The sequence below is a fragment of the Mangrovactinospora gilvigrisea genome, assembly GCF_001879105.1.
Taxonomy (GTDB): domain Bacteria; phylum Actinomycetota; class Actinomycetes; order Streptomycetales; family Streptomycetaceae; genus Mangrovactinospora; species Mangrovactinospora gilvigrisea.
In genome coordinates, this window is sequence record NZ_MLCF01000162.1 from 1 (window position 1) to 53,328 (window position 53,328).

The window sequence follows — 53,328 nt, forward strand, 5'->3', positions numbered from 1 at the left end:
CCGCCCCCTCGTGCTGCGCCCCCGCCGCCGACCGCGGCGCCACCGCCGGCACCGGCCCCGCCGACCTCGGGATGCCCGTCACCCGCGGCGCCGCGGCCACCGAGGACCCGCCGCTGATCGAGCTGCCCGGCGGCACCTTCCTGATGGGCTGCGACGACACGTCCCTCACCATGGCCGGCGACGGGGAGGGCCCCGTCCGCGAGGTGTCCGTCGGACCGTTCGCCGTCGCCGCCACCACCGTCAGCAACCGGCAGTTCGCCGCCTTCGCCGACGCCACCGGCTACCGCACCGAGGCCGAGCGGTTCGGCACCTCGTTCGTCTTCGCGTCGTTCCTGCCCGGCGCGCTGCGCAAGGTCGCCCCGCGGGTGGCCTCCACCCCCTGGTGGGCCTCGGTGGAGGGGGCGTACTGGCGCGCCCCCGAGGGCCCCGGCTCCACGCTCGACGGCGAGCACCCGCGCTGGGACCACCCCGTCGTCCACCTCAGCCACAACGACGCGCTCGCCTACTGCGCCTGGAGCGGCACCCGGCTGCCCACCGAGGCCGAGTTCGAGTACGCGGCCCGCGGCGGCCGCGAGCAGACCGTCTACCCGTGGGGCGACGAGCGCGACCCGGGCGGCGAGCAGCGCTGCAAGATCTGGCGCGGCCGCTTCCCCACCAGCCACGAGGAGCCCCGCGAGCGCCGCGGCACCGCGCCCGTGGACGCCTACGACCCCAACGACTTCGGCCTCTTCAACGTCTGCGGCAACGTCTGGGAGTGGAACGCCGACCCGTGGCGGCTGCCCGGCGATCCCGGGTCCGGCGGCACCGAGCGGATCATGCGCGGCGGCTCCTACCTCTGCCACGAGTCGTACTGCACGCGCTACCGTCTCTCCGCCCGCACCAAGAACACCCCCGACAGCTCGGCCGGCAACATCGGCTTCCGCGTCGCCCGCTGATCCCCCGTCGCCCCGCATCCCCCTCCCCCGCCTCTCCCCCGCCCGGAGGACCTCCCGTGCCCCGCCCCAACATCCTGCTGATATCCGTCGACCAGTGGCGCGGCGACGCCTTCTCCGGCGCCGGCCACCCGGTGGTGATGACGCCCTACCTGGATCAGTGGGCGGCCACCGGCACCCGCTTCTCCCGCGCCTACAGCGCCACCCCGACCTGCATCCCGGCCCGCGCCGCGCTGCTGCTCGGCCAGAGCCAGGAGCGGCACGGACGGGTCGGCTACCGGGACGGCGTGCCGTGGGACTACCCGACGACGCTCGCCGGGGAGCTGACCGCGGGCGGCTACCGCACCCAGGCGGTCGGCAAGATGCACGTCTACCCCGAGCGCAACCCGATGGGCTTTCAGGACGTCGCCCTGCACGACGGCTTCCTGCACTTCGCCCGCCGCAACCACCGCGACCTCACCGAGGTGGACGACTACCTGGCCTGGCTGCGCGAGGAGACCGGCGACCCCACCGCCGACTACGCCGACCACGGCATCGACTGCAACTCGGTGGTGGCCCGGCCCTGGCCGCGCGAGGAGCGGCTGCACCCCACCAACTGGGTGGTGAGCCGCTCGATCGAGTTCCTGCGCGAGCACACCGCGGGCCGCGGCGAGGGCGGCGGCGACGGGGGCGGTGGCGAGGGCGGGGAGGGCGCCGAGGAGCAGCCGTTCTTCCTGATGGCCTCCTTCCACCGCCCGCATCCCCCCTACGACCCGCCGGCCTGGGCGTTCGAGCAGTACGTCCACCAGCCGATGCCCGAGCCGCCGGTCGGCGACTGGGCCGAGGAGATGTGGGGCGCGCACGCCTCCACCGCCGCCGACGCCCCGGTGGCCCGCTACGACGCCCGCACCCTGCAGCGCGCCCGGGCCGGCTACTACGGCCACATGTCCCACATCGACCAGCAGATCAACCGGCTGCTGGAGGAGCTGACCTCGCTGGGCCTGCGCGAGGACACCGTGGTCTGCCTGGTCGCCGACCACGGCGAGCTGATGGGCGACCACCACCTGTTCCGCAAGTCGCTGCCGTACGAGGGCTCGGCGCGCATCCCGTTCCTGCTCTCCACCCCGGAGCAGCTGGGTGGGCGCCGCGGCCAGGTGCGCGGCGACGCGGTGGTGGAGCTGCGGGACGTCATGCCGACGCTGCTGGAGTGCGCCGGCCTGCCCGTCCCCGACAGCGTGGACGGCCGCAGCGTGCTGCCGCTGCACCGCGGCGAGCCGGTGCCCGACGGGTGGCGGCCGTGGCTGCACGGCGAGCACACCCACATCGGCGGCGACGTGCACTATCTGACGGACGGCCGGGAGAAGTACGTCTGGCGCAGCGGCGACGGCGCCGAGCAGCTCTTCGACCTCGCCGCGGACCCGACCGAGCTGCACGACCTGGCGCGGGCAGCGACGCCCGCGAACCAGGAGCGGGTGGCGCTCTGGCGCGGCCGGACGGCCGAGGCGCTGGACGGGCGGCCGGAGGGCTTCGTCAAGGACGGCGCCCTGGTGGCGGGTGTGCCGGTGGGCGCGCTCATCCCCAGCGTCGCCGACACCTGCTGATGGCCGCCGGAGTCGCCACGCAGGAGCTGCCGCTGCACGACGTCCCGGACAGCGAGGCCGACCGGGACGCCCTGCTCGCCGACATCGTTGCCGTGGCCCTGAAGAGGGCGAACGCGCACCCCGAGGGCTCGCTGGAGCGCCCGGACGCCGACGACCTCAGCGGCGACATGGGCGACACCAACCTCGGCGTCGCCTCGCTGCTGGCCCTCGCCCACCGCCGCCGGATCGGCCCCGCCGGGCCGGTGCGCGACGCGGTGCGGCGCGCCGTCGCCTTCCATCTGCGGGAGCGGGTCTTCACCGAGGACAATCCCGGCTACCCCAACCTGCTGGTGCGCGGCTTCGGGGTGGCGCACGCCCGCTACACCCTGCGTCCCGGCGCGCACCCGGTCGGCGACTGGCCGAGCACCGTGTGGGCGCTGCTGCAGGCCGTCGACGTGCTGGACCTCAACGGCGGCGGGCTGCTGGAGGAGGCGCAGGCCGCCGAGCTGCTGGAGGTGTGCCGGGGGTACTGGCGGTGGCTGACCAGGATCACCGTCTTCGACCCGCAGCACGCCGGCAACCAGGCGCTGGGCGCGGTGGTCGGCGGGCTGATGCTCGCCCGCCACCTGACTGCGGCCGACGGGGAGGGGGCCGGCGAGGGCGCGGCGGTGCGGCGCACCGCGATGCGGCTGTACCGGGGGCGGATCCGCACCGGGCGGATCGCCGACCGCGGCTGCCTGCTCATCCCCGAGCACGGCGGGCCGTGGGACAACAACTACGGCCCGATCACCCTCTCCTTCCTCGCCCAGGCCCACCGGGTCAGCGGCGAGCCGGAGTTCGCCGAGGACGGCGAGGAGGCGGCCCGCTACCTCGACGCCCGCCTCTCGGTCTCCGGCTACGACGTCGGCGGCGCCCGCTACAGCGAGAAGCACTGCGGGTTCGAGGGGGCGCTGGGGCTGCGCTACTTCGGCGCCCGGATCGGCGCCGACCTGGGCCGCTACCGCGGCGACGGCCGGCTGCTGCGGCACTCCTCGGCCGGGTCGGGCGGGGAACTGGACGGGCACTTCGCGTTCATGACGGTCTGGCAGCTGCTGGACGGCACGCCCTGGCACCGGCACGCGGCACCGTCCCGCGTCCGGCACGCGCTGCGGCGCGGGGCCGTCTCGGTCTCCTTCGACGACGTGCTGGCGCCCGCGCACGCCGAGGTGGGCGGGACGGTGCTGCTGCCGGCCGCGGTGGACCGGCAGCACGGCATCGGGGTGCTGCTGCGCGCCCCGGGGCACCGTCCGCTGCTGGCGGTGCGCCCGTTCGGGACGGTGCGCTGCGCGGACGCCGCCGACCCGGCCGGGGCGGTCGACGCCAAGCTGGTGGTGGCACCGGTGGTGACGCGCGATCAGGACCTCGTCACCGTCCGGACGCTGTACGCCACGGACGGCGTCCGGCTGTGGGTGGTGGCGCTGCTGCCCGCGGACGGCGTCGGGCGGGCGGAGGCCCGGCTGGCGCTGGGCTTCCCCTATGCGGCGGTGCCGCGGGGCGGCGGCGCGCCGGTGCGGCTGGACGCCCCCGGCGAGCTGGGCGCCGGGCTCGCGGTGCACCATCCGGAGCCGGGCGGCACGGCGTTCCGGATGGACGACCCGCGCACCCGCGAGGAGGCCGGCTTCGCGCTGGCGGCCGACCCCCGCGGCTACGGAGACCCGGACGAGGGCTGGTCGCACATCGCCGCGACGTCGGTCCTGGAGGCGGCGCCGCTGCCCCGGGACGCCGTCCCGGAGGGGCTGCTGGCGCTGGCCGCGGTGCTGGGGCCCGCTCCGGCGGACCCGTCGCTCACGGTCTCCGGCACGGCCGACGCCCCGGTCGTCCGCACCTCGGCCTTCACCGCCGTCCTCGGCCCCACCGCCGGCGACGACCGCTGCACCCCCCTGCTGACGCTGACGCCGACCGCCCCCTGACCCGCGCGGAAGGGGACGCCCCCGTACCGGGCGTACTCGCGCGATGCGGCAACGCAGCCGGCAGCCCCCCCCCGCCGTGACGCAGGCACAGGCCGCCGACCCCCGCGGGCGACCCGCCGGGTGCCGGCATCCCGCCCCGGGCGGCGCCGACTCCGGCCCGCGGCGCGGTGCCGGGCGTCCTCGCGCGATGCGGCAACGCAACCCGCAGCCCCCCCGCCGTGACGCAGGCACAGGCCACCGGCCCCCGCGGGCGACCCGCCGGGTGCCGGCATCCCGCCCCGGCCGGCGCCGACTCCGGCCCGCGACGCGGTGCCGGGCGTCCTCGCGCGATGCGGCAACGCAACCCGCAGCCCCCCCGCCGTGACACGGGCACAGGCCACCGGCCCCCGCGGGCGACCCGCCGGGTGCCGGCATCCCGCCCCGGGCGGCCGGGGCCGCCGCGCGACGCGGGCGGCGACCCCCTGGCCGGGGGCGGCAAGATCCGGCAGACTCGGTCGCGCAGAGCCGCAGAGTGCCGGCGTCAGCCGGGGGGCGCGGGGCCACCGCCGACCGCCCCCGCGGGCGCCGCACGGGAGATCCGGGAGGATCGTCGACCATGGCGTACTACCGGCAGCTGGGCGAGATCCCGCCCAAGCGCCACACCCAGCACCGCAGCCCCGACGGGGGCCTGTACTACGAGGAGTTGATGGGCGAGGAGGGCTTCTCCTCCGACTCCTCCCTCCTCTACCACCGCGAGGTGCCCTCGGCGATCGTCGACGCCACCCCCTGGGAGGTGCCCGACCCCGCCACCACCTCCAACCGCCCGCTGAAGCCGCGCCACCTGAAGCTCCACGAGCTCTTCGCCGGCGAGGAGTGGAAGGCCCAGGACGCCGTCACCGGCCGCCGCCTGGTGCTCGGCAACGGCGATGTGCGGATCTCGTACGTCGCCGCCGGCCGCACCTCCCCGCTGTACCGCAACGCGCTGGGCGACGAGTGCGTCTACGTGGAGTCCGGCTCGGGCACGGTGGAGACGGTCTTCGGGCCGCTGCCGGTGCGCCAGGGCGACTACGCGATCCTGCCGCGGGCCACCACGCACCGCTGGGTGCCGTCCGACGACGGCGAGCCGCTGCGCCTGTACTGCATCGAGGGCAACAGCCACATCGCCCCGCCCCGCAGGTACCTCTCCCGCTACGGGCAGCTGCTGGAGAACGCCCCGTTCTGCGAGCGCGACCTGCACGGCCCCGCCGCGCTGCCGGAGCGGGTGGACGAGACCGACGTGGAGGTCTTCGTCAAGCACCGCGACTCCGGCCCCGGCGGGGTGACGGGCACCCGCTACGTCTACCCGGCGCACCCGTTCGACCTGGTGGGCTGGGACGGCTGCCTCTACCCGTACACCTTCAACGTCTCGGACTTCGAGCCGATCACCGGGCGGGTGCACCAGCCGCCGCCCGTCCACCAGGTCTTCGAGGGCAACGGGTTCGTCATCTGCAACTTCGTGCCGCGGAAGGTCGACTACCACCCGCTCTCCATCCCCGTCCCCTACTACCACTCCAATGTGGACAGCGACGAGGTGATGTTCTACTGCGGCGGCGACTACGAGGCCCGCAAGGGCTCCGGCATCGGCCAGGGCTCCATCTCGCTGCACCCGGGCGGGCACGCCCACGGGCCGCAGCCGGGCGCCTACGAGCGGAGCATCGGGGTGCACTTCTTCGACGAACTGGCCGTCATGGTCGACACGTTCAAGCCCCTTGAGCTGGGCGAGGGCGGCCGCGCCTCGGAGGACCCGCGCTACGCCTGGACCTGGTCCGGCCGCGGGCCCGCGGAGTAGCGCGCCCGCGAGCCCAGCTGCTCCTCGATGCGCAGCAGGCGGTTGTACTTGGCGGTGCGGTCCGAGCGGGAGAGCGAGCCGGTCTTGATCTGGCCGCAGCCGGTGGCCACCGCCAGATCGGCGATGGTGGTGTCCTCGGTCTCGCCGGAGCGGTGCGAGACGACGGCGGTCCACCCGGCGCGGTGGGCCGCCTCGATGGTGTCCAGCGCCTCGGTGAGCGTGCCGACCTGGTTCACCTTCACCAGCACCGAGTTGCCCCAGCGCTCCCGGATGCCCTCCCGCACCAGCGGCTCGCGCGAGCAGTACACATCGTCGCCGGTGAGCTGGATCCGGCCGCCCAGGCGGTCGGTGACGAGCCGCCAGCCGGCCCGGTCGTCCTCGGCGACCGGGTCCTCCAGCGAGACGATCGGGTAGGCGTCGACCAGCTTCGCCAGGTGCTCGACGTGCTCCTCGACGGTCCGGACCACACCCTCGCCGTCGTAGCGGTAGGCGCCGTCCCGGAAGAACTCCGAGGCCGCGGGGTCGATGATGATGCCGAGGTCGGTGCCCGGACGGTAGCCGGCCCGCCCGATCGCGTCGACGACGAAGTCCAGCGCCTCCTCGGCGGTGCGCAGCTCCGGCGCGAACCCGCCCTCGTCGCCGACGCCGGTTCCGTGCCCGGCGTCCAGCAGCCGGCCGCGCAGGGTGTGGAAGACCTCGGCGCCCATCCGCACGGCGTCCCCGAAGGTCGACGCGCCGATCGGCGCGATCATGAACTCCTGGAAGTCCAGCGGGTTGTCGGCGTGCCGGCCGCCGTTGACGATGTTCATCATCGGCATCGGCAGCAGCCGCGCGCCGGGCCCGCCGAGGTAGGCGTAGAGCGGCAGCCGGTGGGCGGCGGCCGCGGCCTTGGCGGCCGCGAGGGAGACGCCGAGCAGGGCGTTGGCGCCGAGGCGGGAGCGGTCGGCGGTGCCGTCCAGCTCGACGAGGGCGGCGTCCAGGCCGGGCTGGTCCTCGGCATCGCGGCCGACGACGGCGTCGGCGATCTCGCCGCGGATGTAGCCGACGGCGCGCAGCACGCCGCGCCCCAGGTAGCGCTCCGGGTCGCCGTCGCGCAGCTCGACGGCCTCGCGGGCCCCGGTGGAGGCGCCGGACGGGACGGCGGCGCTGCCGAACGAGCCGTCCGCGAGCTCCACATCGGCCTCGACGGTGGGATTGCCGCGGCTGTCCAGAACCTGACGGGCCGTGATGCGGGTGATGGCGGTCATGGATGTTCCTCCCGTTGCCGAGTATGCACAGCATTGCTGCACACCTAAACTGTACAGCATTGCTGCACAGCTGCGCTGTGGATCATGCGCCCGGAAAGCGCGGGGGACTGCGCGGGCGACCACCGCGGGCCGGGCGGCCGAACGCGTAATGTCGCCCCATGACCTCGAACGACACCGCCACCACGGCCGCCGCGCTCCGCGCCGCCGCGGGACGGCTCATGCGCCGCGTCAAGCACGAGGACCGCATCCCGCTGGGGCAGGTCGCGGTGCTCGGCGCGCTCGACCGCGACGGGGCGATGACCACCAGCGACCTCGCCGCCGACCAGCGGGTGCGCCAGCAGTCCATGGCGCGCTCCGTCGGCCTGCTGCTCGACCAGGGCCTGGTCGCCCGCCGCGCGCACCCCACCGACCGCCGCAAGACGCTCGTCGACCTCACACCCGACGGCCGGGCCGCCCTGGAGCAGGAGCGCGGCCGGCGGGCCGGCTGGCTCACCGAGGCCATCGAGGCGGAACTCAGCGCCGAGGAGCGGGCGTTGCTGGTACGGGCCGTCCCGCTGCTGGAGCGGCTCGCGGCCCACTGAGCGAGACCCCCCTTGCGGAAAGCTCGGATGAATACAAACCTAGGCGGCAGCACACCCAGCACGGCCAAGCCCTCGGAGGAAGAGTTCCCATGCAGCTGATGCGCCTCGGCGACCCCGGCCGCGAGAAGCCCGCGGTCCGCGACGAGTCCGGCGTGGTCCGCGACCTGTCCCCGCTCACCGCCGACATCGACGGCGCCTTCCTGGCCGGCGGCGGCATCGACCGGGTCCGCGCGGCGCTCGCCGACGGCTCGCTCGCCCCGCTGGAGGGCGCGGACGGGCTGCGCGTCGGCGCGCCCGTGGCGCGTCCCCAGGCGGTGGTCTGCATCGGGCAGAACTACGCCGCGCACGCCGCCGAGTCGGGGTCGGAGCCGCCGTCGGTGCCGATCGTCTTCTTCAAGCACCCGGGCACCGTCGTCGGCCCCGACGACGACGTGCTGATCCCGCCCGGCTCGGAGAAGACCGACTGGGAGGTCGAGCTCGCCGTCGTCATCGGCAAGCGGGCCCGCTACCTCTCCGGCCCGGAGGAGGCCGCCGCGCACATCGCCGGCTACGCGGTCTCCAACGACGTCTCCGAGCGGGCGTTCCAGATCGAGGAGTCCGGGGGGCAGTGGTCGAAGGGCAAGTGCTGCGAGACGTTCAACCCGCTGGGCCCGTGGCTGGTGCCGCAGGAGGAGGTCGAGGCGGCCGGCGGCCCGCAGAAGCTGGGGCTGCGCTCGTCCGTCAACGGCGAGGCCCGGCAGGACTCCGGCACCGCCGACATGATCTTCGGCGTCTACGAGCTGGTGCACCAGCTCTCCCAGTACATGGTGCTGGAGCCCGGTGACGTGGTGAACACCGGCACCCCGCAGGGCGTCGCGCTCAGCGGCCGGTTCCCGTACCTGAAGGCCGGCGACACGATGGAGCTCTCCATCGACCTGCTCGGCACGCAGCGGCAGACGCTGCGCCCGGCGGTCCGCTGAGGCCGCTCAGCCCGACCACGGAGCGAGACGGGTCCCCGGGTCTTCCGGGGACCCTTGACGGGGCTGCGGCACACGAGTTGGGTAGCTCGGGAAAACGTTGCCCTGAACCGGTTAACGCATCAGAGCCGCACAGAGCAGAACATTCCCCGAGCGATCCCGCGATCCCGAGAGAGCTGGTCCGCCATGCCTCCCACGCCGCTGCCCCCCGACCGCCTGCTCGACCCCTCGACCGTCGCCGTGCAGCTGTACTCGCTGCGCGAGCGGATGGCCGACCGCGACGCCGTCCTCGCCGACCTGGCCGCGATCGGCTACCGCGCCGTCGAGCCCTACGACGTCCTCGCCGACCCGGCCGGGTTCCGCGCCACCGCCGACTCCCTCGGCATCACGGTGTGCAGCGCCCACGCGCCCGCGCTCGGCGACAAGCGCAAGGAACTCCTCGACGCGGCCGGGGTGCTCGGCTGCGACACCGTGATCGTGCCCGGCGTCCCCGCCGAGCGCTTCGCCTCCCGCGAAGGGCTGGAGGGCCTCGCCGCCGACCTCAACGCGGCGGCCGCCGAGGCCGCCGTCCGCGGGATGCGGATCGGCTACCACAACCACGGGTTCGAGCTGGAGAACACCGTCGACGGCCGGCACTCCCTGGAGGTGCTCGCCGAACTCCTCGACCCCGGCGTGCTGCTGGAGGTCGACACCTACTGGGCGCAGGTCGGCGGCGCGGACGTGCCCGCGCTGCTCGGCCGGCTCGGCGACCGCGTCCGCTATCTGCACGTCAAGGACGGGCCCGTCGAGCCCGCCTCCCCGATGACCGCGGTCGGCGGCGGGGTGATGCCGGTCGCCGAGATCCTCGCCGCCGGCACCGCCGTCGAATGGCGCGTCGTCGAACTGGACGAATGCGCCACCGACATGACCGAAGCCGTCCGCGACAGCTTCCACTACCTCACCGGAGCAGCGAAATGAGTCCCACCGGGATCGCCCTGATCGGCGCCGGCACCATCAGCAAGCAGTACCTCGACAACCTGACGAAGTTCCCCTCCGTCAAGGTCGTCTCCATCGGCGACATCGACACCGAGCGGGCCGCCGAGGTGGCCGCCAACTACGGCGTCGGCCACTCCGGGACGGCCGCCGAGGCGATCGCCCACCCCGAGGCGGAGATCGTCGTCAACCTGACGATCCCCGCCGCCCATGTGGAGGTGGCCCGCGCCGCGCTCGCCGCCGGCAAGCACGTCTACGGCGAGAAGCCGTTCGCGCTCAGCCGCGAGGAGGGCCGCAAGCTGCTGGAGGAGGCCCGCGCCAAGGGCCTGCGGCTGGGCAGCGCGCCGGACACCTTCCTGGGCGCCGGGGTGCAGACCTCGCTGCGCGCGCTGCAGGCCGGCGAGATCGGCCGCCCGCTCTTCGCCATGACGGCGATGCAGTCGCCCGGCCCGGAGAGCTGGCACCCCAACCCGGCGTTCCTCTTCCAGAAGGGCGCCGGCCCGCTCTGGGACATCGGCCCCTACTACCTGACGCTGCTGGTGGCGCTCCTCGGCCCGGCGACCCGCGTCTCCGCGGTGGGCCGCAAGTCGAAGGAGACCCGCACCGTCGGCTCCGGCCCGCTGGCCGGCACCGAGTTCGAGGTGGAGGTGCCCACCCATGTGGCGGCGAACGTGGAGTTCGCGTCCGGCCAGGTGGCGTCCGTCATCCTCTCCTTCGACTCCCAGGTCAACCGGCACGGCTTCGTCGAGATCAACGGCACCGGCGCGGCGCTGAAGGTGCCGGACCCGAACGGCTTCGACGGCGAGGTCGGGCTGCGCAGCGCGGGCGACAAGGAGTGGGCGTTCCGCCCCTCCGAGGGCGCCTCGGACGGCCGCGGCACCGGCGTGGTGGAGATGGCCCAGGCCATCCGCGGCGGCCGGCCGCACCGGGCCTCCGCCGAGCTGGCCCTGCATGTGGTCGACCTGATGGAGGCGATCGCCGAGTCCGCCGACACCGGTGAGTTCGTGCAGGTGGACGCGGATCTGCTGGAGCAGGCCGGCGGGGTTCCGGAGCCGCTCCCGGTGGACTGGGACCCGAAGACGGTGTGAAAGCGGCGCGATCGGTCAAAACCGGTTGACAGCCGCGGCGGCGTGTGCCGCTGACTACCTCTTTATCCCGGCGCACTGTAGCGTGCGCCGGGATATTCGTCCCCTCGACCCATCCCACCGGGAGGCTCGCACCCGATGGACGTTCTGCGCATCGGCACCCTGGGCGCAGCCCGCATCGCCCCCAAGGCCCTCGTCCGCCCGGCCCGCGAGGTCGACGGCGTCGAGGTGGTCGCCGTCGCGGCGCGCGACCGCGGCAGGGCGGAGGAGTTCGCCGCCCGCCAGGGGGTCCCCCGGGTGCACGGCTCCTACCGGGAGCTGGTGGAGGACCCGGAGATCGACGCGGTCTACAACCCGCTGCCGAACGCGCTGCACCTGCCGTGGACGCTGGCCGCGCTGGCGGCCGGCAAGCACGTCCTGTGCGAGAAGCCGCTGACGAACAACGAGGCGGAGGCCCGGACGGCGTCCGCCGCGGCGCGGGAGCGCGGGCTGGTGCTGATGGAGGCGTTCCACTACCGGCACCACCCGGTGATGAAGCGCCTGGTGCGGCTGGTGCACGGGCTGCCCGGCGAGGGCGAGCGGCTGCCGTTCCCGGGGGCGCGGGGCGCGATCGGCGCGATCCAGCGGATCGAGGCGCGGATGTGCTTCCCGATGCTCGCCCGCGGCGACATCCGCTACGACTACGAGCTGGGCGGCGGCGCGCTGATGGACGCCGGCTGCTACGCCGTGCACGCGGCCCGCGCCCTGGGCCTGGGCCCGGAGCTGGGCGATCCGGCCGCTGAGCCGGAGGTGGTGCGGGCCCGCGCCAAGCGGCTGCGCCGCGACCCCCGGGTGGACCGGGCGATGGACGCCGAGCTGCGCTTCCCCTCGGGGGTGCGGGCCCGGGTGGTGGCCTCCCTCTGGTCGGGCCGGGCGCTCGACATCGGGCTGCGGGTGATCGGCGAGCGCGGCGAGGTGTCGGTCTTCAACTACCTGGCGCCGCAGGCCGGGCACCGCATCCGGGTGCGCGCCGAGGACCGCTCCTGGACGGAGCACCTGCCCGGCGAGGGCACCTACACCCTGCAGCTGCGGGCGTTCCTCGCCGCGGTGCGGGACGGCGGCCCGAACCCGACGCCGGCCGAGGACGCGATCCGCACCATGCGGGTGGTGGACGCCGTCTACCGCGGCGCCGGGATGCCGGTGCGCGGCGAGCCCGTCGAGGCCCCGCTCTCCCGCGCCGCCGGCTCGCCCCGCAACCCGACCCAGTGGGGCCTCGTCACGCAGCTGCGGTGACGCGGAACCGCGCGGGCACGTGCGGCACCCGGGCCGGGTCCAGCGGCACCGGGCGGCCGTCGACGCGCGGGGTGTTGAGGTAGAGCCGGTCGACGCCGTAGGGGTAGCCGGCCGCACCCTCGATGCCGGTGTCGGGGCTGAGCACCAGCCGCTGCGGCTCCCAGCGCAGCAGCGCGGCGCCGTCCGCGGTGGACGGGTGCTCGGCGAGCAGCTGCATCAGCTGGTCGTCCGTCAGCCCGGGGATCTCGGAGGCGAGTTCGGGCCGGTCGGCCAGGAGCGCCTCGACCAGGCCGCGGAGCATCGCGTTGGGCGCGGCGTTCTCCCAGGAGCAGTGGTACTCGGCCTCCTGCTCGACGAGGCCGACGAGGACCTCCGCGGTGGCACGGTCGGTCTCCACGGCCCCGTCGACGACGCGGACGCGGGCCAGCAGCCGGGCCGGCAGCTCGTCGAGGCGGCCGTGCACCAGCCCGCTGCGCACCAGCGACTCCAGATGGTCCAGCTTCAGGGCGCCGGGCGGGGCGCTGATCACCGAGGGGCGCTCACCGGCCTCGGTGGCGATCACCTCCTCGGCGTCGATGCCGTGCGCGGCGAGCAGCGGGGCGAGGGCGCGGATCCGGTCCGTGCCCAGGCGGTGGTGGTCGAGGCCGTTGAGGCCCTCCAGGGTGTGGCTGAAGGGCAGGTGGCCGACGTCGTGCAGCAGGGCGGCGACGCGGGCGGTGCGGTCCTCGGGGGCGAAGTGCGCGGCGAGGGCGAGCACGCCGAGGCTGTGCTCCAGCCGCGAATAGCCCTGATGGGTGGTGAGCACGGCGGCGCCGGCGTGCGCGACGAAGCGGAGCCGGCGGACGGGCCGAGCGGTCAGCAGTTCTTCCTCGACGGGCGTCAGACGGGTCGTCACGCCCCATACGGGGTCGCGGTGGCTGCCGTTCCGTCCCAGATTCGCGATCATGTGTCCGACCTCCCGGGGGGAGCAGGGGGACGGTCGATCATACGCCTGCGCTGGGCGTTTCGAGCATCGGTCCGATCAGCTCCCGCAGATCGGCCTCGATCTCCGCCCGGGCGGGCGGCTCGGCGGCCCCGGTGCCGGCCGAGCAGTAGAACTGCAGCCCCTCCAGCCACATGACGAGGGATCGGGCGTGCCGCTCGGGGGCGGCGGAGCCGAGGTCGGCGAGGACCGCGCGCAGCGGGTCGCGCAGCGAGTGGCCCAGCCGGTCGTAGGCGGCGCGCAGTTCGGGGCGGCGGGCGGCCTCCAGGGCGAGCTCCATCCGGGCCCGGGTGCGCGCGGCCCGCCGGGTGACGAGGTGGTGGCCGATCGCCGCGAGGGCGGCGGCGAGGCCCTCGGGCGTGCCGGGCAGCGGGATGTCCGCGGGGTCGGCGCCGCCCGGCGCGCCCGGAGCACCCGGGGCGCCGAACTCGGCGGACTCCAGCTCCACGACGCGGTGCAGCGCGAGGTCGAGGAGCGCGGCGCGGGTGCGGGCGACGTTGGAGGTGGCGCCCGCGGGCAGCCCGGCCTCGGCGTCGACGGCCCGGTGGGTGAGCCCGCGCAGGCCCTCCCGCGCGAGCAGCGCGAGCGCACCGTCGGCGACGGACTCGCGCCGCGAGGAAGGGGAGGTCACACGGGGGATTCTAACCGACCCGACTACGGGTGTAGTGTGGGCCGGGCAGCCGAAACTACACCTGTAGTCCATCAGGGGTGCGGGCCTCCGGCTGATGTGCGGCTCCGCCGCGTGGGCGCGAGCGACCGGAGATCAACCGCGAGGAGGACGCCATGCGCAATGCACTGATCGTCGGCGGAGGCATAGGCGGCCTCACCGCCGCCGCCGCCCTGGCCCAGTCCGGCTGGCGCGTCGCCGTCGCGGAACGCGCCCCCTCCCTGGAGCCCGTCGGCGCCGCCATCGGCATCGCCCCCAACGCCCTGCGCGCCCTCGACGTGCTCGGCCTCGGCGACGCCGTCCGCGACCTCGCCGCGCTGCGCGACGTCCCGGAGGCCGGCATGCGCCGCCCCGACGGCGCCTGGCTGGCCCGCACCGACGGCGCCGCCATGCTCAAGCGGTTCGGCGACCCCGTCGCCGTGCTGCCCCGCGCCGACCTGGTGCGGATCCTCACCGACGCCCTGGACGCCGCCGGGGTCACCGTCCGCACTGGCACCGCCGTCACCGCGCTCGCCGATCCCGGCGGGCCGGACGCCCCCGCCGCCGTCACCACCGAGGACGGCGCGCGGCTCGACGCCGAACTGCTGGTCGCCGCCGACGGCGTGCACTCCCGGCTGCGCGCCGCGCTCTGGCCCGACCACCCCGGACCGGCCCCGGTCGGCACCGTCGCCTGGCGCGCCCTGCTGCCCGCGCCCGCCGCCGGGACCTCCTACGGCGAGACCTGGGGCCCGCGCCGGCTCTTCGGGATCGTGCCGCTCGCCGACGGGCGGGTCTACGTCTACGCCACCGCCGACGCCGCCGAGGAGCACCTCGGCCCGGCGAAGCTCTTCGCCGGCTGGCACGCTCCCGTCCCCGAGCTGGCCGAGGCGCTGGAGACCGGGCTCGACGAGAGCAGCGGACGCACCCTCCGGAACGAGATCCTGGAGGCCGGCACCCCGCTGCCCGCCCTGCACCGCGGACGGACCGCCGTCCTCGGCGACGCCGCCCACGCCATGCGCCCCAACATGGGCCAGGGCGGCTGCATGGCCATCGAGGACGCGCTGGTGCTGGCGCACGAGGTCGGGGGCGACACGGCCGCCGATCCCGAGGCCGTCCCCGCCGCGCTCGCCGGCTACACCGCCGCGCGGCTGCCCCGCACCACCCGGGTCGTCCGCTCCTCGCGCCGCGCCGCGGCCCTCTCCGCGCACCCGTTGGGCGGGCTGCTGGCCGCGGCGGGCGCGCGCCTCGCCCCGTCCGCCGCCTACCGGCAGATGGACGCGGTCCTCAAGTGGCAGCCCCCGCAGGCGGGTTGACGCGAACCCTGACGCGAACCCGATCAACGGGTTGGACCGATCGGCGGCCGGGCGGGGAGAGTGGGCCGCTGGAGGTATTCATGTCAGACGTCGCGTCGACCCGCCGGACCCGCGGCCGGGCCGCGGACCCCGGGTCCCGCTCCCCCGGACGGGGCCTGCTGCCGCTGATGGCGGTGGCGGCCGGCCTCTCCGTGGCCGGCAACTACTTCGCCCAGCCGCTGCTCGACGTCATCGCCCGCCAGGTGCATCTGGCGCCCTCGCTGGGCGGGCTGGTGGTGACGGTGGCCCAGGTCGGCTACGGCGCCGGGCTGCTGCTCCTCGTCCCGCTCGGCGACCTGCTCGACCGGCGCCGGCTGGCGGTGCTGCTCACCGCGCTCACCGCGGCGTTCCTGCTGGTGACGGCGACCGCGACGAACGCGGCCGTGCTGCTGGCCGGCACCGCGCTCACCGGGCTGACGTCGGTGGCGGCCCAGGTGATCGTGCCCTTCGCGGCATCGCTGGCGGAGCCGGAGCGGCGCGGCCGGGCGGTGGGCACGGTGATGACCGGCCTGCTGCTCGGCATCCTGCTCGCGCGCACCGCGTCCGGGCTGCTCGCCGGGGCGGGCGGCTGGCGGACGGTCTTCTTCGTCAACGCGGGGCTGATGGCGGTGATGGCGGTGGCGCTGCACCGCCGGCTGCCGTCCGCGCCGCCGGAGACGGCGGGCGGCGAACGTCCGGGCTACCCGCGGCTGCTGGGGTCCTCGCTGGCGCTGCTGGCCCGCGAGCCGGCGCTGCGCTGGCGCGGGGCGATGGGGGCGCTCGCCTTCGGGGTGTTCAGCGTGCTGTGGACGGCGCTGGCCTTCCTGATGTCGGGGCCGCCCTACCACTGGTCGACGTCGGCGATCGGCCTGCTGGGGCTGGTCGGCGCGGCGGGCTCGCTGTCGGCGTCGGTGACCGGGCGGCTCGGCGACCGCGGGCTGGTGCACCGGGTGAGCGGGATCTCGGCGGCGCTGCTGCTGGTCTCCTGGGCGGTGCTGGCGGCCGGCGGCAGCGGCGGGGCATGGGGGCTGGTGGCGCTGCTCGCCGGGATGCTGGTGCTGGACGCGGCGTCGCAGGGCGTGCACATCTCCAACCAGAACATCGTCTACGCGCTGCGGCCGGAGATCCGCAACCGGCTCAACTCGGTCTACATGACGCTCTACTTCATCGGCGGCGCGGCGGGCTCGGCGGGCGCCTCCGCGCTGTGGGGGCTCGCCGGATGGACGGGCGTCTGCGCGCTGGGCGGGGCGATGTCCGCGGCGCTGGTCGCGGTGTGGACCCTCGACCGGATCCTGGCCCACCGCTGAGTGCGCGCCGGCCGCCCGCGGCGCTGTCACCCCGCCACCCCGGGTGGGGTGCCGGGGCCCTGGGGCGGCGACACCGCGCCGGCGGCGGGTCAACCGAGGAGCTGGCCGACCAGGTCCGTCTGGCTCACCATGCCGACGACCGCACCCCCGTCGTCCGTCACCAGCCCGATGTGGCTGCGGGCCTTCTGCAACCGCTCCACCGCGTCCGGCACGAGAACCGACCCCGGCATCCGCGGCACCTCACGAGCCACCTCCGCGGCGGTCACCTCGTCGGCCGCCCCCAGCACATCCCGGACGTGCAGAACCCCGAGCACCTCCCCGTCCTCCCCCCGCACCGGCAGCCGCAGGAACCCCGTGGTGCGCGCCGCCGCGACGATCCGCTCGGGGCCGGCGTGCGCCGGCACGCTCGCGGCCCGGTCCAGATCGACCATCACCCCGCGGACCGGCATCTCCTGCACCCGCAGCGCCCGGGTCAGCAGCTGGTGCTCGCCCGGGTCCAGCATCCCCATCCGGCCGGACTCGCCGACCAGCATCGCCAGCTGACCCGGCGTCCGGGTCGTGCTCAACTCGTCGCGGGCGTTGATCCCCAGCCGGTGCAGAACCCAGACGGTGAACCCGTTGAGCGCCGCCAGCACCGGCCGCGTCACCAGGGTGAAGACCCGGAACGGCGCCGCGATGGACAGCGCCGCCCGCTCCGGGTGGGTGAGCGCCCACGACTTCGGAGCCATCTCCCCCACCACCATGTGCAGGAAGGTCACCACGGCCAGGGCGACCACGAAGGACACCCCGTACTGCGCCCAGCCCGGCAGCCCGACCGCCCCCAGCACCGGCTTCACCAGATGGGCGAGGGCCGGCTCGACCACCTGCAGCAGGCCCAGCGTGCAGATGGTGATGCCGAGCTGCGCGCCCGCCAGCATCAGCGACAGCTGCCGCGAGTTGCGCACCGCGAGCCGCGCCGCCCAGCGCACCATCGGGCCGGCGTCCTCCGCGTCCTCCTCCAGCCGGTAGCGGCGAGCGGACAGGACGGCGAACTCGGCGGCCACGAAGAAGCCGTTGACCAGCAGCAGGGCGATGCCGATCAGCAGCGCGGCGATGTCGTTCACGACGCCTCCCCGCCGACCGCGCCGCCGTCCTGCTGCCGGACCGTCAGCCGCACCTCGGCCGGCACCCGCCGCTCGATCCCCTCCACCGCGAGGCGGACGTGCAGCGGGGGCGGCGGCTCGCCCTCCAGCGGCGCGGGCGGCACCAGCACCAGCTCGACCGCGTCGCCGATCTGCGGCAGCCGGCCCAGGCGGGTCATCACCAGGCCGCCGAGCGTCTCGTACTCGCCCTCGGGCAGCTCAAGGCCGCAGATGCGCTCCACCTCGTCCAGGCGCAGCGCGCCGTCCAGCAGCCAGGAGCCGTCGGCGGCCCGGACGGACTGCTCCTCCGGCTCGTCCGACTCGTCCTCGATCTCGCCGACCAGCTCCTCGGCGATGTCCTCGACGGTGACGACGCCGTCCAGCCCGCCGAACTCGTCGATGACGCAGGCCATCTCGGCGTCCTCGGCGCGCATCCGGCCCAGCAGCACCGGGACGGGGAGCGTGTCGGGCACCAGCAGGGCGGGGCGGGCCAGGGCGCCGGCGGTGGCGGTGTCGAAGTCCAGGTCGGGGTCGGCGATCAGTTCACGGACCGAGAGCAGGCCGACGACGTCGTCCACACCGCCGACCGCGAAGACCGGGCAGCGGGTGACGCCCGCCTCCTGGAGGGTGCGCAGCGCCTGACGGGCCGTCGCGTCGGCGCGCACGGCGGTGACCCGGGCGCGCGGCACCATCACGTCGTCGGCGATCCGCTCGTCGAAGTCCATCGCCCGCTCCAGCAGGCCGGCGAGCCGGGGCGGCAGGTCGCCGGACTCCTCGGACTCGTCGATGATCCGCTCCAGCTCCTCCGGCCCGGCGCCCTCGTGGAGCTCCTCGACGGGCTCGACGCCGACCAGCCGCAGCAGCCGGCTCGCCGACCGGTCGAAGAGGCGGATGACGGGACCGGCGATGCGCAGATACAGCAGCGTCGACCCGGCCAGCGCCTTGGCGACCGGCTCGGGGCGGGCGATGCCGTAGTTCTTCGGCAGCAGCTCGCCGAGGACCATCTGGACGACGGTGGCCAGCACCAGACCGACCGTCACCGAGACGCCGGTGGACGCCGAGTCGGGGATGCCGAGCGCGGGCAGCACCGGCCGGACCAGCGCGGCGACGGCCGGCTCGGCGAGGAAGCCGACGATCAGGCCGGTGACGGTGATGCCGAGCTGGGCGCCGGAGAGCATGAAGGAGACCCGGCCGGTGACGGCGAGCGCGCGGGCGGCGCGGCGGTCGCCGGCCCTCGCCTGCCGCCGCAGCTCGCCGCGGTCGACGGCGACGAAGGAGAACTCCTGCGCGACGAAATAGCCGGTCAACGCGGTGAGGACGAACATCGCCAAGAGGCCGAGAACGGTCTCTGTCACAGCTGGTGCTCCGGTTGTGGATCATTACGCCCGGACAGGGGCGCGGGGCTCTGCCAAGGTGCGGCTCCGCCGCGTCACCGCTACTTCAGCGCCGCGTCCCCGTTCTCGCGGACGAAGTCGTCCAGCGCCGCCAGCGCCGCCTCCGTCTTCTCCGGCGCCCCGCCGGCCCGCTGCTCGGCGAAGTACGCCGCGCCGAGGCGGCGCAGCAGCTCCTGGCCGGCGCGCTGGGTCTGGATCTCCTCGACCTTCTCGCGGCCGGCCGCGACGCCCTGCTGCGCCTTCGCCTTGGCCCTGTCCATGAAGCTGCTCATGCCTGACTGCCTTTCGCTACGAGCCCGCCGTCGAATCACGGCCTGTTACCAGCGATGACGGTCGGCCTGACGCAATTGTTCCCGGACGGGCCGGCGCCGGCACGGACGCTGCTCCGTACGGCCCACGCCGGGGCCGCCGCGTACCCCGATTGAACGACCAGCGGCCGCATTCTCCGCGGTTTCTGACGAAGAATGAGCCAATAGGTGGCTTAGGTCCTGTTTTATGCCGCCCGCGCATCCCCGACTCGAGGAGTCCTGTTGTCCACCACCGAGGACGCATTCGCCGAACCGACCGGCCACGAGAACATCGGCAGAATCACCTTCATCGCCGCGTCGGCGGCGATGGGCGGGTTCCTGTTCGGCTACGACAGCTCGGTCATCAACGGCGCGGTCACCGGCATCCAGAAGCACTTCGCCGTGGGGACGGCCGCGACCAGCCTCACCGTCTCCGCCGCGCTGCTCGGCTCGGCCGTCGGCGCGGCGATCGCCGGCGCGCTCGCCGACCGGATCGGCCGCAAGAAGGTCATGTACATCGCCGCGGTGCTCTTCGCGATCAGCGCGGTCGGCTCGGCGCTGCCCTTCGCGATCTGGGACCTGGCGATCTGGCGCGTCGTCGGCGGCATCGCGATCGGCATCGCCTCGATGATCAGCCCGGCGTACATCGCCGAGGTGGCGCCGGCCGCCTACCGAGGGCGGCTGGCCTCCTTCCAGCAGGCCGCGATCGTGCTGGGCATCTTCGTCTCCCAGCTGGTCAACTACTTCATCGCGCAGGGCGCGGGCGGGAAGTCGGAGGGCGACCTCGGCCCGCTGCAGGCCTGGCAGTGGATGCTGGGCGTGATGGTGCTGCCGGCCGTCGTCTACTTCGTCCTGGCGGTGGGCATCCCGGAGTCGCCGCGCTGGCTGGTCAAGCACGGGCGGGACGAGCAGGCCCGGCACATCCTGGAGCAGCTGGAGGGGCCGGGCGCGGACGCGCATCTGCGGGAGATCGAGCACGCGCTGTCGACCAGCACCAAGGTGCGGGCGAAGGACCTGATGGGCCGGTTCGGGTTCCTGCCGATCGTCTGGATCGGTATCGCGCTGTCGATGCTCCAGCAGTTCGTCGGCATCAACGTGATCTTCTACTACTCGTCGCTGCTGTGGCAGTCGGTGGGCATCAACCAGTCGGACTCGCTGCTGATCTCCCTCTCCACCTCGTTCGTCAACATCATCGGTACGGTCATCGCGATGCTGCTGGTGGACAGGGTGGGACGGAAGCCGCTGGCGATCGCGGGCTCCATCGGCATGGCGATCTCGCTGGGGATCATCGCCTGGTCGTTCTCGTACTCCACCGGCACCGGCACCAACGTCCACATCCCGGATCTGCAGGGCACCATGGCGCTGGTCTTCGCCCACGTCTACACGCTGTGCTTCGCGTTCTCGTGGGGTGTCGTGGTCTGGGTGCTGCTGGGCGAGATGTTCCCGGTCCGGATCCGCACCGGCGCCATGGCGATCGCCACGGCCGCGCAGTGGATCGCCAACTGGATCGTCACGGTAACCTTTCCCACGATGCGTGACTGGAACCTGTCCGCGACCTACGTGATCTACGCGTGCATGGCCGTCCTCTCGCTTATCTTCGGCGCCAAGTTCCTGAAGGAGACCAAGGGGAAGACCCTTGAATCGATGTGAGCGGTAGTCAGGACCCCCGCCCCAGCCCGGACGACGCCGGGGCCACCGCGACGCCCCGCCGCCTCGCCGACCTCGCTCCGCCCGCATGGCTGATGGAGCTGGTCCGCTCCAAGGACGCGGGCATCCCGTGGCTGCTGATGGCCCGCGCGGCGCTGGCGCTGCCCGCCGGGCTGGCGGTGGGGATCCTGACCGGCCACCCGGCGCAGGGCTCGGCGGCGACGCTGGGCGCGATGGCCGCCACCATGGCCGACCGGACGGGGCCGCTGCGCACCCGGCTGGCCCGGATGCTCTTCGGGTTCCTGGGCGGGGCGATCGGCATGACGGTGGGCCACGCGATGGGCCCGGTCACGCCGTGGTCGATCGTCGTCTTCGGCGTGCTGGCGGTGGTCGGCGCGCTGGCCAGCTCGGTGAACGCGCTGGGCTCGCTCTTCGGCCTGCAGCTGATCGTCCAGACGGCGATCGCCTCGGGCCGGCCGCTGCCGCTGCCCACCTGGGAGGTGCCGGCCTGGGCGGCGGCGGGCGCGGCCTGGGCGATCGTCCTCGGGCTGGTGACGATCGTGCTGCAGGGGGTGCGCACCCCGCAGCGGGAGGCCGTCGCGAACGTCTACGAGCAGGTCGCGGACCTGCTGGGCTCGGTCGGCTCGGGCGACCGGTCGATACTGGTGGAGGAGCGGCAGCGGCTCACCGACACCCTCAACACGGCCTACGACACCCTGATCGGGGCGCGGCAGCGCACCGCCGGCCGCAGCCGCGAGGGCCATCAGCTGGTGGGCCTGCTGAACGCGACGGGCCCGCTGCTGGACGCGGTGGTGGCCGTGGTGCACACCGAGCGCCCCGCCCCGGAGGGCTACCAGCAGTGCACCCGGCTGATCGCGGAGGCGATCCGGGCGGACGGCCGCGCGCCGCGGCTGCCGGAGAAGGAGGCGTCCGGGTCGGACGAGGAGTGGCCGCAGGAGGACCGGCTGACGGTGCGGCAGCTGCGCTCGGCGCTCGGCGCGGTGCTGGACCAGCTGGGCTCGGACGACCCGGAGACCCGGGCGGGCTCGCCGGCGCGGGCCCCGTTCAGCCTGCGCGACCGGGTCACCTCCACCGTCGACCAGGTGCTGACGGGCCCGCAGACCTGGCTGTACGTGCTGCGGCTGACGCTGTGCATCACGGTGGCGGAGACGCTGCGCACCGTCACCCACCTGGAGCGCTCGTACTGGATGCTGCTGACCGTGGCGATCGTGATGAAGCCGGACTTCGGCTCGGTCTTCGTCAGGGCGGTGCAGCGCGGGCTGGGCACCGTGGTCGGGGTGCTGATCGGCGGCGGGATCCTGGCGGCGCATCCGCCGGAGGGCGCGATCGTGGGGCTGATGGCGCTCTTCGCGGCGCTCTTCCCGGCGGCGCAGGTGCGCAACTACGGGATGTTCACCACGCTGCTGACGCCGTTCGCGCTGCTGCTGGTGGACTCGGCGGCGCCGGCCGGCGCGGACATCGTCGAGGCGCGGCTGCTGGACACCCTGCTGGGCTGCGGCATCTGCCTGATCCTGGGGTATCTGGCCTGGCCGGAGACGTGGCGCCCGCTGGTGGGGCGTCAGCTGGCGCAGGCGATGGACTCGGTGGCGGCGTATCTGCGGGTGGCGCTGGATCCCGAGGCGCCGCGGCAGCGGATCGGCCAGGCGCGGCGCCGGGCGTACCGGCGGCTGTCGGACGTCCGGACGGCGCTGCAGCGGACGGTGGCCGAGCCGCCGGCGCTGGCGCGGGCGACGACGGCGTGGTGGCCGCTGCTGTCCCAGCTGGAGCGGTTGACGGACGCGATCGCGTACACGGTCTCGCAGGTGCGCGGGCTGAAGGAGGTGCCGGACCCGGGCGAGGTGCGGCGGCTGGCGGACGCGGCGGACGACCTGGCGGAGGCGCTGCACGAGCACCGTCCGCCGCGGGCGAGCATGCTGCCGGCGGACACCGGCCAGCTGCGGATCATCGGCCGCGCGGTGCCGCCCGGCCCGGACCCCCGCGAGGACCCGCTGGAGCCGGTCGCCCGGGAGCTGCGCACCGCCCGCCGCCTCGCCTCCGGCCCCGCCCGCCGCGACTGACCCGGACCCCGGACAGGACCCAGGTCCGGACCGGACCTAGCGGCACCCCATCCACGCGGTCGCGAGACCCGCGGGCACCACCGCCGCGCAGCCGCCGCGGGACGGGAACCCGTCCGACCCGAGGTAGGCCCACCCGCTCCCGGGCGTGTACCGCAGGTACTTCCGCACGGAGCCCTCGTCCTGCATCGCCACCTCCTCGGTCTCCGTCGCCCCCGGTGCGAGCCGGAACCGCGCCGAGGCGTAGTCGACGTCCCCGCAGCGCCCGTAGTAGAAGGTGTCGGCCACCGGCGCGATGTCCGTCAGCCGCGGCCTCTGCGACTTCCCGTACGCGACCGTGACCTGCTTCTTCACCGCGCTCGAGACCGTGAGGTCGATGCAGTCGCGGCCCCCGCCGCGCGTCCGCGCCTCGGCGCGCGTCACGGCGTGCGAGGCCGACGCGGACGGTGCCGCCGCGGACGAGCCGTGCGTCCCCGCCCCCGAGGAGCCGCCGCAGCCGGCCAGCACGGCGACCGCCGCCACGGCGCCAACGGCCGCCGCCGCGGCTCGGAATGCGGTCATGGCTCTCCTCGTCACACACGGCTCGTTCGGCGCAGGAACATCCCGGATCATTCCGGAAACCCCGTCCGCTGAGGAGGTCTTGGGCCGGAAATCACAACAAACGGACACCTTACGCGCGCCTGCACCGGTTTTCGACCGCCCCCGACGCACCCCGCTTCGGATCACTGTCCAAGAGCTTTCGTTCCGATCGAGAAACAGTCCGATTTCGCCTCTACCGCCGTTCGGTTCCGTGCATCAGGCTGACCCGCAATCCGCCCGCCACGGACCGTCAGGAACGCCGCCCCATGGCCGAATCCGCCGAACCCGCCGCATCGGACCCCACGCTCGCCGCCGCCGTCGCGGCCCTGCTCGGCGACGGCCCGCGGGCCGCCGCCGAAGCCGCTCGCGTCGCCGCTGACATCGGCTCCGCCGCCCGCGCGCTGGCCCGCGTCCTCACCTCCGCCCTCGGCTACCCGCCCGGGTACGCGGCCCTGACCGCCCGGCAGATCGCGCCCAAGCCCGTGCTGTACTCCGCGCTGGTCTCCACCCGGCTGCACCCGGGGCGGCGGGCGCCCACCGGACTCGCCGCGCTCGCCCCCGAGTTCACCGCGTTCCTCTTCGACCAGACCATCGACGACTACAACGCCGGGCACCCGGACGCCGACTGCGGCAGCGCGGTCCACCGCGAGACCGCCCGCGCGGCCGCCGTCCTCCCCCGCGTCCGGCCCGACTGGTACCACGGGCGGCTCGCCGAGCTCCTCGACCACGCGCCGGGCCGCACCCCGGCGCACCTGGCGCCCTATCTGCTGCTCGCCGCCGGCCTGCGGCAGCGCCTCGCCGCCGGCGTGCCCCGCGCCGACCTCGCCGACCTGCTGCACAGCTGCGCCGACGTGCTGGCCCGCGAGCACCTCGGCGCCCTGGCGCACGCCCGCCCGGACGCGTCCGTCGCCCGCCACCCGGACCTCGTCGACCTGGCGCTCGGCGTCCACCGCCTCCCGGCGGCGGACGGCGCCGCCGCGGCCGGCTGCGCCCGCGTGGAGTCGCCGGGGCTGGTCATGGTGACGGTCAGCCAGTACCTGCGGCTGCGCGGCCCGGACCACCGCGGCCCCCGCGCGCTCCTCGCCGACGAGCCGGACCTGGCGCCGGCGCTGCGCACCCTCGCCGCGGTGGTCTCCCTCTGGGACGACATCGGCGACCTCGACGACGACCGCCGCACCGACGCCCCCAACGTCCTGCTCGGCCCGCCGGCGATGCGCGAGGCCTTCCTCGCCCGCGGCGGCATCCCGGACGGCGGCCCGGTCGCCGCCGCCGTCCGCGCGGGCCGCGGCACCCCCCGCCTCACCGCGGACGCCGCCGCCCTCTCCGGGGCCGTCCTCGCCGGCCTCGACTCCCCCGGCGCCCCGCCCGACCGCGCCCTCTTCCTCCGCATCCTGCGCACCGTCACCCACGGCGCCCACATCAACGCCACCTTCAACGACCGCGCGGCGGGCCGGATGACGCCCGGCTGAGCCGGGGTCAGTGCGCCCAGGCGACGCCCAGCTCGCTGAAGAGCGCCAGCTTCTCCGCCGAGGAGGTGACCAGGTCGGAGATGCCGAGCACCTCCGTCCAGGCGGAGTCGCCCTCGCCCAGGCGGCGGGCGTGCGGGGCGTCGATGACGGTGGGCTCGGGGGCGGTGCGGATGGCGTCGAGGACGCGCATGAACGCGGCGGACTCGGCGAGCGGGGTGCGCAGCGCCGCCCCGTGGGCGAGGTGGTCGACGAGGTTCTCCAGCGGCCCCGCCGGGGCGTACTCGCTCTCGATGGGCGTGCGGCCCGGCCGGGCGAGCCGCACCCGGTGGTCGGTGTACCAGAGCGTCAGGGTGCCCTCGTCGCCCTGGACCAGCAGGAACGGCTTCTCCTGGACGGGCGCGCAGACGGTGGCCGCCACCGTGGCGGTGATGCCGCCGCGGGTGCGGGCGCGCATCACCGAGGTGTCGTCGGCCTCGATGGGGTTGGCGCGGAACAGCTCCAGCTCCAGCTCCTCGATGTCGTCCGGCCCCGTCGCCCCGGCGAGCCACAGCGCGCCGGAGACGGAGTGCGCCAGCGGGTTGGTGAGCACCCCGTCGACGACCGGCGTGCCGTCGTCCAGCCGGCGCCGCCCCGCCCAGCCGGCGCGGGCGTAGTAGGCGGCCTCGCGGTGCCAGTTGGCGGCGCCGCCGATGCCGCGCAGGGTGCCGATGGCGCCCTCCTCGACCATCCGGCGGACGGCCCGCATCGAGGGCGACGCGGTGTTCTGGAAGCCGACCTGGACGGCCAGGCCGGCCTCCTCCGCGGCCGCGGCGATCTGCTGGTAGGCCTCCCAGGTGGCCGCCGGCGGCTTCTCCAGCAGGACGTTGCTGCCGTGCCGCAGCGCCGCCACCGCCAGCGGGGCGTGGGTCTGGATGGGCGTGGCGACGACGGTGATGTCGGGCTCGGTGCGGTCCAGCACCTCCCCGAGGTCGGCGGAGACCACCACCTCGCCGCCGTCGGCGAGGCCGTCGAGGGCGTCGTCGGGCACCGGCCGGACGTCGCAGACGCCGACCAGCCGGGCGCGGCCGCGGGCGGCGAGCGGCCGGAGCGCGTCGAGGTGGTGGCGGCCGAAGCCGTGGGCGCCGACGACCGCGACGGTGACGGGTTGCGCGGTGCGGTCGGGACTGCTGTCGGCAGCGGTTTCGGGCTCGGTACCGGTCACGTGTTGGGCTCCTCCACGAGCGGCGCGCGCGTCCGGGTGCGCGCGCGGACCTGATGCGCCATCAGTGTTTCAGCCGAACGAGGTGCTCCGCTTGGGGTTCGGGTGAGGGGACTCTATCGGGGTTGCACCGGGGGTGGTCCTTCCCGGTCCGGGGGCCTTGACGCGGCGGCCACCCCGAGGTGGCCGGAACCGAGCGGGTGTCCGAGGATGGGGCCATGCGCGTGGAGATCTGGTCGGACATCAACTGCCCCTTCTGCTACCTGGGCAAGGCCCGCTTCGAGGCGGCGCTGGCCCGCTTCCCCCATCGGGACGCGGTGGAGGTGGTGCACCGCTCGTTCGAGCTCGACCCCTCGCTCGGCGAGGACGACCACGGCCAGGTGGTGCCGATCATCGCCCGCAAGTACGGCATCAGCGAGGCCCAGGCCGCGGCGAACGAGCGCGGCATCGGGGCGCAGGCGGCCGAGATGGGGCTGCCCTACGTGACGGAGGGGCGCGACTACGGCTCGTCCTTCGGCATGCACCGGCTGCTGCACTTCGCCCGCGGCAAGGGCCGCGAGGAGCAGCTGCTGGACCTCCTGTACCGGGCCAACTTCGGCGAGGAGGCGCCGCTCTTCGGCGACACCGAGCGGGTGGTGGCGCTGGCCGTGGAGGCCGGCCTGGACGCCTCCGACGCCCGCGCGGTGCTCGCCGACCCCGAGCGGTTCGGCGACGCGGTGCGCGCCGAGGAGCGGGAGGCCGCCGAGCTGGGCGCGACGGGCGTGCCGTTCTTCGTGCTGGACCGGAAGTACGGGGTCTCCGGCGCCCAGCCGCCGGAGGCCTTCACCCAGGCGCTGACGCAGGCCTGGGGCGACCGTCCGGCGCCGCTGACCGCGCTGGGCGACCCGGACGCGGCCGAGTCGGAGGCGGTCTGCGGGCCGGACGGCTGCGCGGTACCGGGCGCCGTGAAGGACGCCGGCGCCTGAGCCCGCGCCGGGCCGGCGTCACACCCCCAGGAGCCGCGCCACCTGGGCGGTGCTCGCCTCGGACGGCACCGGGTCGAGGCCGGCGGACGCCGCCGTCTCGGGGTCCTTCAGGCCGTTGCCGGTGACGGTGGCGACGACGCGCTGCCCCGGGTCGAGGCGCCCGTCTGCGGCCGCGGCGAGCAGCCCGGCGACGCCGGACGCCGAGGCGGGCTCGACGAAGACGCCCTCCCGCTCCCCCAGCAGCCGCCAGGCGGCGAGGATCTGCTCGTCCGTCACCGCGTCGATCAGCCCGCCGGAGCGGTCCCGGGCGTCGACGGCGCCCTCCCGGGTGGCCGGGTCGCCGACCCGGATCGCGGAGGCGATGGTGCGCGGCTCGGCGATCACCGTGCCGTGCACGAGCGGCGCGGCCCCGGCGGCCTGGAAGCCCCACATCCGCGGCCGGCGCGCTGCGAGCCCGGCCTCGGCGTAGCGCTCGTAGCCCTGCCAGATCGCGGTGATGTTGCCGGCGTTGCCGACCGGGAGGGCGTGGATGTCCGGTGCCTCGCCGAGCGCGTCGACGACCTCGAAGGCGGCGGTGCGCTGGCCGGAGAGCCGGTCCTCGTTGCGCACCGAGTTGACCAGCGTCACCGGGTGGTGCGCGGCGAGCTCCCGGGCGACCCGCAGGCAGTCGTCGAAGAGGCCGTCGACCTCCACCAGGGTGGCGCCGTAGCGGGCGGTCTGGGCCAGCTTGCCGGCGGCGACCGCGCCGCGCGGCACCAGCACGGCGCAGCCCAGCCCGGCGCGGGCGGCGTAGGCGGCGGCCGAGGCGCTGGTGTTGCCGGTGGAGGCGCAGACCACGGTCTTCGCCCCGGCGGCGGCGGCGTTGGTGACGGCCACCGTCATGCCGCGGTCCTTGAAGGAGCCGGTGGGGTTGGCGCCCTCGACCTTCAGCCAGATGTCGCACCCCGTCAGCTCGGACAGGTGCGGGGCGGGCAGCAGCGGGGTGTTGCCCTCGTGGAGGGTGACGGGCGTCGCGGTCTCGGCGACGGGGAGCCAGGCGCGGTAGGCGTCGATCAGCCCGCGCCACGGAGCGGTAACGGTAGCGGTCACGGTTGTTACGGTACGCAGCCCCGGCCTGCTCGATGAAACAGGTGTTACGCCGTAGCGTGGGGCCATGCCGAACCTCCCGCCGGTGCGCGAGCGCCTCGCCGCGCTCTACCCCGACCTGCCGCGCGGCGAGCAGGCGGTGGCCCGGATCCTGCTGGACGACCACCCGATGGCCGCGCTGGGCTCGCTGCGCGCGCTCGCCGGGCGGGCCGGGGTGAGCCCGCCGACGGCGACCCGCCTGTTCGCCCGTCCCGAGCTGGGCGGGGACGGCGGGTTCGGCGCGTTCCGGGAGGCGGTGCGGGCGGAGGTGCGGGGCGGGGGCGCGGCGGGGCGGTCCCGGCTGCGCGGCTATGTCGACGCGGTGGACGCGGACGGCGGGGCGTCCGTCCCGATCCGGGACGCGGCGCGGGAACTGCGGGACGGCCTGGCGGCGGCGCTGCGGGCCACCGTCGGGCCCCAACTGGCGCGCGTCGGCGACCTGCTGGCGACGGCCCCGGCGGTGCGGGCGCTGGGCGGGCCGATCGGCGGGCTGGCGGCGGAGTACCTGGTGCGCCAGCTGGGCAGCCTGCGACCGGGTGTGGCCCGCGTCCCGGACGGCGCCGGGGAGCGGGCCCGCCTGCTGCTCGACCTGGCGCCGCGGACGGCGGTGGTGGCCTACGACTTCCGCCGCTACTCGGCGCGCACCGAGGCGTTCGCCCGCGAGGCGCGGGCGCGCGGCGCCCGGCTGGTGCTGGTCACCGACGCCTGGCGGTCCCCGCTGGCGCCGGACGCGGATCTGCTGCTGCGCCTGCCCCGGGAGTCGGCGGGGCCGATCGCCCCGCTGACCCACGAGGTGGCGGTCACCGAGCTGATGCTGGTGGCGGCGGTCCGCGGCCTGCCGGGGGCCGCGGAACGCCTGGGGACGCTCGACGAGTTGGGCGGCGGGGGCCCGGCTACTCCTTGACCGCCCCCGACAGCATGCCCGCGATGAAGCTGCGCTGCAGGATGACGTAGACGATCACGACCGGCAGGGCGATCAGCACGCACGCCGCGGAGAGCAGCGCGTTGTCGCTGGAGTGCGCGCCCTGGAAGAAGGCGAGCCCCAGCGGGACCGTGCGGTGCGCGTCGTCGCTGATCATCACCAGGGCGAGCAGGAACTCGTTCCAGGTCCACATGAAGGTGACGACGAGCATGGTGGTGATCGCCGGCCGCCCCATCGGGACCAGCACCCGCCACAGGATGCCCCAGCTGCGCACCCCGTCGATCCGGGCGGCCTCGATGACGCTGCCCACCGAGTTGCGGAAGTAGGTGCGCATCCAGAAGACGCCGAAGGCCAGCGACTGCGCGGTCTGCGGCAGGATCATGCCCCACAGCGAGTCGGTGAGGTTCAGCGCCCGCAGGTCGAAGTAGAGCGGGATGACGAACGACTCGGCGGGCAGCGTCAGCCCGAGCACGAACAGGTAGAAGAGCGCCGTCGAGCCGGGGAAGCGCATCACGCCGAACGCGTAGGCGGCCATGGTGGCGAGCACCGCGGCGACCACCACCACGGTCACCGCGACGACCGCGGAGTTGCCCAGGTAGGTGGAGAAGTGGCCCTGCGTCCAGGCCTTGGCGAAGTTCGACCAGTGCAGACCGTCGGACGGCCACGCCACCCCGCCGCCGGCGCCCTGCCCGCTCTTGCCGAACGCGGAGGAGAGCACGCCGAGGAGCGGCACGAGCGAGAAGACGGAGAAGACCGCGAGGACGAAGTACGTCATGGTGCGGTCGGTGCGGGAGGTGGTCATGCGCGCTTTCCTTCGCCCTTGCCTTCAACAAGTCGCCCGATCAGCAGCGTCACCAGGAAGATGAGCACCGTGAGGGCCACGCCGATCGCGCCGGCGGAGCCGACCTGGTTGGTCTGGAAGGCCCGCTGGTAGAGCTCGTAGGCCGGCACGGTGGTGGCGGTGCCGGGGCCGCCGGAGGTGGTCACGTACACCACGTCGAAGTTCTTCAGGCCGCTGATCATCGTCAGGGTGAGGGCGACGGAGATCTCCAGGCGCAGCCCGGGGAGGGTGACGGCGAAGAACTCGCGGATCGCGCCGGCGCCGTCGATGCGGGCTGCCTCGTACAGCTCCTTGGGGATGCGCTGGGCGCCGGCCAGGAAGAGCACCATGCACAGGCCCATCCCGACCCAGGCGCCGATGGTGCCCACCGAGGGCAGCGCGAAGGTGTAGGAGCCGAGCCAGGTGCGGGCCAGCGAGCCCAGGCCGATCCCCCGCAGCACGGAGTTGAGCAGCCCGTCGGGGGCGAGGATGGCGCGCCAGGCGACGCCGCTCACCACCATGGCGACCACCTGCGGCAGGAAGAGCACGGCGCGGAAGAACGTCATGCCGCGGACCCGGATGCGGCTCATCGCGGCGGCGAGCAGCAGGCCGATGCAGACCGGGATCACCGAGTAGAAGATCAGCAGCACGATGGCGTGCCAGAAGGCGCCGCGCAGGTCCGGGTCGGTGAACAGCTGGGTGTAGTTGGAGAACCCGGCGTAGGAGGCCCGGGTGAGGCCGTCCCAGTGCAGGAACGACAGCCACACCGACTGGCCGAACGGGAAGAGCAGCACCACCGCGTAGACGATCAGCGCGGGCAGGATGTAGAGGTAGCCGACGGCGCGCGGCTCGCCGGGGGCGCGCCTGCGGTAGCGCTCCGCCAGGCGCCCGCGGCGGCTCCGGTCGCCGCCGGTCGTCGTCCCGGCGCTCATGACCCGCTCCCCTGCTGCTGCTTGAGGAAGGACGCGTAGTCCTTCTGCAGCGCGTCGACGAACGCCTGCGGGGTGGTCTTGACGGCGACCAGGTTCTGCAGCTGGGCGGTGATGGTGTCGTAGAAGGTCGGGGTGGAGTAGTCGAGGTAGGGAACGATGCCCTCGTCGGCCGCGAGCTTCTTCCAGCCGGCCACCAGCTGCCCGTTGGGGCTGTCGGCGGGCATCGCGTCGGCGGCGGTGCCGGGGATGGCGGGCAGCACGTTGTTCTTGGTCATCACGTTGGACGCGTTGGCGTTGGTGATGAAGTCCAGGTACGCGGCGGCCACCTCGGGGTGGCGGGCACGCGAGGTGATGGACATCGCGGTGCTGGGCCCGCCGGTGGAGTAGGAGGCGCCGCCGGCCTTGACGGGCGGCGGGGGGACGATCCCGACGTTGCTCCCCATCGAGCCGAGCGACTCCATCGCCCAGGTGCCGCTGACCAGGAAGGCGCTCTTGCCCTTGGCGAAGCCGGCGTAGGCGGCGTCCTGGTCCTGGCCGTTGCCGTCCTTCGACAGCCAGCCCTTCTTCACCCAGTCCTGGAGGACGCGGGCGGCCTCGACCGTCTCCGGGGTGTCGTAGCTGCCGCCGGCCTTGTTGTAGACGGTGTCGCGGGACTGCGCGGCGGCGAGGTGGTCCAGGATGACGCCGTAGACGTGGATGGCCATCGTCTTGTTGAGGTTGCCGAACTCGATCGGCAGCGTCCCGGCGGCCTTGGTCTTCGCCAGCGCCGCGGTGAACTCGTCCCAGGTGCGCGGGACATCGATGCCGAGGCGCTTGAGGATCCGCTTGTTGTAGTAGACGCCGACGTACTCCGAGGACTGCGAGATGCCGTAGAGGCGGCCGGTGCCGAAGTGCTTGGCGTCCACCGAGACCCGGTTGGGGTCCATCAGGACCTGCGGATAGCGGGAGTTCCAGCCGTAGATGCCGGCGTAGTCGTCGACGGGGCGCAGCAGGCCGGCCTTCACGAACGCCACCATGTCCGAGTAGCCCTGGTTGACCTGGACGACGTCGGGCGGGTTGTTGGCGGAGATGGCCAGCTTGAGGGTGGTCTTCAGGTCGGCGAAGGAGCGGGCCACCCGCTTGATGGCGACGTTCGGGTACTTCGCCTGGAACTGCTTGTTGAGCTCGGCGAGCTGGGTGTTGCCGCCGCCGTCGGTCTGCCCGTCCCAGACGGTGAGGGTGACCTTGCCGGCCTTCTTGGGGTCGGGCACCCCGGCGACGCCGGTGGTGCCGGCCGCGGTGGAGGTACCCCCGGTGCCGGGGATGCAGGCGCTGGCGCCGAGGGCGACGGCGCCGGTGAGGGCGGTGCCGAGGACGGCCCGCCGGGTGCGCAGGGTTCGGTTGCTGCTCATCACCAGTGCTCCTGTCAGGCGGCGCGGAAGCCGACGGTGGGGACGGCGCGGCGGCGGCCGTGCGGGCTGCCTCCGGCGGCGCACGCGGGGATGCCGTCGGGGAGCAGCACGGGCAGCAGCTCGTCGAGGAATCCGTAGCGGCGGCGCAGTTCGGGGTCGCCGCCGCAGGCGGCGCGGGTGCAGGTGGCCAGGTGCTGCCACCAGGCGGCGATCTCGATCCAGCCGGGGGCGGCGAGCGAGCCGCCGAAGTGCTGCACCGACAGCGCGGCGCACAGGTTGGCGAGGGCGAGGCGCTGGTCGAGCGGCCAGCCGGCGAGGGTGCCGGTCATGAAGCCGGCGACGAAGACGTCCCCGGCGCCGGTCGGGTCGAGGGCGTCCACCGGCAGGCCGGGGACCTCGGCGGTCTCGCCGGTGAGGTTGTCGATGGCGAGCGCGCCCTCGGCGCCGCGGGTGACGGCGACGATGGGGACGATCCGGGCGAGCCGGCGGGCGGCGGCGTCCGGGCTGTCGGTGCGGGTGTAGCGCTGCGCCTCCTCCGCGTTGGGCAGGAAGGCGTGGCTGTGCCCGAGGTCGGGCAGGGCGGCGAGCTCCCAGCGGTCGGTCTCGTCCCAGCCGACGTCGCCGAAGACCTTGGCCCCGGCGCCGGCGGCGCGGGACACCCACTCCACGGGCCGGCCCGGCTCGAAGGAGGTGACGACGGCGCGGGTGGCGGGGATCTCGGCGGGCACCGGGGACGCGGGCGGCGGGTGCTCGTGGGTGACCATGGTGCGCTCGCCCTCGTACGCCATGGAGACGGTGACCGGCGAGTGCCAGCCGGGCCAGCGGCGGGAGGGGCCGAGGTCGACGCCCTCGTCGCGGGAGAGGGCGTCCCAGCAGTAGTCGCCGTAGACGTCCTCCCCGAAGGCGGCGGCGAGCGTGGTGCGCAGGCCCAGGCGGGCGGTGGCGGCGGCCATGTTGGCGATGCCGCCCGGGCTGGAGCCCATGCCGCGGGCCCACGACTCGGTGCCGCGGACGGGGGCGTGGTCCATGCCCGTCATGACGATGTCGAGGAAGACGGTCCCGGTGAGGAAGACGTCGTGCTCGGGTTGCGAGGGGTCGCCGGGGTTGCGCACTTTCGCCAGGGGGTCGGCGGCGGCGTCCGCGGCGTTGCGGGGTGCGGGCGTGGCAGTACTCACCCGATGACTCCTTCGGCGTTGGGCATTCCCATGCTGTGAGATGTCGCTGCGGTGCACCGGCGCGCGCCAACTGGCCGGAATGCGCCCTCACGTGAGCGACACCTTGCACTGATCATGGGTCCGATTGCAAGAGGTTGAGCACACTCGCGCAAAGTCGCTCACAAGTTGTATGTTGCGGAGCATGTTGCGGGAGACCCGGCACGAACGACTGCTGCGGCTGCTGCGCGAGCAGGGCGTGCTGCCCGTCCGCGAGCTGGCCGCCCGCCTCGACGTGAGCGAGGCAACGGTACGACGCGATCTCGACGGCCTGCAGACCGCGGGCCTGCTGACCCGCGTCTACGGGGGCGCCGTCGCCCGCCGCACCGAACGCCCCTTCGGCGAGGTGGAGGTGGACGAACCGGACCAGAAGGACGCGGTCGCGGCCGCCGCCGCCGCTCTCGTGCAGGACGGCGAGACCGTCCTGCTCGACATCGGCACCACCACCCGCCGGATGGCCCGCCGGCTGCGCGGCCGCCCCGTCACGGTGGTCACCAGCAGCCTGGCGGCCTACGAGGAGCTGAAGGACGACGAGGAGGTCGACCTGATCCTGCTCGGCGGCCGGGTGCGCCGCAACTACCGCTCCCTGGTGGGCTACCTGACGGAGGAGAACCTCCGCCAGGTGCACGCCGACCGGCTCTTCCTCGGCGCCGCCGGGGTGCTGCCGGACGGGCGGGTGATGGACAGCACCGACGTCGAGGTGCCCGTCAAGCGCGCGATGCTGCGCGCCGCCCGGCAGCGCGTGCTGCTGGCCACGCCGGGGAAGTTCCCCGGCACCGACGGCACGGCCCGCGTCTGCGACGCCGGCGACCTCGACATGATGATCACGAACCGGGGCACCGACCCGGTCACGCTCGGCGTCTTCCGCGAGGCCGGAGTGGACGTACGGGAAGTCCCGGGCGCGGAGGCAAGGAACATGGAGGCAGGAGCATCATGAGGCTGACCGTGCTGGGCGGTGGGGGATTCCGGGTGCCGCTGGTGCATCGCGCCCTGCTCGCCGACGACGGCGACGAGGCGGGTCGCGTCACCGAACTCCGCCTCTACGACACCGATGCCGAGCGGCTCACCGCCGTCCGCGCCGTCCTCGCCGACCAGGCCGAGGAGTCCGGCGGGCCGGCCCCGAAGGTGCTCGCCACCACCGACCTCGACGAGGCGCTGGACGGCACCGACTTCGTCTTCTCCGCGATCCGCGTCGGCGGCCTGCCCGGCCGGGTCGGCGACGAGCGCGCCGCCCTCGACGAGGGCCTGCTCGGCCAGGAGACCGTCGGCGCCGGCGGCGTCCTCTACGGGCTGCGCACCATCCCGGTCGCGCTGGAGCTCGCCGAGCGGATCCGCGCGGCCGCCCCGGACGCCTGGACCATCAACTTCACCAACCCGGCCGGCATGGTCACCGAGGCGATGAACCGGGTGCTCGGCAACCGCGTCATCGGCATCTGCGACTCCCCCGTCGGCCTCTGCCGCCGCGCCGCCCGCGCGGTCGGCGCCGACCCGGACCGCACCGGCTACGACTACGTCGGCCTCAACCACCTCGGCTGGCTGCGCCGGCTGACCGTCGACGGCCGCGACCGGCTCCCCGAGCTGCTCGCCGACGCCGAGCGGCTGGAGTCCTTCGAGGAGGGCCGGCTCTTCGGCGCACAGTGGCTGCAGGCGCTGGGCGCGATCCCCAACGAGTACCTGCACTACTACTACTTCAACCGCGAGGCGGTCGCCGCGATCAGCGGCGCGGACGCCACCCGCGGCGAGTTCCTCCGCGACCAGCAGGCCTCCTTCTACCGCGAGGCGGCCGCCGATCCGGCGCACGCCTTCGCCGCCTGGGAGCGGACCCGCCTGGAGCGGGAGGAGACCTACATGGCCGAGAGCCGCGAGGCCACCGGCGGCTGGCAGCGCGACACCTGCGACCTGGACGGCGGCGGCTACGACCGGGTGGCGCTGGCGCTGATGCGGGCGATCGCCCGCAACGAGCGGACGCAGCTGATCCTCAACGTCCCGAACCGCAGCGCGGTGCCGGGGCTGGACGCGGACGCGGTGGTCGAGGTGCCCTGCACGGTGGACGCGTCGGGCGCGCGGCCGCTGGCGACGGGCCCGCTGAGCGACCATCAGCTGGGGATGATGGCATCGCTGAAGGCGGTGGAGCGGGCCGCGATCGAGGCGGCGGCGACCGGGTCGCGGGCCGCCGCGCTCCGGGCGCTCGCGCTGCATCCGCTGGTGGACTCGGTGGGGGCGGCGTCCCGGATGCTGGAGCGGGCCGGGTTCTGAGGTCCCCGAGGGGCGCACCGCCGGTTTTCGGCCGCCGGTGCGCCCCTCTCGCGCGCGCTCCCAAGGGGCGTGCGGAAGACGTTCCTTAACGCAGTCTCAAATCTGCGTTCGATTGGCTGTCGATCACTAGACTCGCCTGCCATGTGCGACGCCAGCCCCATCGGCATGCCCATCACCCGCCCTCGTCCCACCCCCGCCGCCGCCTGATGGCGGCGCGCCACAAGCACACCCGCGTCCCCCGCGGCCACTGGCTGCTCCTCGCGGCCGTCCTCGCCGTCACCGCCGCCGCCCTGCTCCTGCAGGGCTTCACCGCCAACGAGGTGGACGGCGCCACCTCCCGGCTGCCGTGCGCCTCGCCCGCCCCCGCCGCGGTGCGGGCCGGCGGGCCGGTGCTCGTCGGGCACGGCTCCCGGTCGGTGCCCGCCGGCACCGCGGCCATCACCGTCAACGGCGGGCCCGACCCGGTGTGGACGCCGCGCATCCTCGACCTGCTGCCCCGCCACCACGCCCGCGCGACCTTCTTCCTGCTCGGCTCGGAGGCCGCCCGCCACCCCGGCCTGGTGCGCCGCATCCGCGCCGGAGGCAACGAGATCGGCAGCTACACCTACAGCGGCGCCGCCATGGACCGCGCCTCCCCGCTCCGCTCCCGGCTGGAGCTCTCCCTCGGCGCCGCGGCCCTCGCCGGCAGCGGCGGACTGCGCACCACCCTGCTGCGGATGCCGCTCACCGGCTCCCCCGACACGCTCTGCGGCCGGCAGTGGACGGCCACCCGCCGCGCCCTGGACGCGGGATCGGCCGTCGTCGCCACCGACATGTGGAACAAGCGCGACTCGGCCGGCGTCGTCCGCCAGTACACCCAGGACGCCACCGGCTACGCCCGCATCGCCGGCCTGCTGGCCAACCCCCGCATCCACCGCTTCCCGACCGTCACCGACGCCGTCGGGCTGCCCCGAGCCGAACACCCGGTGCCCACCGCGAAGAAGGCCGAGGGCCTCGCCCTGATCGCCGCCTCCCGGCTGGGGCACCTGCTGGTCACCGTCCTCACCTGGACCGTCGGCGCGGCCGGGGTGCTGGGCATGGCTCGGCTGGCGCTGCTCGCCCTCTTCGCCCGCGTCCATGTGCGGCGCCTGGAGCGGTACCGGCCCGGCTCGCCCTGGCTGCGCCAGGTCGACGACCCGGTGACGGTGATCGTCCCGGCGTACAACGAGGAGGAGGGCATCCGCGCCACGCTGCGCTCGCTGCTCGCCTCCACGCATGCCGACCTGCAGATCCTCGTCGTCGACGACGGCTCCACCGACCGCACCGCGGCGCGCGCCGCAAAGATCGCCGCACTCGACGGGCGCGTGCAGGTCGTCCGCCAGTTCAACGCCGGCAAGGCCGCCGCCCTCAACACCGGCCTGGCGCACGCCCGCTGCGCGGTGGTGGTGATGGTGGACGCCGACACCGTCCTGGACGCGGACGCGATCCGGCGCCTCATCCAGCCGCTCTCCCATCCGGCGGTCGGCGCGGTCAGCGGCAACACCAAGGTCGGCAACCGCCGCCGGCTGCTGGGCCGCTGGCAGCACCTGGAGTACTGCTTCGGCTTCAACCTCGACCGCCGGATGTTCGAGGTGCTGGAGTGCATGCTCACCGTGCCCGGGGCGATCGGCGCGTTCCGCCGCGACGCCGTCCTCGGCATCGGCGGGGTCAGCGACGACACCCTCGCCGAGGACACCGATCTGACCATGGGCCTGTGGCGGGCCGGCTGGCGGGTCGTCTACGAGGAGACCGCGGTGGCCTGGACGGAGGTGCCCACCGGCCTCCGCCAGCTGTGGCGGCAGCGCTACCGCTGGTGCTACGGCACGCTGCGGGCGGCCTGGAAGCACCGGGCATGCGTCCGGGAGTTCGGCCCGGCCGGGCGGTTCGGCCGGCGCGGCCTGGGCTATCTGCTGCTCTTCCAGATAGCCCTGCCGCTGTTCGCCCCGGTGATCGACGTCTTCACGCTCTACTCGGCGCTCTTCCAGGACCCCAGCAAGGCCGCCCTGCTGTGGTGCGGCTTCCTCCTCTCCCAGCTGCTGTGCGCCGGCTACGCCCTGCGGCTGGACGGCGAGCGGCTGCGCACCCTGTGGGCGCTGCCGTTCCAGGCCCTGGTCTACCGCCAGTTGATGTACCTGGTGGTGATCCAGTCGGTGGTCTCCGCGCTCTCCGGCACCCGGCTGCGCTGGCACCGCGCCCGGCGCGCCGGGACGGCGGCGCAGCAGCTGGCCCGCGGGCGCCGGCAGGGCCGGGCACGGGTCGAGGCGAGGGGAACGGTGCGATGAGCGAGAACGAGCAGGCTCCCCCGGAGCCGCTGACCGGACGGATCGTCGGATACGGCCCCGGCCCGCGCGACCCCGTCCCGACCGGGGTGTTCGGCACCGGCAGCGTCGGCGACGCGGTGGGCGACGGCAGCTCCGGCGGCTTCCGCACCAGCGCCCGCACCCCCCGGACGCACCGCCGCCGCAGGCGCCGCCGCCGGCTGCTGGTGCTGCTCGCCGTGCTGCTGGCGGCCGTCGGCATCCCGCTCGGCGGCTACGCCTGGGCGGACGGCCGCCTGGGGCACGCCGTCGACCTCTCCGCGCTCCCGGACCGCCCCGCGCAGGGCCCCGGCACCACCTATCTGATCGTCGGCTCCGACAGCCGGGTGGGGATGACCGCCGCCCAGCGGCACGACCTGCACACCGGCGGCTCCGCGGACGCGGGCCGGCGCACCGACTCGATGATCCTGCTGCACACCGGCGCGCACGGCACCAGCATGGTCAGCCTGCCCCGCGACTCCTGGGTGACCATCCCCGGCTACACACTGCCCACCGACGGCATCCACCACCCGCCGGCGAAGAACAAGCTCAACGCGGCCTTCGCGCTCGGCGGCCCGGGGCTGCTGGTGCGCACCATCGAGGCCGAGACGGGGGTGCGCATCGACCACTACACCGAGATCGGCTTCGGCGGGTTCGTCGGCATCGTGGACGGCGTCGGCGGGGTGCCCGTCTGCCTCGGCAAGGCGGTGCACGACCCCAAGTCCGGCGAGAACCTGGCCAAGGGCTGCCACACCCTGACGGGCAAGCAGGCGCTGGCCTTCGTCCGGCAGCGCCACCAGGAGGCCAACGGCGACCTGGGGCGCACCCAGAACCAGCAGAAGTTCCTCGCCGCGCTGGTCAAGAAGGCGGCGAGCCCGGGGGTGCTGAAGGACCCGGAGAAGGTGTGGGCGACCGCCGAGGCCGGGCTGGCGAGCCTGACGGTGGACGACGCCACCCACCCGGCCGACCTGCTCACCCTCTTTCGGACCATGAAGGGCGGCGGCGCGGACGCCGTCCACCTCAACGTCCCGATCGCCGGCCACGGCCTGCACACCGCCAAGGGCGACGCGGTGATCTGGAACCGGGCGAAGGCCCGCCGGCTCTTCGCGGCGATCCGCGCGGACCGGCGGGTGACCGCGGCGCCCTAGAAGTCTTGAAGGGCGAGGGTGCCCGCGTCGGCGTCGAGCTCGGCCTCGACGCCGAACGGGATCGTCTGGTTGACCTCGCCGTGCCCGAAGCCGAACTCGCCGACCACCGGGACGCCGAGGCCGCCGAGCCGGTCCAGGAACAGCTCGCGCAGCTCGCCCTGCCAGGGACCGCAGTCCTTCCAGGAGCCGAGCAGCACTCCGGCCAGCGCGTCCAGATAACCGGAGCGGGCCAACTGGCCCAGATAGCGGTCGAGATGGGTGGCGTTCTCGCCGACGTCCTCCAGGCACAGCAGCGCACCCCGCGGATCGGGCGGGCCGGCGGCGGTGCCGAACTCGGCGCAGAAGACGCTGAGGCAGCCGCCCAGCAGCACGCCGCGCGCCCGCCCGCCGACCAGGGTGTCGACGCCCGGCGCGCCGCGCAGCTCGCGCACCTCCTCCGGGGCGAACAGCATCCGCCGCAGCCCCTCCGCCGACGCACCGAACGCCCGGGTGACCGGCATCGGGCCGTGCAGCGAGACGAAGCCGCAGCGCACCGCGAGCGCGGCGTGCAGCGTCGTCACATCGCTGAAGCCGACCAGCGCCTTGGGGCCGGCGGCCCGCACCGCGGCCCAGTCGACCAGCTCCACCATGCGGTTGGCGCCGTCCCCGCCGCGCGAGCAGACCACCGCACGCACCTCCGGGTCGGTCCACGCCTTCTCGAAGGAGCGGGCGCGGGCCGCGTCGTCCCCGGCGAGGAAGGAGAGCACGCCCGGCTGGCGGGACGTCAGGTTCTCGGCCGGCGCGACCCGCAGGCCCCACGCCTCCAGCGCGGCGACGCCCGCCGCCACCTCGTCGGCGTCGGCGCCGCTGCTGGGGGCGACCAGCGCGACCAGGTCGCCCTCGCGCAGCGGCGCGGGCCGCTCCAGCGCCCTCACTTGCGCAGCTCCAGCAGCTCGACGCCGACCGGCGTGAACCCGAAGACCTGCCCGTACAGCGAGAGTTCGGCCTCGAAAGCGGTGATCATCGTCTCCTTGCGGCGGAAGCCGTGCTGCTCGCCCTCGAAGGCGAGGTACCGGTGCGGGATGCCGCGCCCCTCCACCGCCTTGAGCAGCTTCTCGGCCTGGCTGGGCGGGCAGACCCGGTCCTCCAGCCCCTGCAGCAGCACGAACGGCGCCGACATCCGGTCCGCGTGCCGGGAGGGGGAGCGCTCCTCGTAGCGCTGCTGGTCCTGCGGGAGCCGTCCGACCAGCGAGTCCATGTAGCGGGACTCGAAGTCGTGGGTCTCGCCGCTGCCGAAGCCGACCAGGTCCAGGACCGGGAAGGAGATGGCCGCGCAGCGGAACACCCCGGCCGCCTCGGGCAGATCGGTGGTGAGCGCCGCCGCCGCGGTGAAGCCGCCGGCGCTGCCGCCGCGGATCGCCAGCCGCTCGCCGTCGGCGGTGCCCTCCGCGGCGAGCGCCTCGGCGACCAGCGCCGCGTCCGCGACGTCGACGACGCCCCACTGGCCGCGCAGCCGGTTGCGGTACTCGCGGCCGAAGCCCGTCGAGCCGCCGTAGTTGACCTCGGCGACGCCGATGCCCCGGCTGGTGAAGTAGGCCACCTCGAGGTCGTGGACGAGCGGCGAGCGGGACGTCGGCCCGCCGTGCACCCACACCGCGAACGGCGGGCGCTCGCCCTCGGGCGCGGTGAAGTCGGGGTTGCGCGGCAGATAGACGTTGGCGTACACCTCGCGCCCGTCCGGCCCCTGGAAGGCGCGGGACTCGCCGTGCGGCAGGTACGCCGCGGGCACGTCGGCGGCTCCGCGCAGGCCTGCCGGCACCAGCACCCGCAGATAGCCGGTGGAGGTGTCCAGCTCGACCACCTCCATGCCGCGCTCGGCGCTGCCGGCCACCCCGATCACCGCGGTGCCGCGGACGTCCAGGTCGGCGGCCCACTCGGTGTAGGAGCCGGGGCACGGCCGCAGATCGCCGCTGACCGGGTCGAAGACCGCGAGGCGCTGCGGGCCGCGGCCGTGCACCACGGCGATCAGCCCGGAGGGCAGCGGGGCGAACCAGCGCGCGCCCAGCTGCCACAGCGGCCCGCCGAACTCCTCGGGCCGGGGCAGCAGGTTGACGGGGTCGCCGTCGGCCGCGCCGCCGGCGGTCAGCTCCACCCGGTGCAGGTTCCACCAGCCGTCCGGGTCGGCGACGAACAGCAGCCGGTCCGGGCCGTCCCACTCCACCTGGACCACCGACACCTCGGGGCCGCCGGCGACGGTGCGCGGCTCGCCGGCGGTGCCGTCCGCGCCGATCAGGGCGACGCGCAGCTCGGTGCCGTCCCACGGCATCGCCGGATGCTCCCAGCCGATCCAGGTCAGCCGCCGGCCGTCCGGCGACAGCCGCGGGCAGGCGAGGAAGTGGCGGTCGCTCAGCACCACCCGCACCCGCGACGGGTCGTCGGCGGCGGAGCCGTCCAGCGGCACCGCGACCAGCGCCCGGCGCAGCTCGGAGGGGCCCTCGCCGTGGAACTCCTCGCGGATGCACCACACCTCGCCGCGCTCCGGAACCAGCTGCGGCTCCAGATAGCGCAGCCCGGACGGGATCGCCGGCTCGGGTGTCAGCGGCCGGGGCTCCTGCCGGGGTTCACCGTCCGGGTCGATGCGGTAGAGCCGCTGGTCGGCGAAGTTCGCGAAGACCGCGTGGGCCTTCCCCCCGCGGTCGGCGGCGGCCGTCCAGGACCGCCCGCCGTACTCGTGCACCCGGCTGCGGACGTTCCAGGGCGCCTCCAGCAGCTGCTGGACGCGTCCGTCCGCGCGGCGCCGCACCAGCGCCACCCGGCCCGCCTCTGACGGGCGCGGCTCCGTCCACCACACCTCGTCGCCGACGTGCCGCACCCAGGTGGGCCGCCCGTCGTGGGCCGCCGCACCGGCGGCCGAGACCGGCGACGCCCAGGCCCCGTAGCCCGCCGTCACGGCCTTGCGGCCCTCGTGGCCCGCCTCCGCCACCCCACTCACCTCACGCCTCGACTTGGGACAGGAACCGATCGAGCACCCGTGCGCCGAACTCCAGGGCCGCCACCGGGACCCGCTCGTCGACGCCGTGGAACATCGCGTTGTAGTCGTACTCGGCGGGCAGCCGCAGCGGGGTGAACCCGTAGCCGGCGATGCCGAGTCGGGAGAACTGCTTGGCGTCCGTGCCCCCGGACATGCAGTAGGGCACCACGTGCCCGCCGGGGTCGGCCTCCTCCAGCGCGGCCCGCATGCCGCGGAAGACCGCCGAGTCCGCGTCGGCCATCAGCGGGACCTCGCTGTGCACATAGCTCCAGTCGACGTCCGGGCCGGTGAGCCGGTCGAGGGTGGCCTCGAACTCCTCGCGCCCGCCGGGCACCACCCGCCCGTCGACCCGGGCCGTCGCGCTGCCCGGGATGACGTTGACCTTGTACCCGGCGTTGAGCATCGTCGGGTTGGCGCTGTTGCGGACGGTGGAGCCGACCAGCTTGCCGGCCTCGCCGAGGCTCGCCACCGCGGCGTCCACGTCGAAGCCGTCGGCGTCCGGGTCGATCGCGACCCCGACCGCCTTGCCGAGTTCGCGCAGCGCCTCGCGGACCACCGGCGTCAGCCGCACCGGCCAGCGGTGCTCGCCGATCCGGGTGATCGCGGCGGCCAGCCTGGTCACCGCGTTGTCGGCGTTGACCTTGGAGCCGTGGCCGGCCCGGCCGCGGGCGGTCAGCTCCAGCCAGGCGGTGCCGCGCTCGCCGGCGGCCACCGGGTAGATGCGGCGGCCGTCGGCGTGGAAGGTGTAGCCGCCGGACTCGCTGACGCCCTCGGTGCAGCCCTCGAAGAGCTCCGGATGGCGGGCGACCAGCCAGTCGGAGCCGGCGGCGGCGCTGTCCTCCTCGTCGGCGGTGAAGGCCAGGACGATGTCGCGGCGCGGGCGCCGGCCGGTGCGCGCCCAGGCGCGGACCACGGCCAGCATCATCGCGTCCATGTTCTTCATGTCGATGGCGCCGCGGCCCCAGACGACACCGTCCCGCACCTCGCCGGCGAACGGGTCGACGGACCACTCGGAGGCGTCGGCGGGGACGACGTCCAGGTGGCCGTGGAGCAGCAGCGCCGGCAGGCCCGGGTCGGAACCCTCGATGCGGGCCACGGTGTTGGCGCGCCCCGGCTCGGACTCCAGCACCCGGGCCGGGATGCCGGCCTCCTCCAGCCGCTCGGCGACGTACTCGGCGGCCGGCCGCTCCCTGCAGTCGCCGCCGCCCCGGTTGCTGGTGTCGATGCGGATCAGCTCGGAGGTGAACCGGACGACCTCCGCGTCGCGCTGCGGATCGTCGTGGCCGGCCGGCTCAGCCATAGTTCTCCTCCACCGCGTTGGACACCATCGTGCAGACCGCCTTGAACGCCCGGATCCCCTCGTACATCGAGGGCGAGGTCCAGCGGACGGAGCGCGGCCCGGTCCTGGCCACCCCGGGCACCATGGTGGCGGCGCCGGTGAGGTGGGCGGCGTCGAACTCGACCTCGATCTCGTGCGGGGCGGGCGGCAGCGGCTCGCTGCGCCCGGCGAGCTTGGCGGCCGCCTCGGCGGCCCCGCGGATGTCGGCGGCGGTGCGGGCGGGGGTGCGGCAGACGGCGGCGTAGCGGTCGACGCAGTCCTTGACGGCGACGGAGCGCGCGGCGGGGGCGTAGCCGGCGGCGTCCTCGCACGTCCGGTCGTCGCCGGTGACCAGCACCACGGGCACCCCGTACTCGGCGACCACCAGGGCGTTGAGCCGCCCCTCGCTGCCGACCTCGCCGTCCACCCGCACGCCGGTGATGGAGTTGGCCAGATAGGTGTGCGCGAGCACCCCCTCCGTCCCGGCGGCGGTGTGGTACCCGACGAAGGCGACGCCGTCGACGTCGCCGCGCTGCACGCCCTCCACCATGGTGAGCTCCTTGTGACGGCCGGTCAGCATCACCGCCCGGTCGTCCAGCTCCTCCAGCAGCAGGTTGCGCATGGTGGAGTGCGCCTCGTTGATCAGTACCTCGTCGGCACCGCCGGCCAGGAACCCGAGCACGGCCGCATTGACGTCGGAGGTGAACATCCGGCGGCACCGCTGCCACTGCTCGGTGCCCGGCTCGCAGTCCGCGGGCCAGGTGACGCCGGTCGCCCCCTCCATGTCCGCCGAGATCAAGATCTTCATGACCCGAACCTATGCCGTCACGCGTCCCCAAGGCAGCCGTCCGCGCGGAAAATTGGCCTACCCATGACCGTTCGGACGATCTCGCAGCAGCGATGCCCAGCGCGGCGGCCACCTGGCATCCGCGAGGGGATGTGCGATAGAACTACCGCATGCGCGAGTATTCCGTCGGTCAGGCGGCCGGGCTTCTCGGAGTGAGCGCCGACACCGTGCGGCGCTGGGCCGACGGCGGCGAGCTGCCGTGCCGGCGCGGAACCGGTGGTCAGCGGACGATCGCGGCCGAGGACCTCGCCGCGTTCGCCGTCGAACTGGGCAGCCGCGGCGGGCATCCCGAGCCCGACACCCGGCGCACCTCGGCGCGGAACAGCTTCCCGGGGATCATCACGCGGATCACCGTGGGGGACGTCGCCGCCCAGGTCGAGGTGCAGGCCGGGCCGCACCGGGTGGTCGCCCTGACGACCCGTGAGGCCGTCGAGGAGCTGGGCCTCCAGGTCGGGATGGAGGCCGTCGGATCCGTGAAGGCCACCAACGTCATGATCGATCTGCCGCGCTAGGGGTCTTGGCACGCCCCCGCCGGACGGCGGCTCCGCTGTCCGGCACGCGCCACCGCACACCCTGAGGAGTGTCCCCACCATGAGGACCACGCCGAGAACCAAGCCGATCCTCGCCCTCGCCGCGGCCTCCGCCGCGGCCGTCCTGATCGCCGGCTGCGGCTCGTCGTCCGGCGCGTCGTCGCCGTCCTCCTCCTCGTCCGCCAAGGGCGGCGCGAAGGCGGGCGGAACGCTGACCGTGCTGGCGGCGGCGTCGCTCAAGGAGTCGTTCACCGAGCTGGCGGCCGACTTCAAGAAGCAGACCGGCACCACCGTGCGGCCGTCCTTCGGCGGCTCGCAGCAGCTGGCCGTCCAGGTCAACCAGGGCTCCCCGGCGGACGTCATCGCCACCGCCGACACCCTCACCATGAAGAAGCTTGCCGGCAAGGTGGGCACGTCCACCGACTTCGCGTCCAACAAGCTGGTCATCGCGGTGCGTTCGGGCAACCCCAAGCACATCGCGACGCTCGCCGACCTGGCGAAGTCGAACGTGACGGTGGTGCTGGCCGGCCCCACCGTCCCGGCGGGCCACTACGCGCTGGAGGCGCTGAAGAAGGCCGGGGTGACGGTGAAGCCCAAGTCGGAGGAGACGGACGTGCGCGCCGCGCTCTCCAAGGTCTCCCTCGGCGAGGCGGACGCCTCGATCGTCTACGCGACCGACGTGGAGGCGGTGAAGTCGGGCGTCCAGGCGGTCCAGATCCCCGCCAAGGACAACGTCCTCGCCACCTACCCCATCGCCACGATCGACGCCGGCAAGAACCAGGCCTCGGCGAAGAAGTTCGCCGCCTTCGTCGCCGGCCCCACCGGCCAGCAGGTCCTCCAGGCCCACGGCTTCGGCAAGCCGTAGCCCCGCAGGGGGCGCGGGCTCTCACGCCACGTCGCCGCCGGCGCCCATGGCGGCGATGCGGCGGGCGATCTCCTCGTCGGAGACGTCCTCGACGTGGGTGGCGACGACCCAGCGGTGGCCGTAGGGGTCGACGATGCGGGACATCCGGTCGCCGGTGAAGCCGTCCTCCGGGGCGGACAGCTCGCGAGCGCCCGCGGCCACCGCGCGGCCGTGGACGGCGTCCATGTCCGGGCACCAGACGGTCAGCACCACCCCGTGGCCCGCGCCGCCCGCGGCGAGGCCCAACGCCTCGGAGGGGTCGCCCAGTTCCATCACGCAGCCGTTGGGCAGCCGCAGCTGCGCGTGGTAGACGATCCCGTCCGGCCCGTCGAAGCGGGACGCGGTCTCCGCGCCGAACACCTCCCCGTACCAGTCGATGGCCTTCGCCGCCCCGTCCGCCACCAGGAACGGCACCAGCCCCGTCGAACCCTTCGGAATGCCGCGGTCCTGCCGGGAGCGACCTCCCGAACCGCCATCGCCATCGCCATCGCCGTCGCCTGCGCCCGTGCCTGCCGCAATAGACTCGCTGTTCATGGGATCCACCCTGCCGTCCTCCGCCGCCGGCGGTCTTGAAGGAACGCGACAGCCGGCCGGCGGCGACGCCACCGTCGGCGCGGGCGGGCCGCTGCGGCCCGCATGGCGCGGGGGCGCGCACGGCCGCTACGCGCTGCGCCGCATGCCCCCCTCCGCCGATCTGGCGCACGCCGTCGAGCGGTTCTGGGTCACCGAGTGGGACCTCACCGCGCTCCCCGACCCCGTGCACACCGTGGAGGTGCTGCCGCACCCGGTGGTCAACATCTTCTTCACGGCCGGCGAAGCCGGCTTCGCCGGACCCGGCATCGAGCGGTTCGCCTACCCGCTGGAGGGCCGCGGGCGGGTATTCGGGGTGAAGCTGCGCCCCGGCGCGGGATTCCCGCTGGGGCGGATCCCGCTGCACCGGCTCGCCGACGCCACCCTTCCGCTCGCCGCCGTGCTCGGCCCGGACGCCGGCACCGAGGACGTCACCGCCCGGATCCTCGCCGTCCCGCCGGGCCCCGCCTCGGACGCCGCGCAGCTCGCGATCGCCGAGGCGTTCCTGCGCCCGCGGATCGCCGCGCTCGCCGCCGACCCCAACGCCGAGCTGGTCAACGGCCTCGTCCACCGGCTGCTCTTCGGCGACCGCCGCACCTTGCGGGTGCAGGACGCGGCGCGCGAGGCGGGCCTGTCGATGCGCGGGCTGCAGCGGCTCTTCGCCCGGTACGTGGGCGTCCCGCCCAAGCAGGTGCTGCTGCGCTACCGGCTGCACGAGGCGGCGGACCGGATCGCCGCCGGGCCGGTCCGCGACTGGGCGGCGCTGGCGGACGAGATGGGCTACGCCGACCAGTCGCACTTCGTCCGCGACTTCGCCCGGGCGGTCGGCGTCACCCCCACCGCGTACGCCGCGGAGTGCGCCGCGGACCGGCTCGCCGCCTCCGACGCGGCGCCCGGCCTGCCCGTTCCCTGAGGCGTTCCCCGAGTCGGTCCCCGAGGCCCCCTCCCGCCGGTTACTGCGAATATGTTGCAATAAGCAGTGCACCGCAGCCGCTGCGGCGCGCGCACACGCGCCTACTGGGACGGGAGCCCGCACCACCGATGAGGAACGCCCTGCGCACCTTCGACCGCGCCGACTGGCGGCGGCTCGCCGGCATGTTCGCCTTCATCCTCTTCCTGCACGTCGCCGGCTGGTTCGTGCTGGTGGCGATCGTCTCACCGCAGCATCTGACCACCGGCAGCGGGGCCGGCGCCCAGGCCTTCGGCATCGGCATGGGCGTCACCGCCTACACCCTCGGCATGCGGCACGCCTTCGACGCGGACCACATCGCCGCCATCGACAACACCACCCGCAAGCTGCTCACCGAGGACCGCAGCCGGCGCCCGCTCTCCGTCGGGTTCTGGTTCTCCCTCGGCCACTCCAGCATCGTCTTCGGCCTCGCCTTCCTGCTCTCCCTCGGCGTCAAGGCGCTCGCCTCGCCCGTGGAGAACGACGACTCCTCCCTGCACAACGTCACCGGCCTGATCGGCACCTCCGTCTCCGGCGCGTTCCTCTACCTCATCGCGATCCTCAACCTGGTGCTGCTCTTCGGGATCCTCAAGGTGTTCCGCAAGATGCGCTCCGGCGAGTACGACGAGGCCGCGCTGGAGGAGCAGCTGAACAACCGCGGGCTGGTCAACCGGGTGCTGGGCCGGATGATGAAGTCGATCCGCAAGCCGTGGCAGATGTACCCGGTGGGGCTGCTCTTCGGCCTCGGCTTCGACACCGCGACCGAGATCGCGCTGATGGTGCTCGCCGGCTCCGGCGCCGCGTCCGGGCTGCCCTGGTACGCGATCCTGTGCATGCCGGTGCTCTTCGCCGCGGGGATGTCGCTGCTGGACACCATCGACGGCGCCTTCATGAACGTCGCCTACGACTGGGCGTTCTCCCGGCCGGTGCGCAAGGTCTACTACAACATCACCATCACCGGGCTGTCGGTCGCGGTCGCGCTGCTGATCGGCACCGCCGAGCTGCTCGGCCTGCTCTCCGAGAAGCTGGGCCTGCACGGCGGGTTCTGGGACTGGGTCTCCGGGCTCGACCTCAACACCCTCGGCTTCGTCATCGTCGGCCTCTTCGTCGCGGTGTGGCTCGTCGCCGTCGCCGTCTGGCGGTTCGGCCGCATCGAGGAGAAGTGGACGGCGGGCCTGCGCACGACGCCATAGGACGCCATAAGGCCGAGCGCCTCCCCCACCCGGCCCAGCAACCCCATCCGAACGAATGAAGGGATGTCGGACCGGGCGGGGAATCGGGCAACCGATGCATCGTCAGATCATCGACCCGAAAGGGAACATCAGATGCGACGCATCGCCATCGTCCTCGCCGCCGCCGGAGCGCTCACCCTCGCCGGCGCCTCCGCCGCCTCCGCGGACGTCTCCGGCAGCGCCTCCCTCCACCACAGGCACCACGCCTCCATGAACCTGGGCGGCCCCTACGGCATCACCTTCCACGAGGCCGACCACAACCAGGCGGACTACTCCCTGTCCGTCGACAACGACGACTGACGCACCCCGCACTCCCCCCGGCGCCCGGCCGCCACGCACGCCCGGACCCGGGGGGTCCGCGTCACCCCAGCTCCAGCACCGCGATGCCGTCCTCCTGACCCACCGCCAGACGGGCCCCGTCCGGGCTGACGGCCGCGACCAGCGTCGGGTCGACGACACCGAAGCTCCCGTCCTTCCGCGCCACCCCCACGTCCGGCCACTCCCCGAGCACCCGCCCCGTCACCGGATCGATCAACCGAGGCCACCCGTACAGCGACACCACCCGCCCACCGGCCGCCAGCAGATGGCCGACCGGCGCCTCCACCGGGCTGCGATGCAGCCAGCGGCGCGCCGCGAGCGACCAGACGCCCACCCGCCTCGGCCCCAGCTCCGGGATCTCCGTCTCCTCGTCGTCCATCACCTCGTCGTTGGTGCCCACAACCACCCGGTCGGCGTCGAGCCAGCACGCGGCGGCGACTTCGGCGCTGTACCAGGACTCCATCGGCAGCACACCGCCGCCGTCCAGCGCCGCGGCGTCGTCCAGCGCCCGCGCCAGGTCGTAGACCCGGGCGATGCCGTAGGGGTGCCAGATCCAGCCCGCCGACAGCAGGTGCCGCCCGTCGGGGCCGACGGCGAGCCGGGAGTGGAAGACGTCCACCGGCGCGCGCTCGGCGGCGGCCGCGGTGAGCCGCCGCTCGGTCGCCAACTCCTCGACCTGCAGCACGTTGTACTCCTCCGGGCAGTGCACCAGCACCTCCCGGCCGTCCGGCAGCCGGCCGAGCGCCACCGGGAAGTCGAAGTGCCCGGCGTGGTAGTCGCTGCGCGCCAGCTCGCGCACCGCCCGCCGCCCGTCCCTCAGCAGCGCCGTGGTGCCGCGCTCCTCGTAGACGACCGTGAACCGGCCGGACGGGGAGACGATCGCCCGGTCGAACGGGTCGCCGCACGCGATCGCCATCGGCTCCTCCCCCCGCCACACCAGCGACCGCACCCCGCCCGGCACCGGGACGAACCCCATCTCCGCCACCACGTCCCCCTCCCCGGCCGAGGGAGGGGGCGAGCAGGGCCGCCCGCCCCGGTGCTCCGCTCGGTCCGCCAGATCAGTCCGCCAAGGGAAGATAGACGCGGTTGCCGTGCTCCGCGAACTCCTTGGACTTCTCCTCCATGGCGGCGTCGATCTCGGCCTCGGAGAGGCCGTAGTCGCGGCGGATATCCTGGGAGATCTTCATCGAACAGAAGCGCGGGCCGCACATCGAGCAGAAGTGCGCGGTCTTCGCCGGCTCGGCCGGGAGCGTCTCGTCGTGGAACTCGCGGGCCGTCTCGGGGTCGAGGGCCAGGTCGAACTGGTCCTCCCAGCGGAACTCGAAGCGCGCGTCGGAGAGCGCGTCGTCCCAGGCCTGGGCGCCCTCGTGGCCCTTGGCGAGGTCCGCCGCATGGGCGGCGATCTTGTAGGTGATCACGCCCGTCCGCACATCGTCGCGGTTCGGCAGCCCCAGGTGCTCCTTGGGGGTGACGTAGCAGAGCATCGCCGTCCCGAACCAGCCGATCATCGCCGCGCCGATGCCCGAGGTGATGTGGTCGTACCCCGGCGCCACGTCCGTGGTCAGCGGGCCGAGGGTGTAGAACGGCGCCTCGTCGCAGATCTCCTGCTGGAGGTCGACGTTCTCCTTGATCTTGTGCATGGGGACGTGCCCCGGCCCCTCGATCATCGTCTGGACGTCGTGCTCCCGCGCGATCCGCCCCAGCTCGCCCAGCGTCCGCAGCTCCGCGAACTGCGCCTCGTCGTTGGCGTCCGCGATGGAGCCCGGCCGCAGCCCGTCCCCCAGCGAGAACGTCACGTCGTAGGCCCGCAGGATCTCGCAGAGCTCCGCGAAGTGCGTGTACAGGAAGCTCTCCTGGTGGTGCGCGAGGCACCAGGCCGCCATGATCGAGCCGCCCCGGGAGACGATCCCCGTCTTGCGCCGCGCCGTCAGCGGCACGTACCGCAGCAGCACCCCGGCGTGCACGGTCATGTAGTCGACGCCCTGCTCGCACTGCTCGATCACGGTGTCGCGGTAGACGTCCCAGCTCAGCTCCTCAGCGCGGCCGTCCACCTTCTCCAGCGCCTGGTAGATCGGCACGGTGCCGATCGGCACCGGCGAGTTGCGCAGGATCCACTCGCGGGTGGTGTGGATGTTGCGGCCGGTGGACAGGTCCATGACGGTGTCGGCGCCCCAGCGGGTCGCCCACGTCATCTTCTCCACCTCCTCCTCGATCGACGAGGTGACCGCGGAGTTGCCGATGTTGGCGTTCACCTTCACCAGGAAGCGCTTGCCGATGACCATCGGCTCGGCCTCCGGGTGGTTGACGTTCACCGGCAGCACCGCCCGCCCGGCGGCGATCTCCTCGCGCACCACGGCCGGGTCGAGGCCCTCCCGCAGCGCCGCGTACTCCATCTCCGCGGTGGTCTCGCCGCGCCGCGCGTACGCGAGCTGCGTGACGGCCGCGCCGCCGTGCCCGCGGCGCGGCCGGCGGGCCCGCCCCGGGAAGACGGCGTCCAGATTGCGCAGGTCGTCCGTCGCGACGGCGCCGCGCGGGACCGTGTGCCGGATCTTCAACCCGTCGTCCTCGGGCCGCAGTTCGCGGCCCGTGTACTCCTCGGTGTCGCCGCGCTGGACGATCCAGTTCTCCCGCAGCCAGGGCAGGCCGCGGCGGGTGTCGACGGTGTGCTCGGGGTCGGTGTACGGCCCCGAGGTGTCGTACAGCGGGACGGTGCCGCCGTTGCTGAGCCGCACCTCCCGGTAGGGCACGCGCAGATCGGGGCGCGAGCCGGTGCGGTACGCCTTCCGCCAGGCGGCGGACGGGTACGACGAGTGCGATGACTGTGTGGCCATGGAAGGACCCACTCCCTACGCCGGCATTACCCGGTCAGGTTCATGCGGTCGGCGCAGCGTCAACGCCCTCTCAGCCAGGTGCTCCCAGCTCCCGCGCTTGCGATCGCCCCCACGGTAAGGGATCGGCACGCGCCGGCGAAAGGCGGCCCCGAGCCACTCGGGCGTCAGAGCGCGCCGTGACCGAGCGTCAGGTCGTGCTCCAGCTCGTCGGCGGCGAGGTCGAGGGCGGTGGCCACCGGGGGGTAGCCGGCGGCGACCAGGGTGTAGTCGCCGGGCGGCAGGTCCTCGAAGCGGTAGAGGCCGTCCGCGCCGGTGATCATCGACGCCAGGACGTCGCCGCCCGCGTTCATCAGCGTCACCCGGGCGTCCTCCACCGGCCGCCCGCTTCGGGTGCGGACGATGCCGCGCAGCACGGCGCCGGCCGGCAGCTCCACGTCCAGCTCGGTGGGTTCGGCGCCGCCGTCCAGCTGGACGGCGAGCGCGGCGGGGCGCATCCCCTCGGCGCTCACCGCGAGCGTGTACGCCCCCGGCAGGAGGCGTCCGAAGCGGTAGACGCCGTCCTCGTCGGTGGTCGCGGTCGCGACCACCTCGCCGCGGGCGTCGGTGAGCAGGGCGGTGGCGTTCGGCACGGCGGTCCCGGCGCTGCCGGCCCGGCGGACGGTCCCGGTGAGGCCGACGGTCCCGCCGAGGCGGACGTCCAGCTCGACGGAGGCGGTGCCGACGGTGAGCGCGAGCGCCTGCGGCCGGTGGCCGGGCGCGGAGGCGATCAGGACGTAGCTGCCGAGCGCGTCGACGGGCAGCTCGTAGTGGCCGTCCGCACGGGTCGCGGTGCGGCCCGCCTGGCGCCCGCCGGCGCCGACGAGGGTGAGGACGGCGTGCGCGAGGGGCCGCCCGTCCGGCTCCGCGACGATCCCGCGGACGGCGCGGTCCGGGTCGTGGACGGTGGGCCAGGCGCCGCGCGGCCGCCCCAGCCGCGAGGGCCGGCGCGGCAGGGGGTCGCGTCCGGGGTCGGGGGCGGGGCCGGTGCCGAGGGTGATGTCGTGCTCCGGCTCGTGGTGCGGCGTGGCCAACGGTGCCTCCTGGGACGGAACTTGGGTACGGCGGCGCCGGACGGTGCCGAGCGCGAGGGCGAGCGAGACGAGCGCGGCGGCGGCGGGGACGGCGAGCAGCGCGGGCCGCGGCGCGTCGTGCAGGGCGTGCACCACGGGGCGCCACCGCTCGGGGAGCGAGGCGCCCACGGCCCACCCGCCCACGTCGAGCGGCACCAGCACGGCAAGCCCTCCGACGAGCACCCGCGCCACCCCGCGCAGCACCCGCCGCGGCCGGCGACGACGAACG

46 protein-coding genes and 1 riboswitch are annotated in these 53,328 nt (G+C 74.5%); of the genes, 25 read left to right on the top strand and 21 right to left on the bottom strand.

The window, feature by feature from the left end; translation table 11 throughout:
- The 4 genes from BIV57_RS22330 to BIV57_RS22345 all read left to right on the top strand — a co-directional run.
- Positions 1-935: formylglycine-generating enzyme family protein (locus tag BIV57_RS22330; RefSeq protein WP_419185788.1), on the top strand; the 935-nt coding region annotated here is incomplete at its 5' end.
- 56 nt (positions 936-991) lie between these two features.
- On the top strand, positions 992-2,512 hold the full coding sequence (locus tag BIV57_RS24375; protein WP_071658677.1) for a sulfatase-like hydrolase/transferase: 1,521 nt from the start codon (positions 992-994) through the stop codon (positions 2,510-2,512).
- The gene (locus tag BIV57_RS24380) at positions 2,512-4,440 is read left to right on the top strand and encodes a hypothetical protein (RefSeq protein ID WP_071658678.1); all 1,929 of its coding nucleotides are present in this window, start codon (positions 2,512-2,514) and stop codon (positions 4,438-4,440) included. The genes BIV57_RS24375 and BIV57_RS24380 overlap by 1 nt, the downstream gene beginning before the upstream one ends.
- A gap of 595 nt (positions 4,441-5,035) precedes the next feature.
- Positions 5,036-6,247, top strand: a complete 1,212-nt coding sequence (locus BIV57_RS22345) for a homogentisate 1,2-dioxygenase (RefSeq protein WP_071658679.1) — start codon at positions 5,036-5,038, stop codon at positions 6,245-6,247.
- Here the strand turns inward: BIV57_RS22345 and eno are convergent.
- Positions 6,208-7,494 carry a phosphopyruvate hydratase gene (gene eno, locus BIV57_RS22350; RefSeq protein WP_071658680.1) on the bottom strand — a complete coding sequence of 429 codons (1,287 nt, stop codon included), beginning with the start codon at positions 7,492-7,494 and terminating at the stop codon, positions 6,208-6,210. The genes BIV57_RS22345 and eno overlap by 40 nt on opposite strands.
- A 158-nt stretch (positions 7,495-7,652) precedes the next feature.
- Between eno and BIV57_RS22355 the strand changes: the two genes are divergently transcribed.
- The 5 genes from BIV57_RS22355 to BIV57_RS22375 all read left to right on the top strand — a co-directional run bounded on the left by BIV57_RS22355 (position 7,653) and on the right by BIV57_RS22375 (position 12,360).
- Positions 7,653-8,075 (top strand): MarR family winged helix-turn-helix transcriptional regulator, encoded by a 423-nt coding sequence (locus tag BIV57_RS22355; protein WP_071658681.1) that lies wholly within the window; start codon positions 7,653-7,655, stop codon positions 8,073-8,075.
- 89 nt (positions 8,076-8,164) lie between these two features.
- Positions 8,165-9,034, top strand: coding sequence for a fumarylacetoacetate hydrolase family protein (locus BIV57_RS22360; protein ID WP_071658682.1), 870 nt, complete (start codon positions 8,165-8,167; stop codon positions 9,032-9,034).
- 183 nt (positions 9,035-9,217) lie between these two features.
- A complete protein-coding gene (locus BIV57_RS22365; RefSeq protein ID WP_071658683.1) occupies positions 9,218-9,988 on the top strand; it encodes a sugar phosphate isomerase/epimerase family protein in 771 nt (256 codons plus the stop codon).
- Entirely contained in the window at positions 9,985-11,091 is a 1,107-nt protein-coding gene (locus tag BIV57_RS22370) for a Gfo/Idh/MocA family protein (protein ID WP_071658684.1), read from the top strand. The genes BIV57_RS22365 and BIV57_RS22370 overlap by 4 nt, the downstream gene beginning before the upstream one ends.
- 135 nt (positions 11,092-11,226) lie before the next feature.
- On the top strand, positions 11,227-12,360 hold the full coding sequence (locus tag BIV57_RS22375) for a Gfo/Idh/MocA family protein (RefSeq protein ID WP_071658685.1): 1,134 nt from the start codon (positions 11,227-11,229) through the stop codon (positions 12,358-12,360).
- Here BIV57_RS22375 and BIV57_RS22380 read toward each other — a convergent pair.
- A complete protein-coding gene (locus BIV57_RS22380) occupies positions 12,344-13,306 on the bottom strand; it encodes an HD domain-containing protein (protein WP_071658686.1) in 963 nt (320 codons plus the stop codon). The two genes, BIV57_RS22375 and BIV57_RS22380, sit on opposite strands and share 17 nt — an antisense overlap.
- 37 nt (positions 13,307-13,343) lie before the next feature.
- The gene (locus BIV57_RS22385; RefSeq protein ID WP_245797853.1) at positions 13,344-13,973 is read right to left on the bottom strand and encodes a TetR/AcrR family transcriptional regulator; all 630 of its coding nucleotides are present in this window, start codon (positions 13,971-13,973) and stop codon (positions 13,344-13,346) included.
- Between the two features lie 152 nt (positions 13,974-14,125).
- Here BIV57_RS22385 and BIV57_RS22390 point away from each other — a divergent pair, with 152 nt between their 5' ends.
- Positions 14,126-15,301, top strand: coding sequence for an FAD-dependent oxidoreductase (locus tag BIV57_RS22390; RefSeq protein WP_071658687.1), 1,176 nt, complete (start codon positions 14,126-14,128; stop codon positions 15,299-15,301).
- 80 nt (positions 15,302-15,381) lie between these two features.
- Positions 15,382-16,626, top strand: coding sequence for an MFS transporter (locus BIV57_RS22395; protein WP_071658688.1), 1,245 nt, complete (start codon positions 15,382-15,384; stop codon positions 16,624-16,626).
- An 89-nt stretch (positions 16,627-16,715) separates the two neighbouring features.
- Here the strand turns inward: BIV57_RS22395 and BIV57_RS22400 are convergent, their stop codons facing one another.
- From BIV57_RS22400 to BIV57_RS22410, 3 genes are all read right to left on the bottom strand, one after another.
- Entirely contained in the window at positions 16,716-17,729 is a 1,014-nt protein-coding gene (locus BIV57_RS22400) for a hemolysin family protein (RefSeq protein WP_071658689.1), read from the bottom strand.
- Positions 17,726-19,072, bottom strand: a complete 1,347-nt coding sequence (locus BIV57_RS22405; protein ID WP_071658717.1) for a hemolysin family protein — start codon at positions 19,070-19,072, stop codon at positions 17,726-17,728. The genes BIV57_RS22400 and BIV57_RS22405 overlap by 4 nt, the downstream gene beginning before the upstream one ends.
- Before the next feature lie 110 nt (positions 19,073-19,182).
- Positions 19,183-19,413: a hypothetical protein gene (locus tag BIV57_RS22410; RefSeq protein ID WP_071658690.1), complete on the bottom strand. Its 231-nt coding sequence runs from the start codon at positions 19,411-19,413 to the stop codon at positions 19,183-19,185.
- 255 nt (positions 19,414-19,668) lie between these two features.
- Between BIV57_RS22410 and BIV57_RS22415 the strand changes: the two genes are divergently transcribed.
- Together BIV57_RS22415 and BIV57_RS22420 are read left to right on the top strand one after the other, a co-directional pair.
- A complete protein-coding gene (locus tag BIV57_RS22415; RefSeq protein ID WP_079170600.1) occupies positions 19,669-21,078 on the top strand; it encodes a sugar porter family MFS transporter in 1,410 nt (469 codons plus the stop codon).
- Positions 21,075-23,153 (top strand): FUSC family protein, encoded by a 2,079-nt coding sequence (locus tag BIV57_RS22420; protein WP_079170601.1) that lies wholly within the window; start codon positions 21,075-21,077, stop codon positions 23,151-23,153. Before BIV57_RS22415 ends, BIV57_RS22420 begins: the two co-directional genes overlap by 4 nt.
- 36 nt (positions 23,154-23,189) lie before the next feature.
- On the opposite strand, the gene BIV57_RS22425 is transcribed toward BIV57_RS22420, so the two are convergent.
- Positions 23,190-23,711, bottom strand: coding sequence for a hypothetical protein (locus BIV57_RS22425; protein WP_071658691.1), 522 nt, complete (start codon positions 23,709-23,711; stop codon positions 23,190-23,192).
- 284 nt (positions 23,712-23,995) lie between these two features.
- Between BIV57_RS22425 and BIV57_RS22430 the strand changes: the two genes are divergently transcribed.
- Entirely contained in the window at positions 23,996-25,198 is a 1,203-nt protein-coding gene (locus tag BIV57_RS22430) for a hypothetical protein (RefSeq protein ID WP_071658692.1), read from the top strand.
- 7 nt (positions 25,199-25,205) lie between these two features.
- Here the strand turns inward: BIV57_RS22430 and BIV57_RS22435 are convergent, their stop codons facing one another.
- A complete protein-coding gene (locus tag BIV57_RS22435) occupies positions 25,206-26,399 on the bottom strand; it encodes a Gfo/Idh/MocA family protein (protein ID WP_071658693.1) in 1,194 nt (397 codons plus the stop codon).
- Positions 26,400-26,614: 215 nt separating this feature from the next.
- Here BIV57_RS22435 and BIV57_RS22440 point away from each other — a divergent pair, with 215 nt between their 5' ends.
- Complete coding sequence (locus BIV57_RS22440; protein WP_071658694.1) at positions 26,615-27,361, top strand: DsbA family oxidoreductase; 747 nt, start codon at positions 26,615-26,617, stop codon at positions 27,359-27,361.
- An 18-nt stretch (positions 27,362-27,379) separates the two neighbouring features.
- On the opposite strand, the gene thrC is transcribed toward BIV57_RS22440, so the two are convergent.
- Positions 27,380-28,450: a threonine synthase gene (gene thrC / locus BIV57_RS22445; protein ID WP_071658695.1), complete on the bottom strand. Its 1,071-nt coding sequence runs from the start codon at positions 28,448-28,450 to the stop codon at positions 27,380-27,382.
- A 64-nt stretch (positions 28,451-28,514) separates the two neighbouring features.
- Between thrC and BIV57_RS22450 the strand changes: the two genes are divergently transcribed.
- Positions 28,515-29,390, top strand: coding sequence for a MurR/RpiR family transcriptional regulator (locus BIV57_RS22450; RefSeq protein WP_071658696.1), 876 nt, complete (start codon positions 28,515-28,517; stop codon positions 29,388-29,390).
- Here the strand turns inward: BIV57_RS22450 and BIV57_RS22455 are convergent.
- Genes BIV57_RS22455 through BIV57_RS22470 form a run of 4 tightly spaced genes read right to left on the bottom strand, consistent with a single transcriptional unit; the run spans position 29,380 to position 33,726 of the window.
- Positions 29,380-30,210: a carbohydrate ABC transporter permease gene (locus tag BIV57_RS22455; protein ID WP_071658697.1), complete on the bottom strand. Its 831-nt coding sequence runs from the start codon at positions 30,208-30,210 to the stop codon at positions 29,380-29,382. The two genes, BIV57_RS22450 and BIV57_RS22455, sit on opposite strands and share 11 nt — an antisense overlap.
- On the bottom strand, positions 30,207-31,160 hold the full coding sequence (locus tag BIV57_RS22460; RefSeq protein WP_071658698.1) for a carbohydrate ABC transporter permease: 954 nt from the start codon (positions 31,158-31,160) through the stop codon (positions 30,207-30,209). The genes BIV57_RS22455 and BIV57_RS22460 overlap by 4 nt, the downstream gene beginning before the upstream one ends.
- Positions 31,157-32,551 carry an extracellular solute-binding protein gene (locus tag BIV57_RS22465; protein ID WP_071658699.1) on the bottom strand — a complete coding sequence of 465 codons (1,395 nt, stop codon included), beginning with the start codon at positions 32,549-32,551 and terminating at the stop codon, positions 31,157-31,159. The genes BIV57_RS22460 and BIV57_RS22465 overlap by 4 nt, the downstream gene beginning before the upstream one ends.
- Before the next feature lie 14 nt (positions 32,552-32,565).
- Complete coding sequence (locus BIV57_RS22470) at positions 32,566-33,726, bottom strand: carbohydrate kinase family protein (RefSeq protein WP_071658700.1); 1,161 nt, start codon at positions 33,724-33,726, stop codon at positions 32,566-32,568.
- A gap of 181 nt (positions 33,727-33,907) precedes the next feature.
- Between BIV57_RS22470 and BIV57_RS22475 the strand changes: the two genes are divergently transcribed.
- The 4 genes from BIV57_RS22475 (at position 33,908) to BIV57_RS22490 (ending at position 39,481) form a co-directional block, all read left to right on the top strand.
- Entirely contained in the window at positions 33,908-34,699 is a 792-nt protein-coding gene (locus BIV57_RS22475; RefSeq protein ID WP_071658701.1) for a DeoR/GlpR family DNA-binding transcription regulator, read from the top strand.
- Positions 34,696-36,018 (top strand): 6-phospho-beta-glucosidase, encoded by a 1,323-nt coding sequence (locus tag BIV57_RS22480; protein ID WP_071658702.1) that lies wholly within the window; start codon positions 34,696-34,698, stop codon positions 36,016-36,018. Before BIV57_RS22475 ends, BIV57_RS22480 begins: the two co-directional genes overlap by 4 nt.
- Positions 36,019-36,224: 206 nt before the next feature.
- Positions 36,225-38,318 carry a bifunctional polysaccharide deacetylase/glycosyltransferase family 2 protein gene (locus BIV57_RS22485; protein ID WP_071658703.1) on the top strand — a complete coding sequence of 698 codons (2,094 nt, stop codon included), beginning with the start codon at positions 36,225-36,227 and terminating at the stop codon, positions 38,316-38,318.
- Complete coding sequence (locus BIV57_RS22490; RefSeq protein WP_079170603.1) at positions 38,315-39,481, top strand: LCP family protein; 1,167 nt, start codon at positions 38,315-38,317, stop codon at positions 39,479-39,481. Before BIV57_RS22485 ends, BIV57_RS22490 begins: the two co-directional genes overlap by 4 nt.
- Here BIV57_RS22490 and BIV57_RS22495 read toward each other — a convergent pair.
- The 4 genes from BIV57_RS22495 to BIV57_RS22510 are packed head-to-tail and all read right to left on the bottom strand — an operon-like array spanning position 39,478 to position 44,617.
- Positions 39,478-40,395: a S66 peptidase family protein gene (locus BIV57_RS22495; RefSeq protein ID WP_071658704.1), complete on the bottom strand. Its 918-nt coding sequence runs from the start codon at positions 40,393-40,395 to the stop codon at positions 39,478-39,480. The genes BIV57_RS22490 and BIV57_RS22495 overlap by 4 nt on opposite strands.
- Positions 40,392-42,443: a prolyl oligopeptidase family serine peptidase gene (locus tag BIV57_RS22500; protein WP_071658705.1), complete on the bottom strand. Its 2,052-nt coding sequence runs from the start codon at positions 42,441-42,443 to the stop codon at positions 40,392-40,394. The genes BIV57_RS22495 and BIV57_RS22500 overlap by 4 nt, the downstream gene beginning before the upstream one ends.
- Before the next feature lie 10 nt (positions 42,444-42,453).
- Positions 42,454-43,791, bottom strand: coding sequence for a M20/M25/M40 family metallo-hydrolase (locus BIV57_RS22505; RefSeq protein ID WP_071658706.1), 1,338 nt, complete (start codon positions 43,789-43,791; stop codon positions 42,454-42,456).
- Positions 43,784-44,617, bottom strand: coding sequence for a M55 family metallopeptidase (locus tag BIV57_RS22510; protein WP_071658707.1), 834 nt, complete (start codon positions 44,615-44,617; stop codon positions 43,784-43,786). Before BIV57_RS22510 ends, BIV57_RS22505 begins: the two co-directional genes overlap by 8 nt.
- Before the next feature lie 149 nt (positions 44,618-44,766).
- Between BIV57_RS22510 and BIV57_RS22515 the strand changes: the two genes are divergently transcribed.
- Together BIV57_RS22515 and modA are read left to right on the top strand one after the other, a co-directional pair.
- On the top strand, positions 44,767-45,168 hold the full coding sequence (locus BIV57_RS22515) for a TOBE domain-containing protein (RefSeq protein WP_071658708.1): 402 nt from the start codon (positions 44,767-44,769) through the stop codon (positions 45,166-45,168).
- A 79-nt stretch (positions 45,169-45,247) separates the two neighbouring features.
- Complete coding sequence (gene modA, locus BIV57_RS22520; RefSeq protein ID WP_071658709.1) at positions 45,248-46,051, top strand: molybdate ABC transporter substrate-binding protein; 804 nt, start codon at positions 45,248-45,250, stop codon at positions 46,049-46,051.
- Positions 46,052-46,072: 21 nt separating this feature from the next.
- On the opposite strand, the gene BIV57_RS22525 is transcribed toward modA, so the two are convergent.
- Entirely contained in the window at positions 46,073-46,504 is a 432-nt protein-coding gene (locus BIV57_RS22525) for a VOC family protein (protein ID WP_245797856.1), read from the bottom strand.
- A 118-nt stretch (positions 46,505-46,622) separates the two neighbouring features.
- Between BIV57_RS22525 and BIV57_RS22530 the strand changes: the two genes are divergently transcribed.
- The 3 genes from BIV57_RS22530 (at position 46,623) to BIV57_RS22540 (ending at position 49,141) form a co-directional block, all read left to right on the top strand.
- Positions 46,623-47,573 (top strand): helix-turn-helix domain-containing protein, encoded by a 951-nt coding sequence (locus tag BIV57_RS22530; RefSeq protein ID WP_071658710.1) that lies wholly within the window; start codon positions 46,623-46,625, stop codon positions 47,571-47,573.
- A 128-nt stretch (positions 47,574-47,701) separates the two neighbouring features.
- On the top strand, positions 47,702-48,802 hold the full coding sequence (nicT, locus tag BIV57_RS22535) for a Nickel transporter NicT (protein WP_071658711.1): 1,101 nt from the start codon (positions 47,702-47,704) through the stop codon (positions 48,800-48,802).
- Between the two features lie 132 nt (positions 48,803-48,934).
- Positions 48,935-49,141, top strand: coding sequence for a hypothetical protein (locus BIV57_RS22540; protein ID WP_071658712.1), 207 nt, complete (start codon positions 48,935-48,937; stop codon positions 49,139-49,141).
- A 61-nt stretch (positions 49,142-49,202) separates the two neighbouring features.
- Here the strand turns inward: BIV57_RS22540 and BIV57_RS22545 are convergent, their stop codons facing one another.
- From BIV57_RS22545 to BIV57_RS22555, 3 genes are all read right to left on the bottom strand, one after another.
- Positions 49,203-50,147: a WD40 repeat domain-containing protein gene (locus BIV57_RS22545; protein ID WP_107409664.1), complete on the bottom strand. Its 945-nt coding sequence runs from the start codon at positions 50,145-50,147 to the stop codon at positions 49,203-49,205.
- Positions 50,148-50,217: 70 nt separating this feature from the next.
- Positions 50,218-51,990, bottom strand: a complete 1,773-nt coding sequence (gene thiC / locus BIV57_RS22550) for a phosphomethylpyrimidine synthase ThiC (protein WP_071658713.1) — start codon at positions 51,988-51,990, stop codon at positions 50,218-50,220.
- Positions 51,986-52,095, bottom strand: a riboswitch (TPP riboswitch). Its footprint overlaps the gene before it by 5 nt.
- 59 nt (positions 52,096-52,154) lie before the next feature.
- Positions 52,155-53,328: MSCRAMM family protein (locus tag BIV57_RS22555; protein WP_139275764.1), on the bottom strand; the 1,174-nt coding region annotated here is incomplete at its 5' end.

Excerpts from the sequence above, each read along its gene's own strand:
- BIV57_RS24380 (WP_071658678.1), top strand. The coding sequence starts at position 2,512 with ATGGCCGCCGGAGTCGCCACGCAGGAGCTGCCGCTGCACGACGTCCCG.
- BIV57_RS22345 (WP_071658679.1), top strand. The coding sequence starts at position 5,036 with ATGGCGTACTACCGGCAGCTGGGCGAGATCCCGCCCAAGCGCCACACC.
- eno (WP_071658680.1), bottom strand. The coding sequence starts at position 7,494 with ATGACCGCCATCACCCGCATCACGGCCCGTCAGGTTCTGGACAGCCGC.
- BIV57_RS22355 (WP_071658681.1), top strand. The coding sequence starts at position 7,653 with ATGACCTCGAACGACACCGCCACCACGGCCGCCGCGCTCCGCGCCGCC.
- BIV57_RS22360 (WP_071658682.1), top strand. The coding sequence starts at position 8,165 with ATGCAGCTGATGCGCCTCGGCGACCCCGGCCGCGAGAAGCCCGCGGTC.
- BIV57_RS22365 (WP_071658683.1), top strand. The coding sequence starts at position 9,218 with ATGCCTCCCACGCCGCTGCCCCCCGACCGCCTGCTCGACCCCTCGACC.
- BIV57_RS22370 (WP_071658684.1), top strand. The coding sequence starts at position 9,985 with ATGAGTCCCACCGGGATCGCCCTGATCGGCGCCGGCACCATCAGCAAG.
- BIV57_RS22375 (WP_071658685.1), top strand. The coding sequence starts at position 11,227 with ATGGACGTTCTGCGCATCGGCACCCTGGGCGCAGCCCGCATCGCCCCC.
- BIV57_RS22380 (WP_071658686.1), bottom strand. The coding sequence starts at position 13,306 with ATGATCGCGAATCTGGGACGGAACGGCAGCCACCGCGACCCCGTATGG.
- BIV57_RS22390 (WP_071658687.1), top strand. The coding sequence starts at position 14,126 with ATGCGCAATGCACTGATCGTCGGCGGAGGCATAGGCGGCCTCACCGCC.
- BIV57_RS22395 (WP_071658688.1), top strand. The coding sequence starts at position 15,382 with ATGTCAGACGTCGCGTCGACCCGCCGGACCCGCGGCCGGGCCGCGGAC.
- BIV57_RS22405 (WP_071658717.1), bottom strand. The coding sequence starts at position 19,072 with ATGTTCGTCCTCACCGCGTTGACCGGCTATTTCGTCGCGCAGGAGTTC.
- BIV57_RS22410 (WP_071658690.1), bottom strand. The coding sequence starts at position 19,413 with ATGAGCAGCTTCATGGACAGGGCCAAGGCGAAGGCGCAGCAGGGCGTC.
- BIV57_RS22425 (WP_071658691.1), bottom strand. The coding sequence starts at position 23,711 with ATGACCGCATTCCGAGCCGCGGCGGCGGCCGTTGGCGCCGTGGCGGCG.
- BIV57_RS22430 (WP_071658692.1), top strand. The coding sequence starts at position 23,996 with ATGGCCGAATCCGCCGAACCCGCCGCATCGGACCCCACGCTCGCCGCC.
- BIV57_RS22440 (WP_071658694.1), top strand. The coding sequence starts at position 26,615 with ATGCGCGTGGAGATCTGGTCGGACATCAACTGCCCCTTCTGCTACCTG.
- BIV57_RS22450 (WP_071658696.1), top strand. The coding sequence starts at position 28,515 with ATGCCGAACCTCCCGCCGGTGCGCGAGCGCCTCGCCGCGCTCTACCCC.
- BIV57_RS22455 (WP_071658697.1), bottom strand. The coding sequence starts at position 30,210 with ATGACCACCTCCCGCACCGACCGCACCATGACGTACTTCGTCCTCGCG.
- BIV57_RS22460 (WP_071658698.1), bottom strand. The coding sequence starts at position 31,160 with ATGAGCGCCGGGACGACGACCGGCGGCGACCGGAGCCGCCGCGGGCGC.
- BIV57_RS22465 (WP_071658699.1), bottom strand. The coding sequence starts at position 32,551 with ATGAGCAGCAACCGAACCCTGCGCACCCGGCGGGCCGTCCTCGGCACC.
- BIV57_RS22475 (WP_071658701.1), top strand. The coding sequence starts at position 33,908 with ATGTTGCGGGAGACCCGGCACGAACGACTGCTGCGGCTGCTGCGCGAG.
- BIV57_RS22480 (WP_071658702.1), top strand. The coding sequence starts at position 34,696 with ATGAGGCTGACCGTGCTGGGCGGTGGGGGATTCCGGGTGCCGCTGGTG.
- BIV57_RS22485 (WP_071658703.1), top strand. The coding sequence starts at position 36,225 with ATGGCGGCGCGCCACAAGCACACCCGCGTCCCCCGCGGCCACTGGCTG.
- BIV57_RS22490 (WP_079170603.1), top strand. The coding sequence starts at position 38,315 with ATGAGCGAGAACGAGCAGGCTCCCCCGGAGCCGCTGACCGGACGGATC.
- BIV57_RS22505 (WP_071658706.1), bottom strand. The coding sequence starts at position 43,791 with ATGGCTGAGCCGGCCGGCCACGACGATCCGCAGCGCGACGCGGAGGTC.
- BIV57_RS22510 (WP_071658707.1), bottom strand. The coding sequence starts at position 44,617 with ATGAAGATCTTGATCTCGGCGGACATGGAGGGGGCGACCGGCGTCACC.
- BIV57_RS22515 (WP_071658708.1), top strand. The coding sequence starts at position 44,767 with ATGCGCGAGTATTCCGTCGGTCAGGCGGCCGGGCTTCTCGGAGTGAGC.
- modA (WP_071658709.1), top strand. The coding sequence starts at position 45,248 with ATGAGGACCACGCCGAGAACCAAGCCGATCCTCGCCCTCGCCGCGGCC.
- BIV57_RS22530 (WP_071658710.1), top strand. The coding sequence starts at position 46,623 with ATGGGATCCACCCTGCCGTCCTCCGCCGCCGGCGGTCTTGAAGGAACG.
- nicT (WP_071658711.1), top strand. The coding sequence starts at position 47,702 with ATGAGGAACGCCCTGCGCACCTTCGACCGCGCCGACTGGCGGCGGCTC.
- BIV57_RS22540 (WP_071658712.1), top strand. The coding sequence starts at position 48,935 with ATGCGACGCATCGCCATCGTCCTCGCCGCCGCCGGAGCGCTCACCCTC.
- thiC (WP_071658713.1), bottom strand. The coding sequence starts at position 51,990 with ATGGCCACACAGTCATCGCACTCGTCGTACCCGTCCGCCGCCTGGCGG.